Consider the following 57,671-nt stretch of genomic DNA (forward strand, 5'->3'; position numbering starts at 1 on the left):
GTTCAAGCAGGCCAAAACCAAGATTGGGCTAAATTAGGTACAAGCATTGTAGGTATCGTAGAAAACGGTGTTGGCATTCTAGGTAAATTATTCGGATTCTAAGTTCGACTAACAACATTTTATTAATATAAATAAACAATACAAAGGAGATAAATATCATGGAAAAAATCGCAAACGCAGTTAAAAGTGCAATTGAAGCAGGTCAAAACCAAGACTGGACTAAATTAGGTACAAGTATCTTAGATATCGTTTCAAACGGTGTAACTGAATTAAGTAAAATCTTTGGTTTCTAATTTAACGTTTATTTTAAAACTTAGTTTAAATCATAAAAATTATAGAGAAATGGAGAGATAAATATGCAAAAATTAGCAGAAGCAATTGCAGCAGCAGTACAAGCAGGACAAGATAAAGACTGGGGTAAAATGGGTACAAGCATCGTAGGTATCGTAGAAAACGGAATCAGTGTTTTAGGTAAAATTTTCGGCTTCTAATTTGAAATTCTAATTATCATGGACCAGGGCAAGCGCTCTGGTCTTTTTTTAATTTATAAATATATTTCTGTTAAAATAGATTTTAGAAAATAAACGTTAAGGATGAAAATATGAAATATAATACAATATTATTAGACTTCGATGATACATTAGTTGATTTTTATGATGCCGAAGATAAAGCTTTTCACAATATGGCCAAACATTATCATCATTACCCAACAGCAGAAGACTTTCAATTTTTTAAACAAATTAATCAGGCACATTGGGAGGCTTTTCAAAAGAATAAACTAACTAAAGATGAAGTTCTTTCACACAGATTCATTGAATATTTTAATCATTATGGTATTGAAGTGGATGGTAAACAAGCAGATGTTACTTTTAGGGATGAATTAGCTAAAGCACCCATTAAGCATTTTGATTCCACTCTAGAAACGATAGATCGATTAGCTCAAAACAATAAACTTTATATTGTTACTAATGGTGTTACAGATACTCAAAAAAGACGTATCGCTCAATTACAATTTAAAGACATATTTGATGGTGTATTTATATCAGAGGAAACCGGTTATCAAAAGCCAATGATTGAGTTTTTTGATTATGTTTTTGAAAAAATTGGTAAGGACAAACGAAAATCTACCATTATTGTTGGTGATTCATTAACTTCAGATGTATTAGGCGGAAAAAATGCGGGAATAGCTACATGCTGGTTTAATGTAAGAAATAAAAAGAATAATTCTGGTATAAATCCAGATTACGAAATTAAATCATTGCGTGAATTAGTTGATTTAATTGAAAATGAGTAAAAACATTTTATGCAAAAAGTTGGAGTGGTAAAGATTCTGATAGAACTTTTATCACTCCATAGCTTTTCCATATTCTATTTAATTATTTAGGAGCCCATACGAGTACATCATGACCTTCAGGATTTTTAGCGTGTACATCCTCAAAATCTTGATTCATTAAAAATTCTTTAGAATTTTGACGTGCAATGGCTTTGATAGGCATATTATAAGATTTTGCATAATCAATAAGTGACTGACCGTACCCTTTATTTTTATAGTTATCTAAAACTTCTAGTTTCCAAAGTAGTAAATAATCATCGAATTCTGGGAAGTAAATTTCTTCAACGTCACCCTTTTTTAGTAAAGCCATTCGGGCAACAAGGTTTTCACCGTGAAAGATGCCATAGAATGGTGATTCAGAACTGGCATCGATCATTTGGCCTTGTAGTTCTTCAACCATGTATAAATCTTTGTTACCGAATTCTCTAAAAGCTTCAAACAATTCGTCTGTTTTATAATTAATTTCAAGATGTTTTACTTCACTCATTTGCGTTATCCCCCTTATTTCTTTTGTTATATTATAACTTAAATAATATGTAAAATTCATTCAATTGTATTTTCAGGACGAAAGGGTAAATTTCACTTCAAAAATTACAAATTTTTAAGCCGTTAAATTGTCATACAATGCTATAATCTTTATACTATATGAGTAATAGCTATGTTGAAGGAGTATAGATATGGACTGTCGAGTAACTCATTTTAAAGAAAAAGATTCATTTATTTCAAAATTAAAAGAAAGTGATAAAAGTTTATTAGAATTTTATCAATATAACCCAGTTGAGACAGCTAGTTTCACGACTAAGATGAAACGTCCTAATAATGGTAGAGAAAAACAATTAGCACAAATCATTAAAGACTATATGGCCGATTTGAAATTAACTACTTCTCAGCTAGAGCATATTGAGGCGCTTGAACAAGGAGCTAAAGTAGTTATTGGAGGTCAACAAGCAGGATTGTTTGGGGGACCTTTATACACTTTCCATAAAATTCTTTCGATAGTAACGTTAAGTAGTCAACTAACTAAAGAATACGGTGAAACGGTTGTTCCTGTGTTTTGGATTGCTGGAGAGGATCATGATTTTGATGAAGTGAATCATACGTATGTTTATAATGCAAAAGAGGCGCAATTAAAGAAAGTGAAGTACCATACAATGACACCTCCAGAAACAAATGTTTCAAGATATACTCCTGATAAGGAAGCTATGCTTAATGCATTAAATCTTTTCTTCGAAGAATTAAAAGAAACTAATCATTCTAAACCTTTATATAAATTATGCGTGGATATAATTAATGAGTTTGATACTTGGACTGATATATTTAAGGCTTTATTGCATGCGGTCTTTAAAGAACACGGTGTGCTACTCATCGATGCACAGAACGATAAGCTTAGACAACTTGAAAAGCCATTACTCAAACAAATAGTAACTAATCATTCTAAAATTAATCAAGTATTCAGACAAACACAAGAGCAAACCATTGCATCGGGATTAACACAAATGATACAGACAGATACTAATGTACATTTGTTCCTTCATGAGGATGGTATGCGTCAATTAATATCAAAAGAAGATAATCTTTTTAAATTAAGTAAATCTGATATTACTTACTCTGAAGAGGAATTAATTGAATTAATAGAGACAGAACCGGAGCGTTTCTCAAACAACGTCGTTACGAGACCAGTCATGGAAGAATGGTTATTTAATACAGTAGCATTCATAGGTGGTCCAAGTGAAATTAAATATTGGGCAGAACTAAATAATGTATTCAAATTACTTAATGTAGAAATGCCGATCGTTCTTCCACGTATGAAGATGACATATATGATGGAAAGAACACAAAAACTACTTAAACAATACAGCCTAAATGTTGAAAAAGTTATTCAAAATGGTATCGATGATGACAAAAATGAATTTGTACGTGAAAAAGCTTCCGATACGTTTATACAACAAGTAGAAGAATTGAAAGCAAAACATGAAAATGTGTATCAACAATTATTAAATGAAGTTAAGGAAAATCAAGATAATTTCAATTTAGTAACTAAAAATGAAGAAATTCATAATAAACAATTTGATTATTTACTGAAACGCTATTTGTTAAATATTGAACGTGAGAATGATATTAGTATGAGACAATTTAGAGAATTGGATTTAGTATTACATCCTCACCACGGATTACAAGAAAGAATCTGGAATCCATTACAAATTATGAATGATTTTGGGATTGATGTGTTTAGTCCCTCCACTTTCCCACCACTTGAATATACATTTGATCAAATCATTATTAAACCTTAATAAATCAAGCTTTAGACCTATTTTATCGAAATGATAAAATAGGTTTTTTTGTATAAAAAAAAGAATTTTAAGATATTTTACAGAATTAGTGGAGGATAGTGGGGATATGTGGTAAATTATAAATAAGGTGAGGTGATAATAATGTTCATGGGAGAATACGAACATCAACTTGATGCTAAAGGACGTATGATAATTCCATCTAAGTTTAGATATGACTTAAACGAACGTTTTATTATCACGCGAGGCCTTGATAAATGTTTATTCGGTTACACACTTGAAGAGTGGCAACAAATAGAAGAAAAAATGAAAACCTTACCTATGACAAAGAAAGACGCACGTAAGTTTATGCGTATGTTCTTCTCAGGTGCCATCGAAGTGGAATTGGATAAGCAAGGGCGTATTAACATTCCTCAAAATTTGAGGAAGTACGCTAGTTTAACTAAAGAATGTACAGTAATAGGTGTTTCAAATCGAATTGAAATTTGGGATAGAGAAACTTGGAATGATTTTTATGATGAATCTGAAGAGAGTTTCGAAGATATTGCTGAAGATTTAATAGATTTTGATTTTTAATGGAGGAATAAGTCGTGTTTCATCATATTAGCGTCATGCTTAACGAAACAATTGATTATTTAGACATCAAAGAAGATGGTATTTACGTAGACTGTACGCTTGGTGGCGCGGGTCATGCACTCTATTTATTAAATCAATTAAACGATGACGGTAGATTAATTGCGATTGATCAAGACACTACAGCATTAGATAATGCTAAAGAGGTATTGAAAGATCATCTACATAAAGTCACGTTCGTGCATAGTAATTTTAGAGAATTAACTGACATTTTAAAAAACTTAAACATTGAAAAGGTAGACGGGATTTATTATGACTTAGGCGTTTCTAGTCCACAATTGGATGTTCCAGAGCGAGGATTTAGTTATCATCATGATGCTAAACTTGATATGAGAATGGATCAAACGCAGCAACTTAGCGCATACGAAGTAGTCAATCAATGGCCATATGAAGCACTTGTTAAGATTTTTTATCGCTATGGTGAAGAGAAATTTTCTAAACAAATAGCGAGACGAATCGAAACACATCGTGAACATCAGCCTATCGAAACTACATTAGAGCTAGTTGACATCATTAAAGAGGGCATTCCTGCTAAAGCTCGAAGAAAAGGTGGTCATCCTGCAAAACGTGTATTTCAAGCTATACGTATTGCTGTTAATGACGAATTATCTGCATTCGAAGATTCAATTGAGCAGGCAATCGAGCTTGTAAAAGTTGGAGGCAGAATTTCAGTAATCACTTTCCACTCTTTAGAAGACAGATTATGCAAACAAATGTTTCAAGAGTATGAAAAGGGTCCTGATGTGCCTAGAGGGTTACCAATTATTCCTGAAGCTTACACACCTAAACTCAAAAGAGTAAATCGTAAACCAATTACGGCAACGGATACAGATTTGGATGAAAATAACAGAGCGCGCAGTGCAAAATTACGTGTTGCAGAAATTTTAAAATAAGGAGTAATTGACGATGGCTGTAGAAGAAATATATGAACCATATGAAGACGTCCAGCACAATAGTATACCGAAACAACAACCTCAATCGGAACCACAAACAAGAACAGTTACTAAGAAGGTTGTAGTTCAACTCACAAGATTTGAGAAATACTTATACATAACACTTGTTACTGCAATTGCAGTTATTGCTATTTATATGCTATCTTTAAAAATGGATGCGTATGATACGAATGGAAAGATTGCAGATTTAGACTCCAAAATTGAACAACAATCAAGTGAAAATAGCGCAATTCAATCTGAAATTAAGAAAAGTTCTTCTTACCAACGCATTTACGACAAGGCTAAAGCACAAGGTATGAGCCTAAATAACGACAATGTAAAGGTAGTGCGTACAAATGGCGAAGCGAAAAATTAAAATTAGAAAAAATAAATTAGGAGCAGTCCTCCTTGTTGGTATATTCGGACTGCTCTTTTTTATATTGGTTTTAAGATATTCATATATTATGATCACAGGGCATTCTGATGGACAAGATTTAGTAATGCGAGCGAATGAAAAATATTTAGTTCAAAACAATGAACAAGCTGAACGAGGCAAGATTTATGATAGAAACGGTAAAATTCTTGCCGAAGATGTCGAAAGATATAAAGTTGTAGCGGTAGTCGATAAAAGCGCAGGTAAAAGTGGAGACAAACCTCGCTATGTAGAGGATAAAAAGAAGACAGCTAAAGAACTTTCTAAAATTATAGACATGGAACCGGAAGAAATTGAAAAACAACTTAATCAGAAAAAAGCTTTCCAAGTGGAATTTGGTCAAAAAGGAACTAATTTAACTTATCAAGATAAACAAAAACTGGAAAAAATGGACTTACCAGGTATTACATTATATCCAGAAACTGAACGCTTTTATCCAAATGGTAATTTTGCGTCTCACTTAATAGGAATGGCACAAAAAAATCCAGATACAGGCGAATTAAAAGGTGCACTTGGTGTTGAAAAAATCTTTGATAGTTATTTAAGTGGAACTAAAGGTGCATTATCTTATATACAAGATATTTGGGGATATATTGCTCCAAATACTAAAAATGAAAAATCACCTAAACGTGGTGATGATGTTCATTTAACAATTGATTCAAATATTCAAGTATTCGTTGAGGAAGCATTGGATGATATGGTTAAGAGGTATCAACCAAAAGATTTATTTGCTGTTGTCATGGATGCTAAAACAGGTGAAATCTTAGCATTCAGTCAACGTCCTACGTTTAATCCTGAGACAGGTGAAGATTTCGGGAAAAAATGGGCGAATGATTTATATCAAAATACGTATGAACCAGGTTCTACTTTTAAATCATTTGGTTTAGCGGCAGCTATACAGGAAGGTAAGTTTAATCCTAAGAAAAAATATGAGTCTGGACATCGTGATATCATGGGTTCTAGAATTTCCGACTGGAATAAAACTGGTTGGGGCGAAATTCCAATGTCATTAGGCTTTACTTATTCTTCAAATACACTGATGATGCACTTACAAGACTTAGTAGGTGCTGACAAAATGAAATCATGGTACGAAAGATTTGGCTTTAGTAAACCAACTGGTGGTCTATTTGATGGCGAAGCAGAAGGTAATATCGCTTGGTCGAATGAATTGCAACAAAAAACGTCAGCATTCGGGCAATCTACAACTGTTACGCCGGTACAAATGATTCAGGCACAATCTGCCTTTTTTAATAAAGGGAATATGCTTAAACCGTGGTTTGTGGATAGTATTAAAAATCCAATTTCCAAAAAGACGTTCTATCAAGGCGAAAAAGAAATTGCTGGCAAACCAATTACTGCTTCTACCGCAAGTAAAGTGGAAACAGAATTAGATAAAGTAGTTAATAGTAAGAAGAGTCATGCGATGAATTATAGAGTAGATGGTTATGATATTGAAGGTAAGACAGGTACTGCCCAAGTGGCGGATGAAAAGAGCGGCGGATATGTTAAGGGTGAAAATCCATACTTTGTAAGTTTCATTGGTGATGCGCCTAAGAAAAATCCCAAAGTTATTGTTTATGCCGGTATGAGCTTAGCTCAAAAGAATGATCAAGAAGCTTATGAAATGGGTGTAAGTAAGGCTTTTAAACCAATTATGGAAAATACACTTAAATATTTAAATGTAGGTTCTAAAAAAGATGAAACAAAATCTGCACAATATTCAAAAGTACCAAATGTAACTGGACAATCTACTGATAAAGCAAAGGAAAGTTTGAAATCTGAAGATTTACAAGCAACAGTTATTGGTAATGGAGATAACGTCAAATCTCAATCCATTAAAGCAAATAAAAAATTATTGCCTAATAGTAAGGTGCTCTTATTAACTGATGGTGATATTACAATGCCAAATATGAAAGGTTGGACAAAAGATGATGTACTTGCCTTCCAAGAATTAACTGGCATTAACGTTACAACTAAAGGTAGTGGCTATGTAACAAAACAATCGGTTAACAATGGAACCACATTAAAAGACAATAGTAAGGTTGAAATTGAATTATCTCCAGAAGATCCTGACGATACATCGACGAATACGAATGACAATGAGACAGCATCAAATGACTCTTCTAATAAAGATAAAGCTAGTTCTTCTTCAGACGATAAGGAAAAAGACAATAAGAATGATACTTCTAGCTCTTCTGAACAAGAACAACAGACAAACAATAGTCAAGATTCTAACGAGTAATTATGATTTGACTTAAAAAAGTAGATGATAAGTTATGAGAATTGAATGAACGTCTAAAAGTTGTGACAAGCACAGTGAGCATAGGTTACAAAATAGAACTTTAGTAGCAAATAGAAGTGAGTGGGTAGTTATATCATTCTCTTTTTAGCTCGTGTTACTTCAAAAGGCGTCATTCGATCTCATACAAATTTTAAATGAATTTACTTTAAAATATTGATAAAATGAACGAGATATTATCAATTAATAAACTCAGAAGACAAAACTAAAAATTAAATATATAAAGGAGACAATTATGCTTTTTATACTTGCGGTTATCGCACTATTAATTACTTTTATCTTAGTACCTATTTTAATTCCAACGCTGAAGCGAATGAAATTTGGACAAAGCATTCGTGAAGAAGGTCCACAAAGCCATATGAAAAAAACAGGCACACCAACAATGGGTGGTTTGACTTTTCTAATTAGTATTATCATTACCTCAATTATTGCAATTTTCTTTGTAGATAATTCAAATCCAATCATTTTATTATTATTTGTAACAATTGGTTTTGGTTTAATAGGTTTTATTGATGATTACATCATCGTCGTTAAGAAAAATAACCAAGGTTTAACAAGTAAGCAGAAATTTCTAGCACAAATTGCAATTGCAGTTGTATTCTTTTTACTAAGTGATGTTTTCCATCTTGTAGAATTTTCAACTAATCTAAACATACCTTTTACAAATATTAGTATTCCATTATCTTTTGCATATGTGATTTTTATTGTTTTTTGGCAAGTTGGATTCTCAAATGCTGTGAATTTAACAGATGGTTTAGATGGCTTAGCAACAGGATTATCAATCATTGGTTTTACAATGTACGCCATTATGAGCTTTGTTTTAGATTCACCAGCAATTGGAGCATTTTGTATTATAATGATTTTTGCATTATTAGGATTTCTACCGTATAACCTTAATCCCGCAAAGGTATTTATGGGAGACACTGGTAGTTTAGCTTTAGGTGGAATTTTCGCAACAATTTCAATTATGCTAAATCAAGAATTATCATTGTTACTAATTGGGCTGGTATTTGTAATTGAAACAGCTTCAGTTATGTTGCAAGTTGCTTCATATAAACTTACAAAAAAACGTATCTTTAAGATGAGCCCGATTCATCATCACTTTGAATTAAGTGGTTGGGGAGAATGGAAAGTAGTAACAGTGTTCTGGACAGCAGGTTTAATTTCAGGATTAATCGGATTATGGATAGGAGTGCATTAGCATGCTCAATTATACAGGATTAGAAAATAAAGATGTTCTTGTAGTAGGACTAGCCAAAAGCGGATATGAAGCAGCTAAGTTATTAATCAAATTAGGTGCCAATGTGACTGTAAATGATGGTAAAGACTTGTCACAAGATCCTCATGCCAAGGATTTAGAGGCGTTAGGAGTTAAAATAGTTGATGGTGGACATCCTTTATCATTATTAGATAATGAGCCAATTATAGTAAAAAATCCTGGTATTCCTTATACAGTTTCTATAATTCAAGAAGCATATCAGCGACATTTAAAAATATTAACTGAAGTAGAATTAAGTTATTTAATATCAGAAGCACCGATTATAGCTATAACTGGAACTAATGGTAAAACAACTACGAGTTCTTTAATTGGCGATATGTTTAAGAAAAGTAGATTGACTGGTAGACTCTCTGGAAATATAGGTTATGTAGCATCTAAAGTAGCACAAGAAACATCACCTAATGAATATCTAATAACTGAATTATCTTCATTCCAATTACTAGGTGTAGAGCAATATCGTCCGCATATTGCGATTATCACAAATATATATTCTGCTCATCTAGATTATCACGAAACGCTTGAAAACTACCAAAATGCAAAGAAACAGATTTACAAAAATCAAACAGAAAATGATTACCTAATATGTAATTATCATCAAAGACATTTAATTGAGTCTGAAAATTTGAAAGCTAAAACATTGTATTTCTCTACTCAACAAGAAGTAGACGGTATTTATATTAAAGATGGGTTTATTGTTTACCAAGGAATAAGAATCATTAATATAGATGATTTAGTATTACCTGGGGAACATAATTTAGAAAATATTCTAGCTGCAGTGTTAGCTTCAATCTTAGCTGGTGTTCCAATAAAAGCAATTATAGATAGTTTAACGACATTCTCTGGTATAGATCACAGATTACAATATATAGGTACAAATCGCACTAACAAGTATTACAATGATTCTAAAGCTACAAACACACTTGCTACACAATTTGCATTAAATTCATTCAAGCAACCAATCGTTTGGTTATGTGGTGGTTTAGATCGTGGTAATGATTTCGATGAATTAATACCTTATATGAAGAATGTACGTGTCATGGTTGTTTTTGGTCAAACTCAAGAAAAATTTGCTAAGCTTGGCAATAGTCAAGGTAAGTTAGTGGTGAAAGCTACAGATATTGAAGACGCTGTTAAAAAGGTACAAGATGTAGTCGAACCGAATGACGTTGTCTTACTATCACCTGCATGTGCAAGTTGGGATCAATATAAAACATTTGAAGAACGTGGAGAAAGATTTATAGAAAGTTTCCGTGCCCACTTACCATCTTATTAAAGGTTGTGAAATCAAGTGAAAGATAAACGACGTAAAGATAATAAGGTGAGCTCGATTCAAAGTCTTATTGAAAAAAGAAATCGAGAATTAAACAATGAAGAACACCTTTCAAATCATGATGCTAATCATAAGGATAAGAATAAAATTTCCACAGATGACGCTCAATTGTATAAAATTAATAAGCCTAATGAGACTTCTAAACAACAAGATCAAAATCAATCAATAGATGAAGATAACTTTAATAATCAATCCAATGAATCCGAACAATTGGAACAAAATGAAGCAATTGAACAATCTAATGAAACATCAGATGAAAATGCTCAAAACGTTGAAAGTACCAAAACGAATGATAGTCACAGACTCTCCACTAATTCTAGTGAAAACACATATAAGCTATCTATTAAAGATAGAGTTAAAGAGTTCAATGACAATCGTAAAAGAAAAAAACATGCCAAGAGTACACAATTTGATCATTTATCACCACAAGAGAGAAAAGAACAATTAAGAATTCAGCGAAGGAAGCGTCAAAAAAGAATTCAGTACGTTATCATTACATTTTTAGTATTATTAATAATTTTATTTTTACTCTACATGTTTACACCACTAAGTAGAATTTCTAATATTAAAATTAGTGGAAATAACAATGTGAGTAACAGTCAAGTTGAAAAAGCTTTGGATGTAAAAGATAATTCAAGAATGTATACGTATAGTAAACGTAAAGGTATTCAAAATCTGAAGAAGAATGATTTAATAAAAGACGTAAAAATTAAAAAGCAATTACCGAATACGTTAAAAGTGCAAATAACTGAAAATCAAGTTGTAGGTGTTGTTAAAGAAAAGAATAAATATGTGCCAATTATAGAAGGAAATCAAGAATTGAAAAACTTTGATGGTAATATTGCCGGAAGTGGACCTATTTTAGAAGGATTTAAAGGTGAAGAAAAAAGCAATATGATTAAATCTTTATCTAAGATGTCTCCAGAAATTAGAGATATGATTTCAGAAATTAAGTACGCACCTAAGCAAAATAGCCCTAATCGAATTCTTTTATATATGCAAGATGATATGCAAGTAGTTGGCAACATAAAAACGATTGCTAATAAAATTAAATATTATCCTCAAATGTCACAATCTTTATCAAAAGACGACTCTGGCAACTTGAAAACCCAAGGTTATATAGATTTATCTGTAGGTGCATCATTTATACCGTATAATGAAAACAGTAGCGGAGATTCAAAATCCGATCAAAATGTTCGTCAAAAATCACAACAAGAAACTGATGCAAAAGATGAGTTACAAAGCGCTTTAAATAAAATTAACGAACAATCAGATTCAAATAATTAAAAAATTTCGATATTAATATGTGTTTATAGTTCACAAGCCTTTCGACGTATTGTAAACTAAACATAGTGTATTTTAATAGTAATTTGTCAGGAGGTGCCTATCTATGGAGGAACATTACTATGTAAGCATAGATATTGGTTCATCAAGTGTAAAAACAATAGTAGGCGAAAAATTTCACAATGGAATAAATGTGATAGGTACAGGACAAACCTACACTAGCGGTATCAAGAACGGATTAATTGATGATTTCGACATTGCTAAACAAGCAGTTAAAGATACAATTAAAAAAGCTTCTATCGCATCAGGTGTAGACATTAAAGAAGTTTTCTTAAAATTACCTATCATAGGTACTGAAGTATATGATGAAGCAAATGAAATTGATTTTTATGAAGATACTGAAATAAACGGCACACACATTGAAGAAGTGCTAGAAGGCATTCGCCAAAAAAATGATGTAGCGGATACTGATGTAATTGATGTATTCCCTATTCGTTTTATTGTGGATGGGGATAATGAAGTATCGGACCCTAAAGAATTGATTGCTAGACACTCATTAAGAGTTGAAGCAGGAGTTATTGCAATTCATAAATCTATCTTAATCAACATGATTAAATGTGTAGAATCATGTGGCGTAGATGTTTTAGATGTTTATTCAGATGCTTATAATTATGGCTCAATTCTTACAGCTACTGAAAAAGAATTAGGAGCATGTGTAATAGATATTGGTGAAGATTTAACTCAAATCGCCTTTTATGAACGTGGAGAATTAGTAGACGCTGATTCAATAGAATTAGCAGGTCGCGATATTACTGATGATATTGCTGAAGAACTAAATACTACATATGAAACGGCTGAAAAGATAAAACATCAATATGGTCATGCTTATGCTAACTCTGCATCAGATCAAGATGTATTTAGTGTAGATCAAGTAGACAGTGATGAATTAGTTGAATATACTCAGAAAGATTTAAGTGCTGTAATTGAGAGAACAATGCAAGATATCTTTGATGAGGTGTTTGATGTATTAGTTGACTTAGGGTTAACTAGAGTGAACGGTGGTTTCATTGTAACTGGCGGTTCTTCAAACTTATTAGGAGTTAAAGAATTACTTAATACGATGGTAAATGAAAAGATTAGAGTTCATACACCGTCACAAATGGGTATCAGAAAGCCAGAATTCACATCAGCTATTTCTACTATATCTAGTAGCATCACTTTTGATGAGTTGCTCGATTATGTTACAATGAGTTATCAAGATAATGATGAGTTTGAAGAAGAAGTTATTGAAGATAACGAGAGAGAACATACTTCTAAATCAGGTGGATTTGACTGGTTTAAACGTAAGTCAAATAAAAATGAAAATACTTATGAAGAAGACTACAACGAACCACATGAAAGAACAGATAAAGTAGACGACGATGATAAGTATGATAGCAATGAAAGTCATCACGATACGACAGAACATTATGATGATCAAGAGCAACCTCAAAAAGAAGAGGGCAAATTTAAAAAACTTATGAAATCTCTATTTGAATGATGGGCCAAAAAGACTAGGAGGAAATATAAATGTTAGAATTTGAACAAGGATTTAATCATTTAGCGACATTAAAAGTCATCGGTGTAGGTGGCGGTGGTAACAACGCTGTTAACCGTATGATCGACCATGGCATGAACAATGTAGAATTTATTGCAATTAATACAGACGGACAAGCTTTAAACTTATCTAAAGCAGAATCTAAAATCCAAATTGGTGAGAAATTAACACGCGGACTTGGTGCTGGTGCAAATCCAGAAATTGGTAAAAAAGCAGCTGAAGAGTCACGTGAACAAATTGAAGATGCAATCCAAGGTGCAGATATGGTATTCGTAACTGCTGGTATGGGTGGCGGAACTGGTACAGGTGCTGCACCAGTAGTAGCTAAGATTGCTAAAGAAATGGGAGCATTAACTGTTGGTGTAGTAACACGTCCATTCGGTTTTGAAGGACGTAAACGTTCAACTCAAGCAGCAGCTGGTGTTGAATCTATGAAAGCAGCAGTAGATACACTAATTGTTATCCCTAACGATCGCTTATTAGATATCGTTGATAAATCAACTCCAATGATGGAAGCATTTAAAGAAGCAGATAATGTATTACGTCAAGGTGTTCAAGGTATCTCTGACTTAATCGCTGTATCAGGTGAAGTAAACTTAGACTTTGCTGACGTTAAAACAATTATGTCTAACCAAGGTTCTGCTTTAATGGGTATTGGTGTCTCTTCTGGAGAGAACAGAGCAGTTGAAGCAGCTAAAAAAGCAATTTCATCACCATTACTTGAAACTTCAATCGTTGGTGCTCAAGGTGTGTTAATGAACATCACTGGTGGGGAATCACTATCATTATTTGAAGCTCAAGAAGCGGCTGACATCGTACAAGATGCTGCAGATGAAGATGTAAATATGATCTTTGGTACAGTTATCAATCCTGAACTACAAGATGAAATCGTAGTAACTGTAATTGCTACTGGTTTTGAAGATAAACCAACTTCACAAGGACGTAAAGCTTCAAGTACTGGTTTCGGAACAAGTGCAACTTCAAGCACTTCAACACAAACAAGTACGCCAAGAGAAGAATCATTCTCTCAAAGCTCATCAAGCTCTCGTTCTTCTGAAAGTGTATCAGAAAGAAGTCATACTACTAAAGATGACGATATTCCTAGCTTTATCAGAAATAGAGAAGAAAGACGTTCTAGAAGAACTAGACGTTAATTGAAAATAAGTTTTGTCTATATTTCGTTGTATGATTAAGTGTATTTATCGTCTTAATCATTCCTAATTGGGAGTAGAACGGCGAATTCACTTGTGGATTCATGTTCTCTCCCTTTTTTATTTACTTTTAAGTAAAGTAAAGATTGTTATATAATATAGCTATATTCAATTTTAGAGTAAGCTTTTTAAAAATCGACAAAAATAAAACTTTTAATTAAGGTGGTTTGATTTCGTGTCAGAGAAATTTGTAAAGTATCCACATCACTTGAAATATGAATCTCAAGACTTGAAGCATGTTAAATTAGGATTCACTACAAGAGAAGGTGGCTATAGTCTATATCCAGAATCATCATTCAATATGGCAAGATATGTGGATGATAATCCTGAAAATATTACTAAACACCAAGAAATGTTGGCGGACGCGATTGGGTTTGTAAGAGCACAATGGGTATTTCCAATTCAAACTCATGAAAATCGAGTAATGGAAATTTCGCAAAGTCATCGTGGAACTAACATCGATACATTAACAGATGATATGTATGGTATTGATGGGATTTATACATATGAACCTGATACGTTATTAACGATGTGCTACGCTGATTGTGTACCAGTTTATTTCTATAGTGAAAAACATCACTATGTAGGATTAGCACATGCTGGCTGGCGAGGTACATATGGTCAAATTGTTAGTGAAATGTTAAAGCAAATTGATTTTGATTATAATGATCTAAAGATTGTAATTGGACCATCTACATCAACTACATATGAAATTAATGATGATATTAAAGCGAAGTTTGAAACATTGCCAATTAATGTTAAAGATTATATTGAAACTCGTGGAGAGAATCGACATGGTATTGATTTAAAACGTGCTAATGCGCTATTACTTAATCATTATGGTGTACCATTCGACAATATATATATAACTGATTATGCTACATCAGAGGATTTATCACTTTTCTTCTCATATCGAGTTGAAAAAGGTCAAACAGGTAGAATGTTGGCTTTTATAGGCCAAAAATAATCTCATTAGATTAGTCATATAAATAATAAATATTTAAAGGCATATGTATTTATTAGTGATAACTGAACTTAACAAATGGTGAAGAGGTTGAGTAGAATATGGATGTAAAACAAAATTTAAGAAATATTGAAAGTGAAATACAGTCACACTTTAAAAATAGTGAAGCGTCTACCTTGCCAAACGTGATTGCAGTAACAAAATATGTTACAATAGACCGTGCTAAAGAAGCTTATGATGTTGGACTTAGACATTTTGGTGAAAATAGATTAGAAGGCTTTTTAGAAAAGAAATCTGCTTTGCCTAACGATGTTACTATGCACTTTATAGGTTCTTTACAATCTAGAAAAGTAAAAGAAGTCATTAACGAAATTGATTACCTACATGCACTAGATAGACTTAGTCTAGCTAAGGAAATTAATAAAAGAGCGGATCATGAGATTGCTTGCTTCATACAAGTCAATGTCTCAGGAGAAGAATCTAAGCATGGTATTGCTTTGAATGAAGTTAATCACTTTATAGAACAAATTCAACAATATGATAAAATAAAAATTGTCGGATTAATGACAATGGCACCTTATACAGAAGACACTGCATATATTCGACAGTTATTTAAACAATTACGAGTAAAACGAGATGAAATTAAAGATCTTAATTTAGATTATGCACCATGTCACTATTTATCTATGGGAATGAGTAATGATTATGCAATTGCTGTAGAAGAAGGTGCTTCATTTATAAGAATTGGGACTAAACTTGTAGGAGAATAGGAGTGAGCCCCGTGGCTATTAAAGATTTATTTAATAATTTTTTTCTAATGGATGATGAAGAAGAAGTAGAAAGCCCTGAAGAGCGACAACGTCGTGTAGTTCAGAATGAAGAAAATGAAACAAACAATGTTCAACAGAATCAACCGCAACAATCAGAACGTTCATATAGTAATCAAAGTAAATTGAAAACAGTACCACAAAAGAAAACAACAAGAAATTATAACTCAGAAGAAAGGAATGTGCGTATGAATCAACCCCCATCAAAGTCAAACGGCAAAAATGTTGTTACAATGAATCAAACGTCGCAAAGTTATAGTGGTTATGAAAGTTCAAAAATGTGCTTATTCGAGCCACGAGTATTTTCAGATACACAAGATATCGCGGATGAATTAAAAAACCGCCGTGCTACTTTAGTGAATTTACAACGGATTGATAAAATTTCAGCTAAACGCATTATTGATTTCTTAAGTGGAACAGTTTATGCGATTGGTGGAGATATTCAACGCGTAGGTACTGACATATTCCTTTGTACACCTGATAATGTAGAAGTTGCGGGAAGTATTACAGATCATATTGAACAAATGGAATCGCAACACTACGAATAAGGAGAACATTATATGGATGTAGGTTTACTAGCTACCATTTTTAATTTTATAATTTTTCTAGTTCAAATATATTACTTTGGAATGATTATTTATTTCTTTACATCTTGGGTACCTAATATTAGAGAATCTAAGTTCGGTGAAATACTTGGTAAATTATATGAACCATTTTTAGAACCATTTAGAAAGATTATTCCACCAATAGGAATGATTGATATTTCTTCACTTGTAGCTTTGTTTGTACTTGTATTATTCCAAGCTGGGTTAAGAAGCATCTTTAATATGATAATAGTTCATTTAATGTAATAATATATGGCGTTTAAGAGGCTGAGACAATACATGAGGTTGTTTCAACCTCTTTTATCATTTAATTTAGAATCAGAGAGGTGTAAGATAATCGATATTTATCAGCATTTTAGAGACGAAGAGCAAGGATTAATAGATCAATTAATAGATAAGTGTGATCAAGTTGAACAGCAGTATGCGCCAATTCTGACAAACTTTCTTGATCCGAGAGGACAATATATACTTGAAGTCATATCAGGTAGTTATGAAGATATGGAAGTGACTTTTTTTGGTGGAGATAACGCAGAGAGAAAACGAGGTCTCATTGCCCCTAATTATTTTGAACCTGGGGAAGCTGACTTTGAAGAAGTATTAATTCAAATCAACTATCCAGAGAAGTTTGTTAATATACAACATCAACATGTCCTAGGAACACTTATGTCATTAGGAATAGAAAGGGAACAAGTTGGTGATATTATTGTCGGTGACAGTATTCAATTTGTTTTGACAAAGCAATTAGAATCGTATATTATGTTGGAATTAACAAAGATAAAAGGTGCTACAGTTAAACTTAATTCTATTCCATTTAAAGATATGATACAATCAGTAGAGAATTGGAAAATTCAAGGTTGTACTGTAAGTGCATTGAGATTAGACGTCGTTTTAAAAGAAATGATTCATAAATCTCGAACAATAGCAAAACAATTAATTGAAAAGAAGCGTGTGAAAGTTAATCACACAATTATTGATTCACCAGATTTTCAAGTTCAAACTAATGATTTATTATCTATTCAAGGATTTGGAAGAGCTCAAATCATTGATATAGGTGGTAGGACTAAAAAAGACAAAATACACATAAATTATCGAACGCTATTTAAGTAATAAATATAAGTCAATTTAATGTTGATTTAAGGAGGATGTAGGATGCCTTTTACACCTAGTGAAATTAAAAATAAAGAATTTACAAAAGTGAAAAATGGTTTAGAACCAGCTGAAGTAAGTGATTACTTAAATCAATTAAGTAATGAAATTGAACGTTTAAAAGAAGAAAAAAAACAGCTTGAAAAAGTAATTGAAGAGAGAGATACTAATATTAAATCTTATCAACAAGTTCATCAATCAGTAAGTGATGCCCTTGTTCAAGCTCAACAAGCTGGAGAAGAGACTAAATTGGCTGCTAATAAAGAAGCTGAAGCTGTTATCAGTAAAGCTCAAGCACAAGCAGATTTAATTGTTAATGACGCTATCGAAAAAGCACGTCATTTATCATTCCAAACTGAAGATATGAAACGTCAATCTAAAATATTCAGATCACGTTTCCGCATGCTAGTTGAAGCTCAATTAGATTTACTTAAAAATGATGATTGGGATTATTTATTAAACTATGATATCGATGCAGAAAAAGTCACACAAGAAAATTTCCAACATTTAAATAGCCAAGACATTACACCTGAAGAACAACTTAGCGCTCAATCTCAACAATCTGAAAGCGTGCTTGCAAGCGAGAGTAATAACAGTAAAACAAATTCACTAAGTACAAGTGACGCAACTAGTACAAGTGAGAACGTTACTTCACAATCAAGCGTGAGTCAAAGCGAATCAACATCAAATAAATAATTGTTATAAAATAAGTCAGACAAGTAGGAGATAATAAACTTTTTACAGCGAATTAGGGTTGGTGAAAGCCTAATAAAAGTCTATCTCTTATATCACTGATTTTTACAAAGTAATATTATATATGAGAGAACTCTAAGTTGAGTTAACAAGGGTGGTACCGCGGTAATTCCGTCCCTTTTTAATTGAACTTAGAGTTCTTTTACATTTAAGGAGTGAAATCAATTATGAACTATAAAGATACTTTATTAATGCCAAAGACTGACTTTCCTATGCGTGGTGGATTGCCAAATAAAGAACCGCAAATCCAAGAACAATGGGAAGCTAACAATCAATACCAAAAAGCATTAGAAAAAAATAAAGGTAACCAATCTTACATCTTACATGATGGACCACCGTATGCGAATGGTAATTTGCATATGGGGCATGCGTTAAACAAAATCATTAAGGATATTATTGTACGTTATAAAACGATGCAAGGTTTTTACGCACCATACGTTCCAGGTTGGGATACACATGGCTTACCAATTGAACAAGCTTTGACTAAAAAGGGCGTAGATCGCAAAAAAATGTCAATTGCTGAATTTAGAGAAAAATGTAAGGAATTTGCGTTAGAACAAATCGAATTACAAAAGAAAGACTTTAAACGTCTTGGTGTACGAGGAGATTTTAATGATCCTTATATCACGCTTAAACCTGAATATGAAGCTGCTCAAATTCGTTTATTTGGTGAGATGGCGGATAAAGGATTAATTTATAAAGGTAAGAAACCAGTTTATTGGTCACCGTCAAGTGAATCGTCTTTAGCCGAAGCTGAAATTGAATATCATGATAAACGTTCAGCATCTATCTATGTAGCATTTGACGTGAAAGATACTAAAGGTGTAGTAGATCAGGATGCTCAATTCATTATTTGGACAACTACTCCATGGACTATTCCATCTAACGTAGCAATTACAGTTCATCCTGATTTAAAATATGGTCAATATAATGTGAATGGCAAGAAATATATTATCGCACAAGCATTATCTGAAGATGTAGCAGAAGCTTTAGAATGGGATAAAGATGCCATTCAATTAGAAAAAGAATTTACAGGTAAAGAGTTAGAGTATGTTGAAGCGCAACATCCTTTCTTAGATAGAATCTCACTTGTAATTAATGGTAATCATGTTACAACTGATGCTGGTACAGGTTGTGTTCATACCGCTCCTGGTCATGGTGAAGATGACTATATCGTTGGGCAAAAATATGATTTACCAGTTATTAGTCCTTTAGATGATAAAGGTGTGTTTACTGAAGAAGGTGGACAATTTGAAGGTATGTTTTATGATAAAGCTAACAAAGCAGTTACTGACTTATTAACTGAAAAAGACGCTTTATTAAAATTAAACTTTATTACACATAGTTACCCTCATGATTGGCGTACTAAGAAACCAGTTATCTTCCGTGCTACACCACAATGGTTTGCCTCTATTAATAAAGTAAGACAAGATATTTTAGATGCTATTGAAGAAACAGATTTCAAAGTGGATTGGGGTAAAACACGTATTTACAATATGATCCGTGATCGTGGAGAATGGGTTATTTCTCGTCAACGTGTATGGGGAGTTCCACTACCTGTATTCTATGCCGAGAATGGCGATATCATTATGACGAAAGAAACAGTTAACCACGTAGCTGATTTATTTGAAGAGCATGGTTCAAATATTTGGTTTGAAAGAGAAGCAAAAGACTTATTACCTGAAGGCTTTACACACCCTGGTAGTCCAAATGGTACTTTTACAAAAGAAATGGACATTATGGATGTTTGGTTTGACTCTGGTTCGTCACATCGTGGTGTATTAGAAAATCGTCCAGAATTAAGTTTCCCAGCTGATCTATATTTTGAAGGTAGTGACCAATATCGTGGTTGGTTTAACTCTTCAATTACAACTGCTGTAGCAACTAGAGGTCAAGCGCCTTATAAATTCTTATTATCACACGGCTTTGTAATGGACGGTGAAGGTAAGAAAATGAGTAAATCACTAGGTAATGTTATTGTTCCTGACCAAGTTGTAAAACAAAAAGGTGCTGACATTGCACGTTTATGGGTAAGCAGTACTGATTATTTAGCAGACGTTCGTATTTCGGATGAAATCTTAAAACAAACTTCTGATGTTTATCGTAAAATTAGAAATACTTTAAGATTTATGCTTGGTAATATTAACGATTTTAATCCTGATACTGATGTAATTCCTGAAGCAGAATTACTTGAAGTCGATCGTTATTTACTAAATCGTTTACGTGAGTATACTGCTAGCACAATTGAACATTATGATAACTTTGATTATTTAAATATTTATCAAGAAGTACAAAACTTTATAAATGTTGAATTGAGTAATTTCTACTTAGATTACGGTAAAGATATTCTTTATATTGAAGAGAAAAATGCGCATAAACGTCGTAGTATGCAAACTGTTCTATACCAAATCTTAGTTGATATGACTAAATTATTAGCACCTATTTTAGTTCACACAGCTGAAGAAGTTTGGACACACACACCGCATGTAAAAGAAGAAAGTGTTCATTTAGCTGACATGCCTAAGGTAGTTGAAGTTGATCAAGCATTGCTTGACAAATGGAATCAATTCATGGCATTACGTGATGATGTAAACCGTGCGTTAGAAGTTGCACGTAATAATAAAGTTATTGGTAAGTCTCTTGAAGCAAAAGTTGTAATTGGTAATAACGACAACTTTAAAGCTGCAGAGTTCTTACAACAATTTGAAGATTTACAACAATTATTCATTGTTTCACAAGTTGAAGTTTCAGATTCTGTAGACAATGCAGAGGCTTATCAACATGGTGATATTAGAATTGACCATGCAGTAGGTGAAAAATGTGAAAGATGTTGGAACTATACTGAAGAATTAGGTTCAGTAGGTGAATTAGAACACTTATGTCCACGATGCCAAGAAGTAGTTAAAACTTTAGTTTAATAAATAAATTATTGAAAACACATGGGACATAAATAATATAATAATCCTATTTTGCAATTTACTGTAGCTGACTGAACAGATAAAACGCTTCAATCAAGCTTTTCTCAGTTCTAGTCATCTTTGTGAGCTGGCCCTAATAAAGAAAATTTCATAAAGAAATTCTACAAGCAAAGCAAGTTGGGAGTTGGACAACGAATTTGAGAAGAATTCTGTCCGACTCTCTTTTTGTATTTACAATATAATTTATAAGTAAAAACAATGACGATATGCAATGTTTCACTTTTTAATAAAAGGCTATTTAAATAGATATATTCATTAAATCAAGATTATTCGACTATTTAATAAATAGAGGTGAATCATGAGTAAAATCTTATTAACAGGTGCATCGGGTTATATTGGAGGACATTTAAAAGATCAATTAAAAATACATCATGATATTATAGCAACTTCAAGAAATACTAGTAACAAAGAAAATGAAGAGAATGTTACTTGGAAAGCTGCTGATTTATTTGATTTAGATGAGATAACAGAAGTAATGGAAGGGGTAGATACTGCAATTTACCTTGTCCATTCTATGATGCCAAACGCCAAGTTAACGCAAGCAAACTTTGAAGATATGGATGCTTTATTAGCAGATAATTTTGCGAGAGCTGCAAAGAAACAAGGCGTTAGACATATTGTATTTATGAGTGGTTTAATTCCAAATGAAGATAAACTATCTGCTCATTTACGTAGTCGTTTGGAATGTGAAAAAATTTTAGGTTCTTATGGTATACCTGTAAGTACATTAAGAGCTGGATTAATTATTGGGGCTAAGGGAAGTTCTTATCCTATTTTAAAACGTTTAGTTGAACGATTGCCTGGTATGGTATTACCTAGTTGGGCATACAATATGATAGCACCAGTATCAATTAATGATGTAATTAATAAACTGGCATTACTAGTAGAGCGAACACCACAACATAATGAGTCTTTTGACATAACAGGTCCTGAAATTATGAATTATAAAGAATTAATACAACGTACAGCAGTAGTGCTAAATAAGCGTTTACCAATCGTTGATTTACCAATTATACCTATTTGGGTAAGTAGATATTGGGTACAACTCATTTCAAAAGTACCTAAAGAAATGGTCTACCCACTTATGAATAGTTTAGTTCATGATATGATTCCACAACCAGAGCGCACGCATCCTGATATTTCTATTGGAGAGATGACGTATGAAGAAAGTGTGCAACAAGCGCTAGATGAAGAAAATGAAATGAATGAAAATCAAAACAAATCAAAAAAATCATCTAGTTCTAATAGTAAAGAACAAATTAAAGATGTTAGAGCAATATCACGCTTTAGAATTCCAGAAAATTATTCAATGGAAGATGTCTCAAAAACATATGCGAAGTTTATAAATAATATTACGTTACATTTAATTAATGGAACTATAAATGAAAATGAATTTAATATTAGTTTGCCATTTACTAATCAATTTATTTTGAAAATGGAGCGTGATATGCAAGATTCTTCTAAAGATATGATTGTTTATAAAATCGTAGGTGGTAATTTAGCATTATCTAATAATGGTGGTAATGCTAGATTTGAATTTAGACGCATCTTGGATTCAAATGAAGCTATTATTGCACTACAAGAATATGAACCGACGTTACCTTGGTCTGTTTATAAGTTTACACAGGCTAATATCCATAAATCTGTAATGGAATTATTTGTTAATCATATGAATAATCTTGCAGACAAAGATAAAGAAGCGACAACACAAAGTGATCAATTGTTTAGTACAATCGCGATGACTACAGGAGCAGTTATAGGTGCATATGTTGGATCAAAAATTTATCATTTGATTAAAGCTTAAATGACGAAAAATTAGTATTAATTTTAAGCTAAATATAATCTACGATTAATAGCTTTAGAATTAGTGAGAGAAAGACAATTTCTATGAATATATTATAGAAATTGCCTTTTCTTTTTTTATGTTTGAATTAAGATGTATAACTTTATTAAACTTGAGTGCAACTGTACTTGTGTAAGGCGTTCTAAAATAGATAACAAAACATAGTTGTGAAACTTTTAAGCAAGCATCTCGACTTAAGTGAAATAATGAACCCAATTTCTAAGACACTACTTTAAAGTACTACTTTAGAAGTTAATAAATTGCAATATACATACAAAGACTGATAAAATTTTATATATTTTAAGTTAAAATATTAGGTATTATTTTCATTGAATTGTATTTTTCATCCAGTAAAAGAAGCAAGTTCTATTTAGTAATGCAGTATTAGGAGGCCATAATGTTTCATTCAAAACATTCACATTTTGTAAATGGTATAACTATAAATGTTAGAAATTTAGCTGACTTAAGACCATTTTATGAAACTATATTGGGATTTGAAGTTATTACAGAAACAAATCATTCTGTTCGGTACGAGATAGGTCAGTCAAATCATTTTTTAACATTAAATGAAGTTATAAATGGTAGGGAACCACTTTTATCTGAAGCAGGATTATTTTATGTAGGTATATTGCTTCCTAGTATTACAGATTTAGCCGATTTACTTGTACAAATGACAGACTTTGAAATTCCGGTAAATGGTGGAGAACAAAGTGTTTGTATGTCCCTCTTTTTTGAAGATCCAGAAGGGAATGCGTACAAGTTTTATGTCGACCATGATATGGATTACTGGGTGTACGATAATGAAAATGTGAAGTTAGATATTGAAGCAATCAATGTTCCACGTTTACTAACTAATGTATCAGAACAAACTTGGCAAGGGATTCCTAAAGGCACTAAAATAGGAAATTTATCACTTAAAACGATACGTATGTCAGAGGTTGAATCTTATTATTTAAGATATTTTGGACTTGAACTATCTGCGTATTTAGATCAGTTTTCACTCTATATGTCTTCAAATCAATACCATCATCATTTGGCTGTTAATCAATGGTTATCAAGTACTAAACGTGTGATGAATAACGTAACATATGGTCTTGCTTTAATTGATTATTATTATCCCGAAACAACGCATATCGATGTTAAAGGTCCAGATGGGCTTCATTTTAGATTTAATTTTATAGAAGTAGTGTGATTTAATGAAGAAATTTATACTTATAATGGTTTTAGGAAGTGCACTTTTCACTGGTGGAGCTATATATGATGGAATTGATAATCAAGATATGACGCAACCGACAATTCATTTTTGGGAAAAGAACCCAATGAAATTAAACTTATATGCTAAAGGCCAATGTACGTATTATGTGTTTGATAGAATTAGACAAGATGGCAATATGATTAGTAATAGATGGGGAGATGCCAAATATTGGGCTAATGAAGCAAGCAAAGAAGGATATAAAGTTAATGATAATCCAAGTGTTGGTTCAATTCTTCAATATCCAAAAGGTCAACATGGTCATGTTGCATATGTAGACAAAGTTAATCATGATGGCTCGTTAACCGTTTTTGATATGAATTATCGTAAACCATATGAAGTTACTAAGCGCACAGTTTACGAATATCAAGTAGATGAATTTAATTATATTCATCCTAAGAAAAATCAAAGTGAAAACGCATAATGAACTACAGTTACTAATATCATCATCTATTTGTAACTGTAGCTTTTTTTATATAGAGGAGTAAGCTATAATGTAGAGTGTTGTCAAAGTGTAGTGTGTGAATGGAGGCACGTGAATGAAAAAGAAATATTATATAACCATATCTTTAATAGTAGCAATCGCTATATTAATTATTGACCAAGTCACAAAACGGATTATTGCTACAACAATGAATATTGGTGATTCATATGAAGTTATTCCTAATTTTTTAAATATAACATCACATAGAAACAATGGTGCTGCATGGGGAATTCTTAGTGGGAAAATGGGATTCTTTTATATTATTACGATAGTCATTCTCATCGTACTTGTACTATTTTATATTAAAGAAGCAAAGTATAATCTATTTATGCAAGTTGCAATAAGTTTACTATTTGCAGGTGCATTAGGAAACTTTATTGATCGATTAGTAAATGGTGAAGTAGTTGATTTTGTTGACACTAATATTTTTGGATATGATTTCCCAATATTTAATGTTGCGGATTCAAGTTTAACAATAGGTGTATTGTTCATAATCATTGCCTTACTTAAAGATGCGAATTCAAAAGAATAGGAGGCTATAATTTGAAAACACATGAATTTAAAATTGAAAACCAAGAGCTTGTTGGACAGCGTATTGATAAATTATTACCTGAATTCAACAATGAATGGTCTAGAAGTCAAATTCAAGATTTGATTAAAGAAGATTTAGTAACAGTTAACGAAAAAGTGATTAAGTCTAATTACAAAGTTAAATTAAATGATCTTATTATCGTTACAGAGAAGGAAGTTGTCGAAGCTGATATTCAGCCAGAGAACCTAAATTTAGATATTTATTATGAAGATGAAGATGTAGCGATAGTTTATAAACCTAAAGGCATGGTAGTACATCCATCACCAGGTCATTATTCTGGTACTTTAGTTAATGGTTTAATGTATCAAATTAAAGATTTATCTGGAATTAATGGTGAAATTCGCCCAGGTATAGTTCATCGTATCGATAAAGATACATCAGGGTTATTAATGGTTGCCAAAAATGATATTGCTCATAGAGGGTTAGTGGAACAATTAATGGATAAATCCGTTAAAAGAAAATATACCGCTTTAGTACATGGAAATATTCCACATGATTATGGCACTATTGATGCGCCTATCGGACGTAACGAGAAAGATCGACAATCAATGGATGTCGTAGATAACGGTAAAGAAGCGGTTACACACTTTAATGTTTTAGAACATTTTAATGATTACACATTAATCGAATGTCAATTAGAGACAGGGCGTACGCACCAAATTCGTGTTCATATGAAATATATTGGTTTCCCTCTTGTTGGAGATCCAAAGTATGGTCCACGAAAAACACTTGATATTGGTGGACAAGCATTACATGCAGGTGTTATAGGATTTGAACACCCTGTTACTCATGAATACATTGAACGTCAAGCAGAACTACCTAAAGAATTTGAAACACTTTTAGAAGATATTCGCTTAAGAGATGCATAAGAAAAGAATAGTTTGGTAGCCCGCAAAGTTTCAACGCTTTGTGGGTGTTTTTTCTAATTTCACATTTAATCAATGATTCTTTAATATGTATTTTTGAAAAAGTTGGTCTAATTTTTTAGTATTTCTCAAATTCGATTAACTACAGTAAAAGTATTATTTATTTACAATTGATAATTTTAAAAATTGCATTGACTTATAGCTCAAAAAGTTTTAAGCTAGTAACAGTTCAAAAAAGAAATCGGTGTCTTTAAAAGAGAGTCCAGAGAGGCTTCAAAGACAATGAGTATAATTCTATATACTTTCTTAAAATAATTCAGCGAAATATATGAATTGTTTTACTAGAATGGCTTTATCATGTAATGTATAACGTTACATGTGCGTATATAAATTTGCCCTCATGTCTTTGAAAAAGGCATGAGGGTTTTTAATTTTAAGAGGTGAGATAATGTCTGAGCGAATCATCATGGATGAAGCTGCAATACAACGTACTGTAACGCGTATGGCGCATGAAATTCTTGAATATAACAAAGGTACAGAAAATCTTGTGTTACTCGGAATTAAAACGAGAGGCGAATTTTTAGCAATACGTATACAAGACAAAATCAATCAAATTGAACAAAAAATAGTTCCGACAGGTACAATTGATATTACACACTTTCGAGATGATATTGAAATTGCTAACAAGCAAATCACTCAAGATGCAATAGAAATTGATGCTGATATTAACGATAAGGTAGTCATCATCATTGATGATGTACTTTATACAGGAAGAACTGTTAGAGCTTCATTAGATGCAATTCTGCTTCATTCTCGACCGATTAAAATTGGCTTAGCGGCACTTGTAGATCGAGGACATCGAGAATTACCAATAAGAGCAGATTTTGTAGGGAAAAACATACCAACTTCTAAAGAAGAATCTGTTTTAGTGTATTTAAACGAAAAAGATTCACAGAATGCAGTAATAATTGAATAAAGACCTTTTAAATCAGTACGAGAGACTGAAAAAGGTAAAGTATTCAAAAGTGAGTGTGGATTACGATGATAGAATGGTCAGTACTAATAATCATCTCACTATAATTGAATGCTTTGTCACGTAGATACGGATAACGATAAGTATAAGTGCTTATCTGTATGTTTGCTACGATTTTTTAGTCTCTTTACATTTAAATGTAAAAGAGACTTTTTTTATGAGAGGAAGAAAAAAGGTGGAAAATGAACAAATGTTTGAACGCACCGTTAAACCGGTGTTAGACGTACAAGACAAACCTAAAGCAACACAATGGGCGCTACTGAGTTTGCAACATTTATTTGCAATGTTTGGTTCTACAGTATTAGTGCCATTCCTAACTGGCTTGCCAATATCAGCTGCTTTACTTGCATCCGGGATAGGAACATTGCTTTATATATTAATTACTAAGGCAAAGATTCCAGCATATTTAGGATCAAGTTTCGCATTTATCACACCAATTATTACTGGATTAAGCACACATAGCTTAGGAGACATGTTAGTAGCACTGTTCGCTAGTGGCGTAATGTATGCCATCATCGGGATCCTAATCAAAATCAGTGGTACAGGATGGTTAATGCATTTACTTCCACCGGTAGTTGTGGGACCAGTAATCATGGTAATTGGATTAAGTTTAGCACCAACAGCGGTCAATATGGCAATGTACGAGAACTCAGGAGATATGAAAGGGTACAATTTAAGCTATCTGGTTGTCGCGCTTATTACATTACTTGTAACAATAATTGTGCAAGGGTTCTTCAAAGGTTTCTTATCACTTATACCGGTACTTATTGGTATCATTGTTGGTTATATTGTTTCAATCTTTATGGGATTAGTTAACTTTTCGAATATTGCTAAAGCAAATTGGATTGATTTCCCACATATCTATTTACCATTTAAAGATTATGTGCCATCGATTCACCTTGGTTTAATACTCGTTATGTTACCAATCGTTTTCGTAACCGTAAGTGAGCATATCGGTCACCAAATGGTTATCAACAAAATCGTAGGTAGAAACTTCTTCGAGGATCCAGGTTTACATCGCTCAATAATCGGAGATGGTGTTTCAACAATGTTCGCAAGTATTATTGGTGGGCCACCAAGCACAACATACGGAGAAAACATCGGTGTACTAGCAATAACAAAGATATACAGTATCTATGTTATTGGCGGTGCAGCGGTTATAGCGATTGTCTTATCATTTATTGGTAAGTTCTCAGCGTTGATTTCTTCAATACCGACACCGGTAATGGGCGGCGTGTCCATCTTATTGTTCGGTATTATAGCAGCAAGTGGACTAAGAATGTTAGTTGAAAGCAACATTGATTTTGCAAGCAACCGCAACCTAGTTATCGCTTCAGTCATCTTAGTTGTAGGTATAGGTAACTTACTCATTAATTTAAAAGGTTTAGGTGTAAACCTTCAAATCGAAGGTATGGCACTAGCAGCACTTTCAGGTATTATCTTAAATTTAATTTTGCCAAAAGAAAAACAGGATTCAAAAAACTAATTTAACAAGGATTATTTATCAGGAGGCGCTTTATGAATAACTTATTATCTATGGAACATTTATCTAACGAGGACATTTACGAATTAATTCAAACAGCTTGTGATTACAAATCAGGAAAGCAAACCTTACCACAATTCGAAGGGAAGTTTGTTTCTAATTTATTCTTCGAAAATTCAACTCGAACAAAGTGTAGCTTTGAAGTAGCAGAACAAAAATTAGGACTTAAAGAAGTTAATTTTGAAACAAGTACTTCATCAGTACAAAAAGGCGAATCACTGTATGATACATGTAAAACACTTGAAAGTATAGGTGTTGATTTACTAGTAATCAGACATTCTCAAAATGCATACTATGAAGAATTAGAAAATCTTAATATTCCAATTGCTAATGCTGGAGATGGAAGTGGCCAACATCCTACACAAAGTCTGTTAGATATTATGACAATCTATGAGGAATACGGTTCTTTTGAAGGATTAAACATTTTAATATGTGGTGATATTAAAAATTCACGTGTAGCTCGAAGTAATTTTATAAGTCTAACTTCATTAGGCGCAAATGTAATGTTCTCAAGTCCAGATGAATGGGTGGACGACTCATTAGATGCACCATATGTTCAAATTGATGATGTCATTGACCAAGTAGATATTGTTATGTTATTACGTGTTCAACATGAACGTCATGGTATTACTGGAGAAGCTAATTTTGAGGCAAATGATTACCATGAACAATATGGTTTGACAATGGATAGATACAATAAGTTAAAAGATAAAGCAATCGTAATGCACCCTGCACCAGTTAACAGAGGAGTAGAAATCGATAGTGAATTAGTTGAAGCACCAAAGGCACGAATCTTTAAACAAATGACTAATGGCATGTATTTAAGAATGTCAGTAATCAATAAACTATTATCAGGAAAAGAGGCGTAAACATTGAAATTAATTAAAAATGCTCAAATTTTAGATAACGGTGAACTTAAACAAGCATCCATTTTAATAGATGGTCAGCACATCAAAGAAATTAACAATAACATTGAAGTAGATGAAAATGTTGAAGTAATTGATGCACAAGGTCATTTTGTAGCACCAGGTTTAATCGATGTTCATGTTCATTTACGTGAGCCTGGTGGGGAACATAAGGAGACAATTAAAACAGGTACAAAAGCTGCAGCACGTGGAGGATTCACAACCGTATGTCCAATGCCTAATACACGTCCAGTACCAGACTCAGTTGAACATATGGATCGATTACAACAATTAATTCAAGATAATGCGCAAGTCCGTGTATTACCATATGCTTCAATAACTGTGCGTCAAGCTGGTAAAGAACATGTTGACTTTGATGCATTAGCAAAGCAAGGTGCGTTTGCTTTCACTGACGACGGCGTTGGTGTGCAGGAATCAGCAATGATGTATGAAGCAATGCAACAAGCTGCAAAGGTCAACAAAGCAGTTGTAGCACATTGTGAAGATAATAGTTTAATTTATGGCGGTGCTATGCACCAAGGTAAACGCAGTGAAGAACTTGGTATACCTGGTATTCCAAATATTTGTGAAGCGGTACAAATAGCGAGAGATGTATTATTAGCTGAAGCAGCTAACTGTCATTATCATGTATGTCACGTATCGACAAAAGAGAGTGTCAGAGCTATTCGTGATGCTAAAGCAGCAGGTATTCATGTGACGGCTGAAGTTACACCACATCATTTACTGTTAACTGAAGATGATGTTCCAGGGGATAACGCAATCTTTAAAATGAATCCTCCTTTAAGAAGTAAAGAAGATAGAGACGCATTATTAGAAGGATTATTAGATGGCACAATTGATTGTATCGCAACAGACCATGCACCACATGCTAAAGAAGAGAAAGCACAGCCAATGACTAAAGCGCCATTTGGCATAGTAGGAAGTGAAACAGCTTTCCCATTACTTTACACGCATTTTGTAAAAAATGGTGACTGGTCATTACAACAATTAGTTGACTACCTAACAATTAAACCAGCACAAACATTTGATTTACCTTATGGCAAATTGGAAGAAGGTTGCTTTGCTGACTTAACGATTATCAATTTAGATGAAGAACGTGAAATCAAAGGTGAAGATTTCTTATCTAAAGCAGACAACACACCATTCATTGGTTACAAAGTTTATGGTAATCCAATTTTAACAATGGTAGAAGGCGAAGTTAAATTTAAGGAGGATAAATAAATGCTTGAGCGACGTTATCTTGTATTAGAGGATGGGACTTATTATGAAGGGTATAAATTAGGATCTAATGATTTATCTGTGGGAGAAATCGTATTTAACACAGCGATGACTGGATACCAAGAGACGATATCAGACCCTTCATATACTGGTCAAATCATTACATTCACATACCCATTAATCGGTAATTACGGTATCAATAGAGATGACTTCGAAGCACTTACACCAACTTTGAATGGTGTAGTAGTGAAAGAAGCAAGCACACATCCTAGTAACTTTAGAAACCAAAAGACGTTACATGATGTGCTTGTTCAATACAAGATACCTGGCATTTCAGGTGTGGATACACGTAGCATCACACGTAAAATTAGACAACACGGTGTTTTAAAAGCTGGGTTTACTGATAACCGAGATGACATTGATTCATTAATTAACACATTAAAAAGTACTGAATTACCTCGTGATGAAGTGGAAACAGTATCTACTAAAACACCTTATGTTTCAACAGGTTCAGACTTGAGTGTGGTCTTATTAGACTTTGGTAAAAAACAAAATATTGTTAGAGAATTAAATATGCGTGGCTGTAACGTAACTGTAGTACCATATAACACCACTGCTGAAGAAATATTAGCCATGTCACCAGATGGTGTCATGTTATCAAATGGTCCTGGTGATCCAGATGTTGTAGAGGTTGCAATAGAAATGATTAAAGGTATTTTAGGTAAAATTCCATTCTTTGGAATTTGCTTAGGACACCAATTATTTGCATTATCTCAAGGTGGAACATCATTTAAAATGAAATTCGGTCATCGTGGCGCTAATCATCCCGTAAAAGACTTACGTAGTGGGAAAGTAGATATTACAAGTCAAAACCATGGTTATGCTATCGATAAAAATTCATTGGTAAATACTGACTTAGAAGTAACTCATATTGCACTTAATGATGGTACTGTTGAAGGATTAAGACATAAAACCTTACCAGCATTCTCTGTACAATATCATCCTGAAGCAAGACCAGGTCCAAGTGACTCAAATTATTTATTCGATGAATTTATGACTATGATGAAAGAATTTAAAGAAAAGGAGCAAACAGCAAATGCCTAAACGTGACGATATACAAACGATTCTAGTGATTGGATCAGGTCCAATTATCATCGGACAAGCTGCAGAATTTGATTACGCAGGTACACAAGCGTGTCTAGCCTTAAAAGAAGAAGGCTACCGTGTCATATTAGTAAATTCTAATCCAGCAACAATTATGACGGATAAAGAAATTGCAGATAAAGTTTATATCGAACCGTTAACACACGACTTTATTGCACGTATCATACGTAAAGAACAACCTGATGCATTGCTACCAACTTTAGGTGGTCAAACAGGATTAAATATGGCTATTCAATTACATGATAGTGGTGTATTAGAGGCTAATAATGTGAAATTACTTGGTACAGAATTAAAATCAATTCAACAAGCAGAAGATAGAGAGCTATTTAGATCATTAATGAATGATTTGAATGTACCTGTTCCTGAAAGTGATATTGTGAATACTGTTGAACAAGCATTTGCATTCAAAGATGAAGTAGGTTATCCACTCATCGTTCGTCCAGCATTTACTATGGGCGGTACAGGTGGTGGCATATGCTACAATGATGAAGAATTAAAAGAAGTAGTGAGTAATGGATTGCATTACAGCCCAGCTACACAATGCTTAATTGAAAAGTCAATTGCTGGTTACAAAGAAATTGAGTATGAAGTAATGCGCGATAAAAATGACAATGCTATTGTGGTTTGTAATATGGAGAATATAGATCCTGTAGGTATTCATACAGGGGACTCTATCGTCGTTGCGCCAAGTCAAACTTTATCAGATGTTGAATATCAAATGTTACGTGATGTATCTTTAAAAGTTATTAGAGCATTGGGTATTGAAGGAGGATGTAATGTTCAACTTGCATTAGATCCACATTCATTTAATTACTATATTATTGAAGTGAATCCACGTGTATCTCGTTCATCAGCGCTTGCATCTAAAGCAACTGGATATCCAATAGCGAAATTAGCAGCGAAGATTGCAGTGGGCTTAACGTTGGATGAAATGCTAAACCCAGTTACAGGCACATCATATGCAGCCTTTGAACCAACACTAGATTATGTTATTTCCAAAATTCCAAGGTTCCCATTTGATAAATTTGAAAAAGGTGAACGTGAATTAGGTACTCAAATGAAAGCCACTGGTGAAGTAATGGCTATAGGACGTACATATGAAGAATCTTTATTAAAAGCGATACGTTCACTTGAATACGGTGTACATCATTTAGGTTTACCAAATGGAGAGAGTTTTGACTTAGACTATATTAAAGAACGCATCAGTCATCAAGATGATGAAAGACTCTTCTTTATAGGTGAAGCAATTAGACGTGGTACAACACTTGAAGAGATACACAATATGACGCAAATCGATTATTTCTTCTTAAATAAATTCCAAAATATCATTAATATTGAACATGAATTAAAAAATCACCCAGGAGATTTGGATTATCTTAAATATGCTAAAGATTATGGATTTAGTGATAGAGTAATTGCACATCGATTCGGCATGACAGAATCAGAAGTATATCAATTACGCCAAGATAATAATATTAAACCAGTATACAAAATGGTTGATACTTGTGCTGCAGAGTTTGAATCAACAACGCCATACTACTATGGAACATATGAAACTGAAAATGAGTCAATTGTAACTGATAAAGAAAAAATCTTAGTGCTTGGTTCAGGTCCTATTCGTATTGGACAAGGGGTAGAATTTGACTATGCTACTGTACACGCTGTATGGGCAATTCAAAATGCTGGATATGAGGCAATTATCGTGAATAATAACCCTGAAACAGTATCTACTGACTTTTCAATTTCAGATAAGTTATACTTTGAACCGCTAACTGAAGAAGATGTAATGAACATTATTAATTTAGAACAACCTAAAGGTGTTGTAGTGCAATTTGGTGGTCAAACAGCAATTAACTTAGCAGATAAACTAGCTAAACATGGTGTCAAAATATTAGGTACTACATTAGAAAATTTAAATCGTGCTGAGGATAGAAAAGAGTTCGAAGCATTATTGCATACAATTGATGTGCCACAACCTAAAGGTAAGACAGCTACTTCTCCAAAAGAAGCACTAGAAAATGCTCGTGAAATTGGCTATCCAGTAGTAGTTCGTCCATCATATGTTTTAGGTGGACGTGCAATGGAAATCGTGAATAGCGATGCAGAATTAGAAAATTATATGGAGCAAGCTGTTAAAGCTAGCCCTGAGCACCCAGTGTTAGTTGATAGATACTTAACAGGTAAAGAGATAGAAGTCGATGCAATTTCAGATGGAGAAACAGTTATCATTCCAGGTATTATGGAACATATAGAACGTGCTGGTGTGCATAGTGGTGACTCAATAGCTGTATATCCGCCTCAAACGTTAAGTCAAGAAGATATCGATACGCTAGAGGATTATACTATCAAATTAGCAAAAGGGTTGAACATCGTTGGTCTAATTAATATTCAGTTTGTTATTGCACATGACGGTGTTTACGTATTAGAAGTAAACCCTCGTGCAAGTCGTACCGTACCTTTCTTAAGTAAAATTACCGATATTCAAATGGCACAACTAGCTATGCAAGCCATTATGGGTACTCGTCTTAAAGACTTAGGCTATAAACAAGGTGTACAACCTTATTCAGAAGGTGTGTTTGTTAAAGCACCAGTATTTAGTTTTAATAAACTAAAAAATGTTGATGTGACATTGGGGCCAGAAATGAAATCTACCGGTGAAGTTATGGGTAAAGATTTAACTTTAGAAAAAGCACTTTACAAAGGTTTAACAGGTAGTGGTGTGGAAGTTAAAGATCATGGTACTGTTCTTATGACTGTAAGTGATAAAGATAAAGATGAAATTGTTAAAATAGCACACCGTTTAAATGAAGTAGGCTATAAAATTTTAGCAACTCAAGGTACTGCGGAAAAATTAAAAGAAGACAACATTCCAGTTGAAGTTGTAGGCAAAATTGGTGGCGACGATGATTTACTAACACGTATACAAAATGGCGAAGTACAAATTGTCATTAATACGATGACTAAGGGTAAAGAAGTAGAAAGAGACGGGTTCCAAATTCGTCGTACAACAGTTGAGAATGGTGTGCCTTGTCTAACTTCATTAGATACGGCTAATGCTTTAACAAATGTAATTGAAAGTATGACATTTTCAATGAGAACTATGTAGATTTACAACTTGAGAACGACAAGGGTGTTATAAGTCAGTGGATATTTTTAAACTGATTATGGCGACCAAGTCGTTCATTTTCAAAGGAGCTATAATATGAAAGATTTACCTATCATAGCATTAGATTTCGAATCGGCAACTAAAGTTAATACATTCTTGGACCAATTTGATGAACCACTTTTCGTGAAAATTGGAATGGAACTTTTCTATCAAGCGGGCCCCGATTTGATTAAATCGATTAAATCTCGTGGCCATGACATATTCTTAGATTTGAAGCTACATGATATTCCAAACACGGTTGAAAAAGCAATGGAAGGCTTAGGAAAGTTAGATGTAGACTTAGTTAATGTGCATGCAGCTGGAGGTACAGACATGATGAAAGCTGCAGTAAGGGGTTTGCACAAATATAGTAATGATACAAAGATCATTGCTGTGACGCAATTAACATCTACAACAGAAGAAATGCTACGTAATGAACAAAACATTCAGACGACGATTGAAGAAGCAGTGTTAAACTATGCTACTTTAACACAACAAGCAGGTCTAGATGGTGTGGTTTGTTCTCCACTTGAAGCAGAATTGCTAACAAACAAATTAGGTTCTAATTTCTTAAAAGTTACACCAGGCATTAGACCACAGGGGGCAGCTGTAGATGATCAAAAACGTATTACTACACCTGAAGATGCTAAACAATTAGGGGCAACACATATCGTAGTTGGGCGACCTATCACCCAAAGCGAGAATCCTGTGGAAAGTTATCATACTATTAAAGAAAGTTGGTTAGGTTAATATGGCTAAAGAAATAGCAAAATCTTTATTAGATATTGAAGCGGTAACATTATCTCCGAATGACTTATATACGTGGAGTTCAGGCATCAAATCTCCTATCTACTGTGATAACCGCGTAACATTAGGCTATCCAGAAGTACGTCGTGCCATTCGTGATGGATTAAGTCAAATGATTATTGAGCAATTTGGTAACGTAGATATTGTTTCTGGTACAGCCACAGCAGGTATTCCTCATGCCGCTTACATCTCTGAAAAGTTAAATTTACCTATGAATTATGTTCGCTCTAAAAGTAAAAGTCATGGTAAACAAAATCAAATTGAAGGAGCAGTAAGTAAAGGGAAGAAAGTGGTAGTAGTAGAAGATTTAATTTCTACAGGTGGATCTTCAATTACAGCAGTTGAAGCTTTAAAGGATGCTGGTGCTGATGTTTTAGGTGTCGTTGCTATTTTTACTTATGGTTTAAAGAAAGCAGATGACATGTTTAATGAAATTGATGTTCCATTTTATACACTAAGTAATTATAATGAGTTAATTGAAGTGGCTCGTGAAGAAGGAAAAATTTCTGAGAATGATATACAGACTTTAGTTGAATGGAGAGATAACTTGTAATATGCTATGTCAAAAGGGGGATTGATTATGATGACCGATAGTGAGGCTAATCGTTTCTATGATAATATGAAGCACGTTAACGAATTCTTATACAGAGAAGAAGACTTTAAATCCCCGGATAACATAATGTCGATTGACAATAGTATTAGAGAAATGAGTGGAACTCAGTCAAAAGTGAGTATGGATTCATTTGTGCATACGAGTGATTTCTTTAAAAAAGCTAAAGATACGTTAAGGCAAAAAGGTAAAATAGTTTAAAAACGTGGTATATATGACAAATACTTTTTCATAAATAGTTAAAAAGTAGTCGTGTATACCACGTTTTTTGTTTATAAAAAGAAAATCTAAAACTATAAATTAGCGAATAAAAATTTTAATTAGTACCCATCCGATAAGTAAGACAATAAGCATAGATAAAATCGGTATAATAAGATGCATCATAATAGAAAGCCTCCAATTGAACTTTAGTTTAATTTTAACTTGAAAATAGTATAAGTCAAAAATTTAGATTAAAAGAATCAAATATTCAAATTTTTTCAAAATAATTAAAATTAGTCTAAAATAGGTATTGAAGATATAGAGAGGGGAATTATTGTGGAAATACCGAAAATAACAACATTTCTAATGTTTAATAATCAAGCAGAAGAAGCAATAAATTTATATACGAGTCTATTTGAAAACAGTGAAATTTTAACTATGGTGAAGTATGGTGAAGAGGGACCAGGCGTTCCTGGAACAGTACAACATTCTATATTTACGTTGAATGGACAAGTATTTATGGCAATAGATGCTGATAATGGAGAAGATTTACCTATGAATCCATCCATTTCTTTATATATAACTGTAGATAATGCCATGGAAATGGAACGACTATTTAATGGTTTGAAGAAAGAAGGCGCTATATTGATGCCTAAAACTGCAATGCCACCATTCCGCGAATTCGCATGGGTGCAAGATAAATTTGGCGTTAGTTTTCAACTTGCGTTACCTGAAAAATAAAAAAATAGGATTAGAACCGAATGTATAAATGCATTTGGTTCTAATCCTATTTTTATTATATAGTAATTTTGTCGTTTTTATTTGACTTTCATACTTTGTATTTTGTCATAATCTGGAGTTGCAAATAATGTTTTTTGATTGTCATAAGTTACAAATCCTGGTTTAGCGCCTGAAGGTTTATGAACATTTCTTATTTCCGTATAGTCTACGGGAATTTGACCAGAATTACCCGCTTTTGAGAAATAACCAGCTAACATAGCTGCCTCTTTAATCGTTTCTTCACTTGGTGCATCATTCAAAATGACAACGTGTGAACCTGGAATATCTTTTGTATGGAACCATATATGGGACTTTTGAGCTTTACGATTAGTTAAATAATCATTTTGCTTATTATTTTTACCTACTAATATAGTATCGCCATCCGTAGAGATATATGTTTGAAGTTGAATTTTATCATTCTTTTTCTTTTTGATGTTTTTACGTTGCTTCATAAATCCTTGTTCTGCTAATTCATCACGAATATCATCAATTTCATCAACTGTAATATGCTCTAATTGTTGTTCAATATTTGCAAAATAGTCTATGTTTTCACGTGTTAAATGAATTTGATGGTCTAATTCACGTTCACGTGTTTTCATACGATTATATTGCTTGTAGTAATATTGCGCATTAACTGATGGTGATTTAGTAGGATTTAAAGGTATCGTTATTTCCTCATTGGTGTAGTAATTTAATACAGTTACAGCGTCATCACCTTGATTAATACGATAAATATTAGCAGTAATTAATTCACCGTAAAGTTGTTGCTTATCTTTATCTTTAGCACTTTCATATTCATCTATAAGTTTACTTAATTTATGTTGATATTTTTGAGATTGTTGTTGCACAAATCGAACTAAATCATTTGCGCGTTGTTTAACGCGTTCTCTTTCACCACGTGCATCGTAGTAGCGATCTAATAATTCATGTAAGGACGCATATTCAACCATGTCATCATGAAATTGCTTTAATTTCATAAAATAAAAATCTTCTTTTCCAGTTTCATGATTTTTATGGAAAATAGGGACGGGTGTTTTCAATGTCTGGTTGATAACTTCGTCATATGCTTTAGGTAGCGTTTCCGTTGTCATAAATTGATAGCGATTAACGATTTCATTAGTAATGAGTGGACTAAAGCCTTCGAAAGTGTTTAATAATTGTTTCGCAATTTTACCACTATTGAAATCTACATATTTTAAAGCTTCTTCGCCTGTTATATTAAAAGGGTTCAATTTGTTTTGAGTAGGTGGCGCTTCATATTTGAATCCTGGCATAACAGTACGATATTGATTGGTATTAGGGGTTAAATGTTTAAACCCTTCAATTATTTTGTAATTGTCATCAACAAGTAACAAGTTACTATGTTTACCCATGATTTCTAAGATAACCGTGCGGTAAATGGTATCACCAATTTCATCTTTACTTTCAATATCGATTTCAATACGACGATCATTGCCAATCTGACGTATAGCTTTAATAATGCCACCTTCTAGATGCTTTCTAAAAACACGAGCAAACATTGGTGGTTCAAATGGATTATCATATTTTTTAGTCGTAATATGCATTCTTGAAAAACTAGGGTGTATAGATAGTAATAGTTGATGATTTTTGCGATTTTGACGTATAACCATAAGGATAGTGTCATTTTCAGGTTGGTTGATTTTATGAATTCGTCCTGAAACTAAAAACTGTATTGATTCAACCATTTTTTTAGTGAATAAGCCATCATATGCCATAAATAATTTCCACCTTCAATTTAATCATTCAGTATATTGTAACATGGTAGAATGATAGCGTCATGATTTAAGTTTATGTTGCATACTCTATACAATTTTAACTACAATATGATATTATATTTAAATAATAGAAGAATAGCTTAGAGAGGTCGTAAGGCATGGATAATGAAAAAGGATTACTAATTGTTCTTTCAGGTCCTTCAGGAGTAGGCAAAGGAACTGTTCGCAAAGAGATATTTGATGATCCAACTACATCATATAAGTACTCTATTTCAATGACGACACGAAATATGCGTGAAGGTGAAGTTGATGGTGTAGATTACTTTTTTAAGACGAAAGAAGAATTTGAAGCTTTAATTCAGGAAGATCAATTTATTGAATATGCTGAATACGTTGGAAATTACTATGGTACACCTGTTCAATATGTTAAGGATACGATGGCTGCTGGACATGATGTGTTCTTAGAAATCGAAGTAGAGGGTGCCAAACAAGTAAGAAAGAAATTTCCAGATGCATTATTTATCTTCCTTGCACCACCTAGCTTAGATCATTTGAAAGAACGTTTAGTTGGACGTGGCACTGAATCAGACGAGAAGATACAATCCAGAGTTAATGAAGCACGTAAAGAAGTAGAGATGATGAATCTTTATGACTATGTTGTGGTAAACGATGAAGTCCATTTAGCGAAAGAACGTATTCAATCAATTGTTGAAGCAGAACACTTAAAACGCGAACGTGTTGAAGCTATATATAGAAAAATGTTATTGGAGGCCAAAAAATAATGTTAAACCCACCATTAAACCAGTTACAATCTAAAATTAATTCTAAATATTTAATTGCTACGACTGCAGCTAAGCGTGCACGTGAATTAGATGAAAGACCTGAAACTGCTTTATTAAGTGGATATCATTCAGCTAAACCTGTTGGTGAAGCGTTAGAAGAAATTGCTAGCGGTAAAATTACACCAGTAGTTTCTGATGAATTCACAATGTAAAAAACGAATTAAATATAATTTTTTATATGCACATCTTATTGATTTAAGTATAACCACTTTTCAATAAGATGTGTCTTTTTAATTAAACGTTTAATTTGTGTATAATAAATTTAATATAAATTATGATTAATAATCGAGATAGTAAAAGGGAGAAATACGATTATGAAACACATTTTACTAGCTGTTACAGGTGGTATTGCAGCATATAAAGCAATAGATTTAACGAGCAAATTAACACAAGCCGGTTACGATGTACGTGTGATGTTATCAGAACATGCTCAAGAATTTGTTACTCCACTCGCTTTCCAAGCTATTAGTAGAAATCCAGTATATACTAATACGTTTAAGGAAGAGAATCCACAAGAAATTCAACATATCGCACTAGGTGATTGGGCAGATGCGATTGTAGTTGCCCCAGCTACTGCCAATGTGATAGCTAAATTAAGTGTGGGAATAGCAGATGATATTCTGACATCAACCTTGATAGCTACTGAGACGCCAAAGTTTATTGCCCCAGCAATGAATGTACATATGTATGAGAACAACCGCACGCAACATAATATTAACGTTTTAATGGAAGATGGATATCACTTTATTGAACCTGGGGATGGTTATTTAGCGTGTGGTTATGTTGCTAAAGGACGAATGGAAGAACCTTTGCAGATTGTTAAAGTCTTGAATGATTTTTTTAATTCTCAAAAGATAAAAGAAGAGAGTTCATTTAAAGGTAAACATGCGTTAGTGACAGCTGGACCAACTGTCGAGGTGATTGACCCAGTTCGTTTTGTATCAAATCGTTCTTCAGGAAAAATGGGTTACGCTTTAGCTGAGGCATTAAGAAATAGAGGCGCACACGTTACATTAGTAACTGGACCAACACAACTAGCTGATCCGATTGGTGTAGATGTTATTCATATTGAAAGTGCAGAGGAAATGTTTGAAGCGGTGACGACACGTTTTGATAAGCAAGATATAGTTATTAAAGCAGCAGCTGTTTCAGATTATACGCCAATGGAAGTATTAGATCATAAAATGAAAAAGCAAGATGGCGATTTAGCTGTGACGTTTAAACGTACTAAAGATATTCTGAAATATTTAGGTGAACATAAAAGACAACAATACTTAGTTGGGTTCGCTGCTGAAACGCAAAATATAGAAGCATATGCACAAGATAAGTTAAAACGAAAAAATGCAGATGTCATTATTTCAAATAATGTAGGTGACAAGACGATTGGTTTTAAATCAGATGATAATGAATTGACAATGCATTTTAAAAATAAAGAAATGATTAATATTAAGAGAGGCAAAAAAGTTCAATTAGCTGAACAAATTTTAGATGAATTAGAAACTAGGTGGCAATAATGATTGCAAAGGTAATAGTAGATATTCCTTCTAAGAGCGTTGACTTCAAATTTGATTATCTTATACCTAAAAATTTAGAAGCGTTTATTCAAGTTGGCGTCAGAGTTGTAGTTCCATTCGGTCCTCGTACAATTCAAGGATACGTGATGAATATTGAAACCGAACCAAGTGATGATATTAATCTTGAAAAACTTAAAGAAATCAAAGAAGTCCAAGATATAAAGCCTGAATTAACTTCTGAATTAATTCAATTAAGTGAATGGATTAGCCATTATCATGTATCAAAAAGTATTTCTGTATTAGAGGTCATGTTACCGAGTGCTATCAAAGCTAAATATACTAAAGTCTTTGAAGTTGTGAAACATAATGATATGGATGAGCAGTTGCTGAAATTTTTTGATTCCGACGGTCAATATAAGTATAAAGATGCTCAAAAAAATGACCATCTTCCTATTTTAAATAAACTCTTAAAGGCTGGGACTGTAAAAGAAGTAACTCTATTATCTCAAAACATTAAAAAGAAAACACAGAAAGCTGTACGTATTATAGATGGATATCATCCAGATGAAGTCCTTGCTAAACTTGAGAAAAAATTCAAACAATATGATGTATATGCTTACCTTCTAGATGAGCGCCATAAAACTGTCTTTTTAAAAGATATGGAAGAAATGGGTTTTTCTAAATCAAGTATTGATGGATTAGTTAAAAAAGGTTTTATTGAAAAATATAATGCTGAAGTAGAGCGTGATCCTTTTGCTAATCGAGTGTTTGAACAAGAAGAGAAACGAGAACTGACTTCAGAACAACGTATTGCTTATGAAAATATTAAAGAGAAAATTAATAATAGTGAACAACGAACATTCTTACTACATGGCGTGACAGGTTCAGGTAAAACTGAAGTTTACTTGCAAACAATTGAAGAAGTACTTAATAAAGGTAAAGAAGCAATGATGTTAGTCCCTGAAATTGCTTTAACACCTCAGATGGTTTTACGATTTAAGCGTCGTTTTGGTGATGATGTAGCAGTATTACATTCTGGCTTATCTAATGGTGAACGGTACGACGAATGGCAAAAGATTAGAGACGGTAGAGCCCGTGTAAGCGTGGGAGCTCGTTCAAGCATTTTTGCCCCTTTTAAAAATTTAGGAATTATCATTATAGATGAAGAACATGAATCAACGTATAAACAAGAGGATTATCCCCGATATCACGCGAGAGATATTGCTGAATGGAGAAGTCAATTTCATCAATGTCCACTAGTCTTAGGAAGTGCAACACCAAGTTTAGAATCATATGCGCGTACTGAAAAAGGTGTGTATCAGCTACTAACGTTACCTACAAGGGTTAATCAACAGGCTTTACCTTCAATAGATATTGTTGACATGAGAGAAGAATTAAGCGCTGGCAATCGTTCGATGTTTTCAAATGAATTACGAGAGGCCATTGAAGATCGATTACGTAAAAATGAGCAAATCGTATTATTTCTTAATCGTCGAGGATATGCATCATTTATGTTATGTCGAGATTGTGGTTATGTACCACAATGTCCACACTGTGATATCTCATTAACCTATCATAAGTCTACGGACCAATTAAAATGTCATTATTGTGGTTATCATGAGGTGCCTCCGAATAAGTGTCCTAATTGTGAGAGTTCGCATATACGTCAGGTAGGGACTGGTACACAACGCGTAGAAGAAATCCTACAACAAGAATTTGAAGAAGCGCGTATTATACGAATGGATGTTGACACGACTTCTAGAAAAGGTGCTCACGAGAAATTACTTAATGAATTTGAAGAAGGTAAGGGCGATATTTTATTAGGTACGCAAATGATTGCAAAAGGGTTGGACTATCCCAATATTACATTAGTAGGTGTTTTGAACGCAGATACAATGTTAAATCTACCTGATTTTCGTGCTAGTGAACGAACGTATCAACTATTAACGCAAGTAGCTGGAAGAGCGGGGCGTCATGATAAACCGGGTAGAGTTATTATTCAAACATACAACCCAGAACACTATGCTATTCAAGATGTTCAAAAGAATGATTATCTAACCTTTTATCAAAAAGAGATGGAATACAGAAAGATAGGTAAATATCCACCATACTACTTCTTAATTAATTTTACGATATCTCATAAAAATATGAAAAAAGTGATGGAGGCCTCCAAACATATTCATCAAATTTTATTACAACATCTAACGGATCGCGCGTTAGTATTAGGGCCATCTCCAGCAGCCATCGCACGAATCAACAATGAACATCGTTTTCAAATTTTAGTTAAATATAAGAGCGAACCAGAATTACTGAAAGCACTTCAATATTTAGATGATTATTATCATGAAGCTTATTTAAAGAATAAGCTAGCATTAAAAATAGACATTAATCCGCAAATATTAATGTAAAAAATAAGAGTTACGCAATTATTAGAGATGGAATCCTAAATTGCGTAACTCTTTTACTTTAATTACATTACAACATTTCCGTTTTCATCTGCTGGTCTTAATAATGTTAGAACGCCACTAATAATTGCGATAATGTGTGGAATTCCTGTCCAGAAAAAGGCTAAGTGTAAAAATCCTGACATTGTTTTACCGGCATAAAATTTATGAACGCCGAAACCGCCTAAAAAGAATGCAAGCACAATGTATATAATTTTATTTACTTCCATATTTACACCTCCACTGTTAAATATTGTATTTATTGGTATCCTTAATATATATTTTAAAGGTATAGAAAATAAAAGCAATTAAAACAGATTGAAGTGTCTAAATTTAAGACTAAGGTCGCATTTCAAAGTGAATTAAGTTATAATTATATGATGAATTTTTCAAGAGGAGCATATTTAATGGCGATACAAAAATTAGTCCAGTCAACGCATCCTGTATTAACTAAACAAGCACAACCTATTAAAGCGTATGATGCTACATTAAAAGATTTATTATTAGATTTGGAAGATACATTATATGCAGAAGAGGCCTCAGCTTTATGTGCGCCTCAAATCGGCATAAGTAAACAAGTAGCTATCATTGATATGGAAGTTGAAGGATTATTGCAACTAATCAATCCTAAAATTAAATCAGAATCCAATGATAAAATAATCGATCTTGAAGGCTCTGTAAATTTACCGGGTATATATGGAGAAGTTGAACGTAGTAAAATGATCACAATTGAAGCGAATGATTTAGAAGGTAATACGATTGAACTAACTGCATATGACGATGTAGCTAGAATGATACTGCACATAGTCGATCAAATGAATGGTATACCATTTACAAAACGTGCACAGCATTTATTAACTGATGAAGAAGTGGAGGCGTATTTTGAAAATGACTAAAGTGATATTTATGGGGACACCTGATTTTTCAACTAAGGTATTGGAAATGTTAATAGAAGAACACGACGTTATCGCAGTCGTAACGCAACCTGATAGACCAGTGGGACGTAAACGTGTATTAACACCACCACCTGTTAAACGAGTGGCTGAAGAACACAATTTACCTGTGTTTCAACCAGAAAAATTAGCGCAATCTGACGAATTGGCACAACTGTTACAGTTAGAACCTGATTTAATAGTCACTGCAGCATTCGGACAGTTATTGCCTGATCAGTTATTACAATTACCTAAATTAGGTGCTATTAATGTCCATGCATCATTATTACCTAAATACCGTGGTGGTGCGCCCATACATCAAGCAATTATTGATGGTGAAGCTCAAACAGGAATCACGATCATGTATATGGTTAAAAAGTTAGATGCAGGAAATATTATTTCACAGAAAGCTATTAATATTGAAGATAATGACGATGTAGGTACGATGCATGATAAGCTTAGTGTACTCGGTGCTAATCTACTAAAAGAAACGCTACCTTCAATTGTAAATGGTACTAATGATAGTATTTCACAAGATGACACACAAGCAACATTCGCTTCAAATATTAGCAGAGAAGACGAACGAATTGATTGGACTATGAATGCAAAAGATATTCATAATCATATTCGTGGCTTATCACCATGGCCAGTTGGCTACACTACAATGGATGATACAAACTTGAAATTGTATGCTGCACATATCGTGCATAACAAAAAAGGGCAACCAGGGGAAATCGTCGAAACGACTAAAAAGGCAATCATTGTTGCGACAGGCTCAGATGATGCAATTGCTTTAACAGATATTCAATTAGCCGGCAAGAAACGTATGTTGGCATCAAATTATTTAAGCGGTGTTCAAGAATCGCTAGTTGGGAAAATATTAAAATGACACAATCAGTGAGAGAATTAGCGTTTCAAACAATTCAAGAAATATTTAATGACTACGCATACAGTAATCTGAGAATCAATGAAGTATTGTCAACTGGCGACGTTTCTGATATTGATAAACCATTGTATACTGAACTCGTATATGGGACTGTAAAGAGAAAAATGACATTGGATTTCTATCTTAGACCTTTTGTAAAGACTAAAATAAAAAGTTGGGTCAGACAGCTATTATGGATGAGTTTGTATCAATATATTTATCTAGATAAAGTACCCAATCATGCCATTATCAATGAAGCGGTAAATATTGCAAAACATCGTGGGGGCCCTCATAACGGTAACGTTGTAAATGCAATATTGAGAACAATATTTAGAAGTGAATTGCCAAGTTTAGAATCTATTAAGAATGATAAACAACGTATGGCCGTTGAATATAGCATTCCAAAGTGGATTATTGAACATTGGATTACGCACTATGGTGTTGAAACGACACGAAAGATGGCATCATCATTTTTTGATCAAACTGCGGGTACAGTACGTGTTAATACAAGTAAAAATAAAGTTGAAGATGTCGTGTCAAGTTTACAAAGTGAAGGATATGAAGTTGAAGTCGATGAATTGATTCCATATTGTTTACATTTAAAAGGGCATCCAATTATTGAATCTTCAAACTTTAAGAATGGTAATATTTCTATTCAAGATAAAAGCTCAATGTTTGTAGGATATTTGATGGGTGTTGAAGAAAATGACGTTATTTTAGATGCTTGTAGTGCACCTGGAGGTAAAGCGTGTCACATAGCTGAGTTATTGGCGCCAAGTGGTCACGTGGATGCCACAGATATCCATAAGCATAAAATTGGTTTAATAAAAGAAAACATTGTAAAGTTACAACTTAATAACATTAAAGCTTTTGATCATGATGCAACAAAACCTTACAAAGATGTATATGACAAAATTCTCGTCGATGCACCGTGTAGTGGTTTAGGTGTGCTTAGACATAAGCCAGAAATTAAATATGTTCAAACGCAACAAGATATTCAAGACTTAGTTGAATTACAATTAGAGATATTAGACAATGTAAAAGATAACTTGAAACCTGGTGGTACACTAGTTTATTCAACATGCACTATTGAACAACTTGAAAATGAAAATGTTATTTATACATTTTTAAAAAATAATAAAGACTTCGAATTTGAACTTATGACTCACCCAGTTACCGGTGAACAAGTGAAGACAATACAAATTCTACCCCAAGACTTTAATTCGGATGGCTTTTTCATCACTAAAATAAAAAGAAAGGAAAGTTAAGATGATAACTACTGAAAAAAAGAAGAAAAATAAATTCTTGCCTGATTTTGAAAAACAGTCGATTTACTCATTAAGATATGATGAAATGCAAGAATGGTTAGTAGAACACGGCCAACAAAAATTTAGAGCCAAACAAATATTTGAATGGTTATATCAAAAGCGCGTAGATAGCATTGATGACATGACAAATTTATCCAAAGATTTGCGTCAAGTTTTAAAAGATAATTTTGCAATGACAACATTAACTACTGTTGTTAAACAAGAAAGTAAAGATGGAACAATTAAATTCCTATTTGAACTACAAGATGGCTATACTATTGAAACCGTATTAATGCGTCATGACTATGGAAATTCAGTTTGTGTGACAACTCAAGTTGGTTGTCGTATCGGTTGTACATTCTGTGCCTCAACATTAGGAGGCTTAAAACGTAATTTAGAAGCTGGAGAAATTGTTTCACAAGTCTTAACAGTTCAAAAAGCATTAGATGCAACGGATGAACGTGTATCACAAATTGTTATAATGGGTATTGGTGAACCTTTTGAGAATTATGATGAAATGATGGATTTCTTACGTATAGTTAATGATGACAACAGTTTAAACATCGGTGCACGCCATATTACAGTTTCAACATCAGGTATTATTCCACGTATTTATGATTTTGCCGAAGAAGACATTCAAATTAACTTTGCCGTAAGTTTGCATGCAGCTAAGGATGAAATTCGATCTAAATTAATGCCGATTAACAGAGCATATCATGTAGATAAATTAATGGAAGCAATCAAATATTATCAAGAAAAAACAAATCGCCGTGTGACATTTGAATATGGATTGTTCGGTGGCGTAAATGATCAACTAGAGCACGCACGTGATTTAGCGCATCTTATTAAAGATTTGAATTGTCATGTTAACTTAATCCCAGTTAATCATGTTCCAGAACGAAATTACGTCAAAACACCTAAAGACGATATTTTTAAATTTGAAAAAGAACTAAAACGATTAGGTATTAATGCTACAATTAGAAGAGAACAAGGATCAGATATTGACGCAGCATGTGGACAATTAAGAGCGAAGGAACGACAAGTAGAAACGAGGTAATCACAATGCTAAACGCACAATTTTTCACAGATACTGGACAACATAGAAATAAAAATGAAGATGCAGGAGGTATTTTTTATAACCAAACCCAACAACAGTTATTAGTATTATGTGATGGTATGGGTGGTCATAAAGCGGGGGAAATTGCAAGTCAGTTTGTTACTTATGAACTTCAAAAACGTTTTGAAGATGAGAATTTTATAGAGTATGAACAAGCCGAAACTTGGTTGCGTTTTAATTTAAAAGAGATTAATCGTGAACTATTTGAATATGCTCAAACTAATGAAGAATACAAAGGTATGGGTACAACATGCGTTTGTGCCCTTGTATTCGATAAACAATTGGTAGTGGCCAATATAGGGGATTCTAGAGCCTATCTAATTAACTCTAGAGAAATTGAACAAATTACTTACGATCATTCGTTTGTAAATCACTTAGTGATGACAGGTCAAATAACTGAAGAAGAAGCTTTTACACACCCGCAACGTAATATTATTACTAAAGTAATGGGGACAGATAAACGAGTGAGTCCAGATATATTTACAAAACGATTTAATCATTATGACTTTATAATGTTAAATTCTGATGGTTTAACGGACTATGTCAGAGGTGAAAGTATTCATGAGTCTTTTAATGAATCATTATCATTAGAAGAACATGGGGAGCAACTAATTCAATTAGCATTAAATCATGATTCAAAAGATAACATCAGTGTCTTAATAGCAGCTATTGAAGGTGATCGTCTATGATTGGAAAGATAGTTAGTGAACGTTACAAAATAGTAGATAAGCTTGGTGGCGGGGGTATGAGTACCGTTTACTTAGCAGAAGATACCATTTTAAATCGTGAAGTAGCGATTAAAGCAATCTCTATTCCTCAGAATGAAAAAGAAGAAACGATGAAGCGTTTCGAACGAGAAGTTAACAATGCGACACAACTTTCACATGAAAACATTGTTGAAGTATATGATGTTCAAGAAGATGAAGAGTGCTTCTTTCTAATTATGGAATATATAGATGGACCTACTTTATCAGAATATATACATAGCCATGGACCTTTAAGTGTAGATACAGCCATTGATTTCACGAATCAGATTTTAAAAGGTGTGGCACAAGCGCATGAAAAACTTATCATACATAGAGATATAAAACCTCAGAACATTTTAATTGATAAGAACAAAACACTAAAAATCTTTGACTTTGGAATTGCAAAGGCGTTAAGTGAAACATCTATGACACAGACGAATCATGTATTAGGAACAGTTCAGTATCTTTCACCAGAACAAGCTAAAGGTGAAACTACGAATGAAGCAACTGATATCTATTCCATCGGTATCGTTCTTTACGAAATGTTAGTTGGTGAACCGCCTTTTAATGGTGAGACAGCCGTTAGTATCGCAATAAAACATATTCAAGATTCAATTCCAAACGTAACGGAGTTAAGATCTGAAATACCTCAATCACTAAGTAATGTCGTACTTAGAGCAACGGAGAAGAAAGCCTCTGATCGCTATCAAAGTGTTAAAGATATGAAAGAAGATTTAAGTAGTGTGCTTGTGTCTAGTCGTGCTAATGAAAAGAAGCATTCTATTGAAGAAGATGAGACTAATACGGTATCGATTGATAGACAAGATATTAAAAGTAAAATAAAAGAAGAAAATGAACAAAAACAAATTGCACAAACGATGCAAATACCGATTGTTAATGAGCATCATTTTCAAACGAGCGAAGCACAAATCTATGAACCACCTAAGAAAAAACGTTCAAAAAAGAAGAAATTCGCTATTGCGCTTATTTTACTTTTATTAGTCGCAAGTTTATTTGGTTTTATAGCGATGGGCATGTTTGGTAGTAAATATGCGGAAGTGCCTGATCTTAAAGGTAAAACTGAAAAAGAAGCGGAAAAAATACTGCGACAATCTCATTTAGAAATTGGTAATATCTCTAGAGATTACAGTGATGATTATCCGGAAAATAAAATAATAAAGACTAAACCAAAACAAGGTGAAAGAGTTAATCAGCATGAAAAAGTAGATATTGTGCTTTCAAAAGGGCCTGAACGTGCTAAAATGCCTAATGTTATAGGCATGAAAAAAGTAGATGCATTAGATAAATTGAAACAATCTAAACTTGATCATGTGACAGTCAATCAAGAATATAATAATCAAGTACCTAAAGGTGCTATAGCTAAGCAAAGTGTTAATCCTGATAGTTATGTTCGCATAAACGATCATCAAATTACTTTAACCGAATCATTAGGTGTTAAAAAGGTATATGTTAAAAATTATGAAAATAAAAATTATCAAACTGCAAAGAAAGAACTTGAAAAAAATGGTCTGAAAGTACAAATGACGACAGAATCAAGTAATAATGTTAAAAAAGATAATATTATTTCACAAAGCCCTAAAAATACAGAGGTTGAAGAGGGAAGTACAGTTCAATTCATTGTTTCAAAAGGAAAAACATCTTCAAAAGATGAAGACAAAGATTCAGAGAAATCTAAATCTTCTAGTGAAGACAAGTCTGATGATACACAAAAAGTTAAGAATTATACAGAAACATATCACATCCCATATACGGGAGATGACGAAAGTCAAAAAGTTCAAGTTTACATTAGAGATAAGGACAATAGTGGCACATCTGCTAGCCAAACGTTTAGTATAAAAGATGACAAAACGATAACGATTCCGCTTAAAATTGAGCAAGGCTCAGACGCGGGCTATACGATCAGAGTTGATGGCGATGTAATTGCAGATAAAGATATAGAATATTAAATTTAACCCTTTTAGTGAATGGAATAATGCACATTCGCTAAAAGGGTTTCTTAGTAAAAAAACATACCATAAAATTGTTATGTAAACTAAAAATAAATATATAATGATAAATTATTTCTTCAATTCACTTCTGCATATAATAATCTTCAAGCATTTGCTATAATAATTTAATATAAATAATGATTAAGAGGTGTCATTTTGGAAACTGGACGAATTATCAAACTAATTAGTGGTGTCTATCAAGTAGATGTTGATGGAACTTTATATGATACTAAACCACGCGGTCTTTTCAGAAAGAAGAAATTTTCACCAATTGTGGGGGATATTGTTGATTTTGAAATCCAAAACACAAGTGAAGGCTATATTCATCACGTTCATGAGCGTCATAATGAATTGAAACGACCACCAGTTAGTAATATTGATGGCTTAATCATCGTGATGAGCGCTGTAGAACCAGATTTTTCAACGCAATTGTTAGATCGCTTCTTGGTTATTGCGCATTCGTATGATTTAGAACCGAGTATTCTAGTGACTAAAAAGGATTTAGCCTCTGAAAATGAAATTGAACAAATTAATGCTTGGTTAAAAATTTATGAAGAAATTGGTTACAATACGCAATTTGTAGGCAAGCATACGAGTCAACAAGAAGTTGTGGCAACATGGCCTAAAGGGCTCATTGTATTAAGTGGTCAATCAGGTGTAGGTAAATCGACGTTTATCAATGCGTTTAAACCAGAACTAAATTTAGAAACTAATCATATCTCTAAATCACTTAATCGTGGTAAACATACAACTAGACATGTAGAGTTGTTTGAAAGAGAATCTGGTTTTATCGCGGATACACCTGGATTTAGTGCGCTAGATTTCGGTCATATTGATAAAGATGAATTGAAGCATTATTTTATAGAAATGAATCGCTTTGGTGAGGAATGTAAATTTAGAAATTGTAACCACATTAAGGAACCAAAGTGTCATGTCAAACAGCAATTGGAAAATGGTTATTTAGCACAATTTCGCTATGATCACTATATTCAATTATATAATGAAATCTCAAATAGAAAGGTCAGATATTAATGAAGAAAATCTACCCATCACTTTTATCAGCCGATTTTTTAAATTTAGAGAATGAAATTAAAGCTTTAGAAGAAGCACAAATTGATGGTCTGCACTTTGATGTAATGGATGGTCAATTTGTACCTAATATTTCTATTGGTATTCCTATTCTTGATTCAGTTAGAGCAGCTACTCAATTACCGATTGATGTTCACTTAATGATTGAACAACCTGAACAATATATTAATACCTTTGCTGAACACGGTGCTGACATGATATCAGTACATGTTGAGGCTACACAGCATATTCATAGAGCATTACAAATGATAAAAAATGCCGGAAAGAAAGCTGGCGTTGTAATTAATCCTGGTACACCAGTTGAGTCATTATTACCTGTACTTGAAATTGTTGATTATGTACTTGTTATGACTGTGAATCCAGGATTTGGTGGTCAATCATTTATAGAAGCATGTGCAGCAAAAGTGAAAATTTTAAGAGATTTAAGACAATCATTAAATTTAAATTTTAATATCGAAGTTGATGGTGGTATCAACAATGAAACTATTAAAATATGTGTTGATAATGGGGCAGATATGTTTGTTACTGGTTCTTATTTCTTTAAACAGGAAGATTATGGTAAGGTAACACAATTATTGAAAGGCTGATATAATTATGCGAATCAACTTATTATGTAGTGATCGTCATTTGCCATCAGATGTTTTAGCCACATTGAAACAAGACCACTGGGGCGGGATTGATAGAGGTGCACTTATTCTTATCAATCATTCTATTAATCCAGTTTTTTCAGTTGGAGATTTCGATTCAGTTTCAGAGGAAGAACGTCTTCAATTAAAACACGAATTAAATATCAAACCAGTTAAGGCTGAAAAAGATGATACTGATTTGGCATTAGGTGTAGAGGAAGCTGTAAATAGAGGATTTACAGAAATACATATATATGGCGCAACAGGTGGTAGATTAGATCATTTTATGGGTGTTTTACAAATACTACAAAAGCCCAAATATATAGAGCAAAACATCATAATTATTGTTGAAGATCTACAAAATGAAATTAAGTTATTGAAACAAGGCATTCACGAAATTCACAAATTACAAAGTTATCCATATGTTTCATTTATTCCAGTTAATGAAGTAGTTGCTTTATCATTAAATGGATTTAAATACAATTTAAATAATCAACCTCTTGAAAAAGGATCTACACTTACATTATCGAATGAGGTTAAAGAGAAAGTTGCACAAATCGAAGTACATGATGGACAAGTCTTACAAATTAGAAGTAGAGATGCAAATTAAAATTAAGCAAAAAAAATGCCTTCACCACATATGAAGGCATTTTTTAGTGCATTATATTTATTAAACTCTAGTAACTTTACCAGATTTTAAAGCACGAGCAGAAACCCAAACTTTTTTAGGTTTTCCGTCAACTAAAATTCTAACTTTTTGAAGGTTAGCATTAAATCTGCGTTTATTCGCATTTAAAGCGTGTGAACGATTATTACCAGTCGATGCTTTACGACCTGTTACGTAACATTGTTTACCCATCAAAGTACCTCCTTTAATAAATATAAATACACTTGACTACTTATATACTTAAATAAGATACCATATATGAAATTTTAAAGCAATGAAATTAAAGTCGTTTTCTTTAAAAATGTTTTGAAATTTATAATTTATGGTATAATTGTAAGCTGAGGAGTTATGTAATATATTTAATTAAGTTATTAAGACTTATTTATGGAAGAATCGGTTATTTTCTTTTATGAATTTAATTGTAAATTTTTATAGTTTCGTCATTTTTAAACAAATTTCAGGAGGAATATAAAGATGACAATAGAAATCTCAAATGATTATGGTAAAATCGATATCTCAAATGAAGTCATTGCTTCAGTAGTAGGCAGCAAAGCTGTTGAAAGCTATGGTATTGTAGGTATGGCATCTAGACAACAAGTTAGAGATGGCATTGCCGAAATTTTAGGACATGAAAATTATGCTAGAGGCATTGAAGTAAAAGAAAACAATGGTGTCATTGATATAGATATGTATATTATTGTAAGCTATGGTGTAAAAATTTCAGAAGTAGCAAACAACGTACAATCATCAGTAAAATATACACTTGAAAACTCACTAAATGTTAAAGTGAATTCAATTAATATATTTGTACAAGGTGTAAGACTTAATAATAAGGGCAAGTAGGTATAGGAGGACTTAGCAGGATGATTAGCAAAATTAATGGTAAATTATTTGCCGATATGATAATACAAGGGGCACAAAATTTATCTAATAATGCAGATTTAGTGGATTCTTTAAATGTATACCCTGTGCCAGATGGCGACACAGGAACTAATATGAATCTTACAATTACTTCTGGACGTGAAGAAGTTGAAAACAATTTATCTCAAAGCATTGGTGAATTAGGGAAGACATTCTCTAAAGGATTACTTATGGGTGCTCGTGGCAACTCAGGTGTTATTCTATCTCAATTATTTAGAGGTTTCTGTAAAAATATCGAAACTGAAAATGAAATAAATGCGCAACAACTTGCAAGTAGTTTTCAAGCGGGAGTTGATACAGCTTATAAAGCAGTGATGAAACCGGTTGAAGGTACGATCTTAACTGTTGCTAAAGATGCTGCAAAAGCTGCGGTTAATAAAGCCGAAGAAACAGATGACTGCGTTGAAGTTATGGAATATACAATTGCGGAAGCTGAAAAATCATTAAATAATACGCCAAATCTACTTGCCGTATTAAAAGAAGTTGGTGTAGTAGATAGTGGTGGTAAAGGCTTACTATGTGTGTATGAAGGCTTCTTAAAAGGATTGACAGGTCAAACTATTGAAGCTAAAAAAGAAAAGTTAAACACAGAAGAATTAGTACATGAAGAACATGATTTCCACGGTGTAATAAATACAGAAGATATTAAATACGGCTATTGTACTGAAATGATGGTTCGCTTTGGAAAAGATAAAAGAGCATTTGATGAACAAACATTTAGAACAGATATGAGTCAATTCGGTGATTCTTTACTTGTGATTAATGATGATGAAATTGTTAAAGTGCACGTACATACTGAAACGCCTGGTGAAGTGTTCAACTATGGTCAAGAGTATGGTGAACTTATTAAATTAAAAGTTGAAAATATGCGTGAACAACATCGTGAAGTGATTAGAAAAGAGAAACTAAATCATCATTCTGATGAGCAAGAAGAATCAAAAACAGTTGAGACTGCCATTATCGCGATTTCAATGGGTGATGGTATTTCTGAATTATTTACATCTATGGGTGCGACACATATCATAAGTGGTGGCCAAACAATGAATCCTTCAACAGAAGATATTGTGAAAGTAATTGAGCAATCTCAATGTAAACGTGCCATTATTCTACCAAATAATAAAAATATAAGAATGTCGAGTGATCAAGCAGCAACTTTAGTTGAAGCAGATACAGTTGTAATTCCTACAACATCTATTCCAAAAGGTATTGCGGCATTGTTCCAATACGATCCTTCATCATCACTTGAAGATAATCACTCTCATATGACAACAGCATTAGAATCAGTGAAATCTGGTTCAGTAACATTTGCTGTTCGTGACACTAAAATTGATGGTGTAGAAATTAAAAAAGGCGAATTCATGGGATTGTCAGAAAGCAAAATTGTTACAAGCAATGATGATGAATTTGTTACCGTCACTGGTTTGCTTAAATCTATGCTTAATGAAGATAGTGAAATTTTAACTATCATTGCTGGTGAGGATGCAAATGATGATATCTCTGACAAATTAGTAGAATGGGTTGAAAGTGAATACCCAGATGTTGAAGTAGAAGAACATAATGGTGGACAACCGATTTATCAATATTTATTCTCAGTTGAATAACTAATTTCTAAAATAGCTATGAAGTAATCTATGACTATAGAATGCTTCATAGCTATTTTTCATATGGAGCTAAACTTTCATTTTCTTATAGATGATTTAAAAGATAAAAATATTAAAAATTTTAATAGTATTTTTTATGATATTTAGTATAAAATATATGTATATTAATTATTAGGAGAATACTTATGGGGAACATTTATTTAGTATTTATTTGTCTTATTACTATAAGTCTTATGTTATTTCTTTTTAAAAAGAAGGTTGCCATTGCAAGTTTGTCGATTTTAATAGCATTTACCTCAATACTAGTAGTAATGCCACAGCACATAGTTAATGCGCAAAGTAATGTATTAACAAAAGAGAAAGTTAAATTTGTAAAGGGTATCGACGGAGATACTGTTCAACTTCTTTACAAAGGAAAGAAATTAACTTTTAGATTGTTGCTTATCGATACACCTGAAACTAAAGATCCACGTAAACCTGTTCAAAAATATGGTCCAGAAGCTAGTCGTTTCACGACAAATATGTTAGCGAATGCTCGTACTATTCAAGTGCAGTTTGATAGGGGGCAACGCACAGATAAATATGGTCGTTATTTAGCGTATGTTTATGCTGATGGTAGAATGGTTAACGAAGCCGTTGTAAGACAAGGATTAGCACGAGTAACATACATTTATCCACCTAATAATACGTTCGAACAGATGTTGAAGGTGAGTCAATCGAAAGCTCAAGCTGAAAAGTTAAATATTTGGAGTACGACAACATCGAACTCTAAAACCAAGACGGGTCAGACATCAACTGCCAAGTCTACTGTGAAGCCAACAATACCAAAGACCTCACCT

At 33.0% G+C, this 57,671-nt stretch carries 56 protein-coding genes (1 of these 56 running past the window's edge); 52 read left to right on the plus strand and 4 right to left on the minus strand.

Annotation, left to right across the window (positions count from 1 at the left end):
• The 4 genes from AC1RRU_RS00440 to AC1RRU_RS00455 form a co-directional block, all read left to right on the plus strand.
• A partial coding sequence (locus AC1RRU_RS00440; RefSeq protein WP_493196421.1) for a phenol-soluble modulin PSM-beta-3 occupies positions 1–102 on the plus strand: 102 nt, incomplete at its 5' end.
• Positions 103–158: 56 nt separating this feature from the next.
• Complete coding sequence (locus AC1RRU_RS00445; protein ID WP_011276027.1) at positions 159–293, plus strand: phenol-soluble modulin PSM-beta-2; 135 nt, start codon at positions 159–161, stop codon at positions 291–293.
• A 63-nt stretch (positions 294–356) separates the two neighbouring features.
• Complete coding sequence (locus tag AC1RRU_RS00450) at positions 357–491, plus strand: phenol-soluble modulin PSM-beta-1 (protein WP_011276026.1); 135 nt, start codon at positions 357–359, stop codon at positions 489–491.
• 110 nt (positions 492–601) lie between these two features.
• Entirely contained in the window at positions 602–1,294 is a 693-nt protein-coding gene (locus AC1RRU_RS00455; protein ID WP_011276025.1) for a YjjG family noncanonical pyrimidine nucleotidase, read from the plus strand.
• An 82-nt stretch (positions 1,295–1,376) separates the two neighbouring features.
• On the opposite strand, the gene AC1RRU_RS00460 is transcribed toward AC1RRU_RS00455, so the two are convergent.
• Positions 1,377–1,820: an N-acetyltransferase gene (locus tag AC1RRU_RS00460; protein ID WP_011276024.1), complete on the minus strand. Its 444-nt coding sequence runs from the start codon at positions 1,818–1,820 to the stop codon at positions 1,377–1,379.
• A 190-nt stretch (positions 1,821–2,010) separates the two neighbouring features.
• Between AC1RRU_RS00460 and bshC the strand changes: the two genes are divergently transcribed.
• The 32 genes from bshC (at position 2,011) to AC1RRU_RS00620 (ending at position 38,317) form a co-directional block, all read left to right on the plus strand.
• The gene (bshC, locus tag AC1RRU_RS00465; RefSeq protein ID WP_011276023.1) at positions 2,011–3,624 is read left to right on the plus strand and encodes a bacillithiol biosynthesis cysteine-adding enzyme BshC; all 1,614 of its coding nucleotides are present in this window, start codon (positions 2,011–2,013) and stop codon (positions 3,622–3,624) included.
• A gap of 141 nt (positions 3,625–3,765) precedes the next feature.
• Complete coding sequence (gene mraZ / locus AC1RRU_RS00470) at positions 3,766–4,197, plus strand: division/cell wall cluster transcriptional repressor MraZ (protein ID WP_011276022.1); 432 nt, start codon at positions 3,766–3,768, stop codon at positions 4,195–4,197.
• Between the two features lie 14 nt (positions 4,198–4,211).
• Complete coding sequence (gene rsmH / locus AC1RRU_RS00475) at positions 4,212–5,147, plus strand: 16S rRNA (cytosine(1402)-N(4))-methyltransferase RsmH (RefSeq protein ID WP_011276021.1); 936 nt, start codon at positions 4,212–4,214, stop codon at positions 5,145–5,147.
• A 13-nt stretch (positions 5,148–5,160) separates the two neighbouring features.
• Positions 5,161–5,562: a cell division protein FtsL gene (gene ftsL, locus AC1RRU_RS00480; RefSeq protein WP_016930703.1), complete on the plus strand. Its 402-nt coding sequence runs from the start codon at positions 5,161–5,163 to the stop codon at positions 5,560–5,562.
• Positions 5,543–7,861 carry a penicillin-binding protein gene (locus AC1RRU_RS00485; RefSeq protein WP_016930702.1) on the plus strand — a complete coding sequence of 773 codons (2,319 nt, stop codon included), beginning with the start codon at positions 5,543–5,545 and terminating at the stop codon, positions 7,859–7,861. The genes ftsL and AC1RRU_RS00485 overlap by 20 nt, the downstream gene beginning before the upstream one ends.
• Positions 7,862–8,153: 292 nt before the next feature.
• Positions 8,154–9,119 (plus strand): phospho-N-acetylmuramoyl-pentapeptide-transferase, encoded by a 966-nt coding sequence (mraY, locus tag AC1RRU_RS00490; RefSeq protein WP_011276018.1) that lies wholly within the window; start codon positions 8,154–8,156, stop codon positions 9,117–9,119.
• Between the two features lies 1 nt (position 9,120).
• Positions 9,121–10,470, plus strand: coding sequence for a UDP-N-acetylmuramoyl-L-alanine--D-glutamate ligase (gene murD, locus AC1RRU_RS00495; protein WP_011276017.1), 1,350 nt, complete (start codon positions 9,121–9,123; stop codon positions 10,468–10,470).
• 15 nt (positions 10,471–10,485) lie between these two features.
• The gene (locus AC1RRU_RS00500) at positions 10,486–11,814 is read left to right on the plus strand and encodes a cell division protein FtsQ/DivIB (RefSeq protein WP_011276016.1); all 1,329 of its coding nucleotides are present in this window, start codon (positions 10,486–10,488) and stop codon (positions 11,812–11,814) included.
• Positions 11,815–11,917: 103 nt separating this feature from the next.
• Positions 11,918–13,351, plus strand: coding sequence for a cell division protein FtsA (ftsA, locus tag AC1RRU_RS00505; protein ID WP_011276015.1), 1,434 nt, complete (start codon positions 11,918–11,920; stop codon positions 13,349–13,351).
• 29 nt (positions 13,352–13,380) lie between these two features.
• Positions 13,381–14,562 carry a cell division protein FtsZ gene (ftsZ, locus tag AC1RRU_RS00510; RefSeq protein WP_011276014.1) on the plus strand — a complete coding sequence of 394 codons (1,182 nt, stop codon included), beginning with the start codon at positions 13,381–13,383 and terminating at the stop codon, positions 14,560–14,562.
• Positions 14,563–14,794: 232 nt separating this feature from the next.
• On the plus strand, positions 14,795–15,586 hold the full coding sequence (gene pgeF / locus AC1RRU_RS00515) for a peptidoglycan editing factor PgeF (RefSeq protein ID WP_011276013.1): 792 nt from the start codon (positions 14,795–14,797) through the stop codon (positions 15,584–15,586).
• 98 nt (positions 15,587–15,684) lie between these two features.
• Complete coding sequence (locus AC1RRU_RS00520) at positions 15,685–16,353, plus strand: YggS family pyridoxal phosphate-dependent enzyme (protein ID WP_011276012.1); 669 nt, start codon at positions 15,685–15,687, stop codon at positions 16,351–16,353.
• Positions 16,354–16,364: 11 nt separating this feature from the next.
• Positions 16,365–16,958 carry a cell division protein SepF gene (locus AC1RRU_RS00525; RefSeq protein ID WP_011276011.1) on the plus strand — a complete coding sequence of 198 codons (594 nt, stop codon included), beginning with the start codon at positions 16,365–16,367 and terminating at the stop codon, positions 16,956–16,958.
• Positions 16,959–16,970: 12 nt separating this feature from the next.
• Positions 16,971–17,261, plus strand: coding sequence for a YggT family protein (locus AC1RRU_RS00530; protein WP_011276010.1), 291 nt, complete (start codon positions 16,971–16,973; stop codon positions 17,259–17,261).
• Positions 17,262–17,294: 33 nt separating this feature from the next.
• Complete coding sequence (locus AC1RRU_RS00535) at positions 17,295–18,122, plus strand: YlmH family RNA-binding protein (protein ID WP_016930701.1); 828 nt, start codon at positions 17,295–17,297, stop codon at positions 18,120–18,122.
• 42 nt (positions 18,123–18,164) lie between these two features.
• A complete protein-coding gene (locus tag AC1RRU_RS00540; protein ID WP_016930700.1) occupies positions 18,165–18,857 on the plus strand; it encodes a DivIVA domain-containing protein in 693 nt (230 codons plus the stop codon).
• A gap of 224 nt (positions 18,858–19,081) precedes the next feature.
• A complete protein-coding gene (ileS, locus tag AC1RRU_RS00545; RefSeq protein ID WP_016930699.1) occupies positions 19,082–21,832 on the plus strand; it encodes an isoleucine--tRNA ligase in 2,751 nt (916 codons plus the stop codon).
• 358 nt (positions 21,833–22,190) lie between these two features.
• Positions 22,191–23,696, plus strand: a complete 1,506-nt coding sequence (locus AC1RRU_RS00550; protein WP_011276006.1) for an NAD(P)H-binding protein — start codon at positions 22,191–22,193, stop codon at positions 23,694–23,696.
• Between the two features lie 436 nt (positions 23,697–24,132).
• Positions 24,133–24,927 (plus strand): VOC family protein, encoded by a 795-nt coding sequence (locus tag AC1RRU_RS00555; protein ID WP_011276005.1) that lies wholly within the window; start codon positions 24,133–24,135, stop codon positions 24,925–24,927.
• A 4-nt stretch (positions 24,928–24,931) separates the two neighbouring features.
• Positions 24,932–25,411 (plus strand): CHAP domain-containing protein, encoded by a 480-nt coding sequence (locus AC1RRU_RS00560; RefSeq protein WP_011276004.1) that lies wholly within the window; start codon positions 24,932–24,934, stop codon positions 25,409–25,411.
• A 115-nt stretch (positions 25,412–25,526) separates the two neighbouring features.
• Complete coding sequence (gene lspA / locus AC1RRU_RS00565) at positions 25,527–26,003, plus strand: signal peptidase II (protein WP_011276003.1); 477 nt, start codon at positions 25,527–25,529, stop codon at positions 26,001–26,003.
• Positions 26,004–26,014: 11 nt separating this feature from the next.
• Positions 26,015–26,932: an RluA family pseudouridine synthase gene (locus tag AC1RRU_RS00570; RefSeq protein WP_011276002.1), complete on the plus strand. Its 918-nt coding sequence runs from the start codon at positions 26,015–26,017 to the stop codon at positions 26,930–26,932.
• A gap of 445 nt (positions 26,933–27,377) precedes the next feature.
• Positions 27,378–27,905, plus strand: a complete 528-nt coding sequence (pyrR, locus tag AC1RRU_RS00575; RefSeq protein ID WP_011276001.1) for a bifunctional pyr operon transcriptional regulator/uracil phosphoribosyltransferase PyrR — start codon at positions 27,378–27,380, stop codon at positions 27,903–27,905.
• Between the two features lie 232 nt (positions 27,906–28,137).
• Positions 28,138–29,448 carry a uracil-xanthine permease family protein gene (locus AC1RRU_RS00580; RefSeq protein WP_011276000.1) on the plus strand — a complete coding sequence of 437 codons (1,311 nt, stop codon included), beginning with the start codon at positions 28,138–28,140 and terminating at the stop codon, positions 29,446–29,448.
• Positions 29,449–29,480: 32 nt separating this feature from the next.
• Positions 29,481–30,374 (plus strand): aspartate carbamoyltransferase catalytic subunit, encoded by an 894-nt coding sequence (locus AC1RRU_RS00585; protein WP_016930698.1) that lies wholly within the window; start codon positions 29,481–29,483, stop codon positions 30,372–30,374.
• Positions 30,375–30,377: 3 nt separating this feature from the next.
• Positions 30,378–31,652, plus strand: a complete 1,275-nt coding sequence (gene pyrC, locus AC1RRU_RS00590) for a dihydroorotase (protein ID WP_011275998.1) — start codon at positions 30,378–30,380, stop codon at positions 31,650–31,652.
• Positions 31,653–32,753 carry a carbamoyl phosphate synthase small subunit gene (locus AC1RRU_RS00595; protein WP_011275997.1) on the plus strand — a complete coding sequence of 367 codons (1,101 nt, stop codon included), beginning with the start codon at positions 31,653–31,655 and terminating at the stop codon, positions 32,751–32,753.
• A complete protein-coding gene (gene carB, locus AC1RRU_RS00600; RefSeq protein WP_011275996.1) occupies positions 32,746–35,919 on the plus strand; it encodes a carbamoyl-phosphate synthase large subunit in 3,174 nt (1,057 codons plus the stop codon). The genes AC1RRU_RS00595 and carB overlap by 8 nt, the downstream gene beginning before the upstream one ends.
• 96 nt (positions 35,920–36,015) lie before the next feature.
• The gene (gene pyrF / locus AC1RRU_RS00605; protein WP_011275995.1) at positions 36,016–36,708 is read left to right on the plus strand and encodes an orotidine-5'-phosphate decarboxylase; all 693 of its coding nucleotides are present in this window, start codon (positions 36,016–36,018) and stop codon (positions 36,706–36,708) included.
• A 1-nt stretch (position 36,709) separates the two neighbouring features.
• Positions 36,710–37,318: an orotate phosphoribosyltransferase gene (pyrE, locus tag AC1RRU_RS00610; protein WP_011275994.1), complete on the plus strand. Its 609-nt coding sequence runs from the start codon at positions 36,710–36,712 to the stop codon at positions 37,316–37,318.
• Between the two features lie 27 nt (positions 37,319–37,345).
• Positions 37,346–37,576, plus strand: coding sequence for a hypothetical protein (locus tag AC1RRU_RS00615; protein ID WP_011275993.1), 231 nt, complete (start codon positions 37,346–37,348; stop codon positions 37,574–37,576).
• A gap of 336 nt (positions 37,577–37,912) precedes the next feature.
• Entirely contained in the window at positions 37,913–38,317 is a 405-nt protein-coding gene (locus tag AC1RRU_RS00620; RefSeq protein ID WP_011275992.1) for a VOC family protein, read from the plus strand.
• A 77-nt stretch (positions 38,318–38,394) separates the two neighbouring features.
• On the opposite strand, the gene AC1RRU_RS00625 is transcribed toward AC1RRU_RS00620, so the two are convergent.
• The gene (locus tag AC1RRU_RS00625; protein WP_016930697.1) at positions 38,395–40,092 is read right to left on the minus strand and encodes an Rqc2 family fibronectin-binding protein; all 1,698 of its coding nucleotides are present in this window, start codon (positions 40,090–40,092) and stop codon (positions 38,395–38,397) included.
• A 158-nt stretch (positions 40,093–40,250) separates the two neighbouring features.
• On the opposite strand from AC1RRU_RS00625, the gene gmk reads away from it, so the two are divergent.
• The 4 genes from gmk to priA all read left to right on the plus strand — a co-directional run bounded on the left by gmk (position 40,251) and on the right by priA (position 44,856).
• Positions 40,251–40,874 carry a guanylate kinase gene (gmk, locus tag AC1RRU_RS00630; RefSeq protein ID WP_016930696.1) on the plus strand — a complete coding sequence of 208 codons (624 nt, stop codon included), beginning with the start codon at positions 40,251–40,253 and terminating at the stop codon, positions 40,872–40,874.
• On the plus strand, positions 40,874–41,086 hold the full coding sequence (gene rpoZ / locus AC1RRU_RS00635) for a DNA-directed RNA polymerase subunit omega (RefSeq protein ID WP_011275989.1): 213 nt from the start codon (positions 40,874–40,876) through the stop codon (positions 41,084–41,086). The genes gmk and rpoZ overlap by 1 nt, the downstream gene beginning before the upstream one ends.
• 162 nt (positions 41,087–41,248) lie before the next feature.
• A complete protein-coding gene (gene coaBC, locus AC1RRU_RS00640) occupies positions 41,249–42,448 on the plus strand; it encodes a bifunctional phosphopantothenoylcysteine decarboxylase/phosphopantothenate--cysteine ligase CoaBC (protein WP_011275988.1) in 1,200 nt (399 codons plus the stop codon).
• Complete coding sequence (gene priA / locus AC1RRU_RS00645) at positions 42,448–44,856, plus strand: primosomal protein N' (RefSeq protein WP_016930695.1); 2,409 nt, start codon at positions 42,448–42,450, stop codon at positions 44,854–44,856. Before coaBC ends, priA begins: the two co-directional genes overlap by 1 nt.
• 62 nt (positions 44,857–44,918) lie before the next feature.
• On the opposite strand, the gene AC1RRU_RS00650 is transcribed toward priA, so the two are convergent.
• A complete protein-coding gene (locus AC1RRU_RS00650) occupies positions 44,919–45,122 on the minus strand; it encodes a TM2 domain-containing protein (protein WP_011275986.1) in 204 nt (67 codons plus the stop codon).
• A gap of 177 nt (positions 45,123–45,299) precedes the next feature.
• Here AC1RRU_RS00650 and AC1RRU_RS00655 point away from each other — a divergent pair, with 177 nt between their 5' ends.
• The 9 genes from AC1RRU_RS00655 to AC1RRU_RS00695 all read left to right on the plus strand — a co-directional run bounded on the left by AC1RRU_RS00655 (position 45,300) and on the right by AC1RRU_RS00695 (position 54,253).
• A complete protein-coding gene (locus tag AC1RRU_RS00655) occupies positions 45,300–45,788 on the plus strand; it encodes a peptide deformylase (RefSeq protein WP_016930694.1) in 489 nt (162 codons plus the stop codon).
• Entirely contained in the window at positions 45,781–46,713 is a 933-nt protein-coding gene (gene fmt, locus AC1RRU_RS00660; protein ID WP_029376616.1) for a methionyl-tRNA formyltransferase, read from the plus strand. Before AC1RRU_RS00655 ends, fmt begins: the two co-directional genes overlap by 8 nt.
• Entirely contained in the window at positions 46,710–48,017 is a 1,308-nt protein-coding gene (gene rsmB / locus AC1RRU_RS00665; RefSeq protein WP_011275983.1) for a 16S rRNA (cytosine(967)-C(5))-methyltransferase RsmB, read from the plus strand. Before fmt ends, rsmB begins: the two co-directional genes overlap by 4 nt.
• A gap of 1 nt (position 48,018) precedes the next feature.
• Positions 48,019–49,113 carry a dual-specificity RNA methyltransferase RlmN gene (gene rlmN, locus AC1RRU_RS00670; protein ID WP_011275982.1) on the plus strand — a complete coding sequence of 365 codons (1,095 nt, stop codon included), beginning with the start codon at positions 48,019–48,021 and terminating at the stop codon, positions 49,111–49,113.
• Positions 49,114–49,118: 5 nt separating this feature from the next.
• The gene (locus AC1RRU_RS00675) at positions 49,119–49,862 is read left to right on the plus strand and encodes a Stp1/IreP family PP2C-type Ser/Thr phosphatase (RefSeq protein ID WP_011275981.1); all 744 of its coding nucleotides are present in this window, start codon (positions 49,119–49,121) and stop codon (positions 49,860–49,862) included.
• Positions 49,859–51,886: a Stk1 family PASTA domain-containing Ser/Thr kinase gene (gene pknB / locus AC1RRU_RS00680; RefSeq protein WP_011275980.1), complete on the plus strand. Its 2,028-nt coding sequence runs from the start codon at positions 49,859–49,861 to the stop codon at positions 51,884–51,886. Before AC1RRU_RS00675 ends, pknB begins: the two co-directional genes overlap by 4 nt.
• A gap of 198 nt (positions 51,887–52,084) precedes the next feature.
• Complete coding sequence (gene rsgA / locus AC1RRU_RS00685; RefSeq protein ID WP_011275979.1) at positions 52,085–52,960, plus strand: ribosome small subunit-dependent GTPase A; 876 nt, start codon at positions 52,085–52,087, stop codon at positions 52,958–52,960.
• Positions 52,960–53,604, plus strand: coding sequence for a ribulose-phosphate 3-epimerase (gene rpe / locus AC1RRU_RS00690; protein ID WP_011275978.1), 645 nt, complete (start codon positions 52,960–52,962; stop codon positions 53,602–53,604). Before rsgA ends, rpe begins: the two co-directional genes overlap by 1 nt.
• A gap of 7 nt (positions 53,605–53,611) precedes the next feature.
• Positions 53,612–54,253: a thiamine diphosphokinase gene (locus tag AC1RRU_RS00695; protein ID WP_011275977.1), complete on the plus strand. Its 642-nt coding sequence runs from the start codon at positions 53,612–53,614 to the stop codon at positions 54,251–54,253.
• A gap of 60 nt (positions 54,254–54,313) precedes the next feature.
• Here AC1RRU_RS00695 and rpmB read toward each other — a convergent pair whose 3' ends face one another.
• Positions 54,314–54,502, minus strand: coding sequence for a 50S ribosomal protein L28 (rpmB, locus tag AC1RRU_RS00700; protein ID WP_011275976.1), 189 nt, complete (start codon positions 54,500–54,502; stop codon positions 54,314–54,316).
• A gap of 282 nt (positions 54,503–54,784) precedes the next feature.
• Between rpmB and AC1RRU_RS00705 the strand changes: the two genes are divergently transcribed.
• The 3 genes from AC1RRU_RS00705 to AC1RRU_RS00715 all read left to right on the plus strand — a co-directional run.
• Positions 54,785–55,153, plus strand: a complete 369-nt coding sequence (locus AC1RRU_RS00705; protein ID WP_011275975.1) for an Asp23/Gls24 family envelope stress response protein — start codon at positions 54,785–54,787, stop codon at positions 55,151–55,153.
• A 20-nt stretch (positions 55,154–55,173) separates the two neighbouring features.
• The gene (gene fakA, locus AC1RRU_RS00710) at positions 55,174–56,832 is read left to right on the plus strand and encodes a fatty acid kinase catalytic subunit FakA (RefSeq protein WP_011275974.1); all 1,659 of its coding nucleotides are present in this window, start codon (positions 55,174–55,176) and stop codon (positions 56,830–56,832) included.
• Positions 56,833–57,017: 185 nt separating this feature from the next.
• Positions 57,018–57,671, plus strand: partial view of a thermonuclease family protein gene (locus AC1RRU_RS00715; protein WP_011275973.1) — the 5' portion only. Its footprint extends 147 nt past the window's final position; only the first 654 of its 801 coding nucleotides appear in the window; the start codon lies at positions 57,018–57,020; its stop codon lies beyond the right edge, outside the window.

The organism is Staphylococcus sp. GW821-FHT11H10, assembly GCF_058807855.1.

Bases quoted from the DNA above. Each gene is read 5' to 3' on its own strand.
- AC1RRU_RS00445 (WP_011276027.1), top strand. From the start codon at position 159: ATGGAAAAAATCGCAAACGCAGTTAAAAGTGCAATTGAAGCAGGTCAA.
- AC1RRU_RS00450 (WP_011276026.1), top strand. From the start codon at position 357: ATGCAAAAATTAGCAGAAGCAATTGCAGCAGCAGTACAAGCAGGACAA.
- AC1RRU_RS00455 (WP_011276025.1), top strand. From the start codon at position 602: ATGAAATATAATACAATATTATTAGACTTCGATGATACATTAGTTGAT.
- AC1RRU_RS00460 (WP_011276024.1), bottom strand. From the start codon at position 1,820: ATGAGTGAAGTAAAACATCTTGAAATTAATTATAAAACAGACGAATTG.
- bshC (WP_011276023.1), top strand. From the start codon at position 2,011: ATGGACTGTCGAGTAACTCATTTTAAAGAAAAAGATTCATTTATTTCA.
- mraZ (WP_011276022.1), top strand. From the start codon at position 3,766: ATGTTCATGGGAGAATACGAACATCAACTTGATGCTAAAGGACGTATG.
- ftsL (WP_016930703.1), top strand. From the start codon at position 5,161: ATGGCTGTAGAAGAAATATATGAACCATATGAAGACGTCCAGCACAAT.
- AC1RRU_RS00485 (WP_016930702.1), top strand. From the start codon at position 5,543: ATGGCGAAGCGAAAAATTAAAATTAGAAAAAATAAATTAGGAGCAGTC.
- mraY (WP_011276018.1), top strand. From the start codon at position 8,154: ATGCTTTTTATACTTGCGGTTATCGCACTATTAATTACTTTTATCTTA.
- murD (WP_011276017.1), top strand. From the start codon at position 9,121: ATGCTCAATTATACAGGATTAGAAAATAAAGATGTTCTTGTAGTAGGA.
- ftsA (WP_011276015.1), top strand. From the start codon at position 11,918: ATGGAGGAACATTACTATGTAAGCATAGATATTGGTTCATCAAGTGTA.
- ftsZ (WP_011276014.1), top strand. From the start codon at position 13,381: ATGTTAGAATTTGAACAAGGATTTAATCATTTAGCGACATTAAAAGTC.
- AC1RRU_RS00520 (WP_011276012.1), top strand. From the start codon at position 15,685: ATGGATGTAAAACAAAATTTAAGAAATATTGAAAGTGAAATACAGTCA.
- AC1RRU_RS00530 (WP_011276010.1), top strand. From the start codon at position 16,971: ATGGATGTAGGTTTACTAGCTACCATTTTTAATTTTATAATTTTTCTA.
- AC1RRU_RS00535 (WP_016930701.1), top strand. From the start codon at position 17,295: ATGAGGTTGTTTCAACCTCTTTTATCATTTAATTTAGAATCAGAGAGG.
- AC1RRU_RS00540 (WP_016930700.1), top strand. From the start codon at position 18,165: ATGCCTTTTACACCTAGTGAAATTAAAAATAAAGAATTTACAAAAGTG.
- ileS (WP_016930699.1), top strand. From the start codon at position 19,082: ATGAACTATAAAGATACTTTATTAATGCCAAAGACTGACTTTCCTATG.
- AC1RRU_RS00550 (WP_011276006.1), top strand. From the start codon at position 22,191: ATGAGTAAAATCTTATTAACAGGTGCATCGGGTTATATTGGAGGACAT.
- AC1RRU_RS00555 (WP_011276005.1), top strand. From the start codon at position 24,133: ATGTTTCATTCAAAACATTCACATTTTGTAAATGGTATAACTATAAAT.
- AC1RRU_RS00560 (WP_011276004.1), top strand. From the start codon at position 24,932: ATGAAGAAATTTATACTTATAATGGTTTTAGGAAGTGCACTTTTCACT.
- lspA (WP_011276003.1), top strand. From the start codon at position 25,527: ATGAAAAAGAAATATTATATAACCATATCTTTAATAGTAGCAATCGCT.
- pyrR (WP_011276001.1), top strand. From the start codon at position 27,378: ATGTCTGAGCGAATCATCATGGATGAAGCTGCAATACAACGTACTGTA.
- AC1RRU_RS00585 (WP_016930698.1), top strand. From the start codon at position 29,481: ATGAATAACTTATTATCTATGGAACATTTATCTAACGAGGACATTTAC.
- AC1RRU_RS00595 (WP_011275997.1), top strand. From the start codon at position 31,653: ATGCTTGAGCGACGTTATCTTGTATTAGAGGATGGGACTTATTATGAA.
- carB (WP_011275996.1), top strand. From the start codon at position 32,746: ATGCCTAAACGTGACGATATACAAACGATTCTAGTGATTGGATCAGGT.
- pyrF (WP_011275995.1), top strand. From the start codon at position 36,016: ATGAAAGATTTACCTATCATAGCATTAGATTTCGAATCGGCAACTAAA.
- pyrE (WP_011275994.1), top strand. From the start codon at position 36,710: ATGGCTAAAGAAATAGCAAAATCTTTATTAGATATTGAAGCGGTAACA.
- AC1RRU_RS00615 (WP_011275993.1), top strand. From the start codon at position 37,346: ATGATGACCGATAGTGAGGCTAATCGTTTCTATGATAATATGAAGCAC.
- AC1RRU_RS00625 (WP_016930697.1), bottom strand. From the start codon at position 40,092: ATGGCATATGATGGCTTATTCACTAAAAAAATGGTTGAATCAATACAG.
- gmk (WP_016930696.1), top strand. From the start codon at position 40,251: ATGGATAATGAAAAAGGATTACTAATTGTTCTTTCAGGTCCTTCAGGA.
- rpoZ (WP_011275989.1), top strand. From the start codon at position 40,874: ATGTTAAACCCACCATTAAACCAGTTACAATCTAAAATTAATTCTAAA.
- coaBC (WP_011275988.1), top strand. From the start codon at position 41,249: ATGAAACACATTTTACTAGCTGTTACAGGTGGTATTGCAGCATATAAA.
- priA (WP_016930695.1), top strand. From the start codon at position 42,448: ATGATTGCAAAGGTAATAGTAGATATTCCTTCTAAGAGCGTTGACTTC.
- AC1RRU_RS00650 (WP_011275986.1), bottom strand. From the start codon at position 45,122: ATGGAAGTAAATAAAATTATATACATTGTGCTTGCATTCTTTTTAGGC.
- AC1RRU_RS00655 (WP_016930694.1), top strand. From the start codon at position 45,300: ATGGCGATACAAAAATTAGTCCAGTCAACGCATCCTGTATTAACTAAA.
- fmt (WP_029376616.1), top strand. From the start codon at position 45,781: ATGACTAAAGTGATATTTATGGGGACACCTGATTTTTCAACTAAGGTA.
- rsmB (WP_011275983.1), top strand. From the start codon at position 46,710: ATGACACAATCAGTGAGAGAATTAGCGTTTCAAACAATTCAAGAAATA.
- rlmN (WP_011275982.1), top strand. From the start codon at position 48,019: ATGATAACTACTGAAAAAAAGAAGAAAAATAAATTCTTGCCTGATTTT.
- AC1RRU_RS00675 (WP_011275981.1), top strand. From the start codon at position 49,119: ATGCTAAACGCACAATTTTTCACAGATACTGGACAACATAGAAATAAA.
- pknB (WP_011275980.1), top strand. From the start codon at position 49,859: ATGATTGGAAAGATAGTTAGTGAACGTTACAAAATAGTAGATAAGCTT.
- rpe (WP_011275978.1), top strand. From the start codon at position 52,960: ATGAAGAAAATCTACCCATCACTTTTATCAGCCGATTTTTTAAATTTA.
- AC1RRU_RS00695 (WP_011275977.1), top strand. From the start codon at position 53,612: ATGCGAATCAACTTATTATGTAGTGATCGTCATTTGCCATCAGATGTT.
- rpmB (WP_011275976.1), bottom strand. From the start codon at position 54,502: ATGGGTAAACAATGTTACGTAACAGGTCGTAAAGCATCGACTGGTAAT.
- AC1RRU_RS00705 (WP_011275975.1), top strand. From the start codon at position 54,785: ATGACAATAGAAATCTCAAATGATTATGGTAAAATCGATATCTCAAAT.
- fakA (WP_011275974.1), top strand. From the start codon at position 55,174: ATGATTAGCAAAATTAATGGTAAATTATTTGCCGATATGATAATACAA.